The following is a 42,374-nucleotide window of genomic DNA, read 5'->3' on the forward strand; positions in this document are numbered from 1 at the left end:
ACCGGCAGATGAAACACCGGTACGTTGCTCGCTACACATTTTTTGGAATCGCCCAGCAAAGACTGCTTGGTAATCGGCAACTCCTGCAATTCAGGCGAATCCACAGAAGTTGTATCAAGAAGGGAGCGTAGTCTACCGGAATGCTCCTTTCAGCTCAAACCTTGATCTTCGTCTGTTGGCTGCCAGTGCAATGTCCAGCCTTCGTGCATCTGACCACCAAGACCCGACAGGTTCGCCACTGCGAGCAATTCTTCGCCGCGAAACAGCAGCGGCAATCTGCCACGCACGAACGCCGGCACCTCGCGTTCATTGAGCAGACGCTTGATGTCGCGGCGCCCACGCTCGGCCAGATGCATGGTCTCACCGCCCTGACGATAGGCAATGCGCAAAGGTCCGGATGGAGCTTGCCCAGTGAACATGACGCGTCCGTTATCGGCCAAGCGTAGCGCTGACGTCGGGGTCTGCCAGTCGATGCCGGTCACTGGCGTACGCAGCCAATTGCCGCTGAGCCACCAGATGCGACCGGCGCCACGGTGCAGCTCGCCATCGGCCAGGCGCCAGATCGGTGAGGCGTCGGCGCTGGCATCGCGCAGATTGAGCCAACCCGACCAGTGGTCGGCATCCGGCAAACGAGTCAGTCCCGCAAGCCAGTGGCTGAGGGCGTTGCGCTGGCGTGCAGCGGACAGCCCTGCCAACGGCGCCAGCGCCAGCGAGGGTACGCCCAGCCAGTCGAAATCATGAGAGGTTTGCGCCTGTGCCAGATCGATCTGCGCCAATTCGTCGAGCAAGCCTTGGGCTTCCCGCAGATGCGCGGCCGTGCGCGCCATGCTCGCCTGTGCCTGCGGCCAACGCTCGGTCAGCGCAGGCATGATCTGATGGCGCAGGTAATTGCGTGAAAACTGCCGATCCTGATTCGACGGATCTTCGATCCAGCGCAATCGATGGGCCTGTGCATAACTTTCCAGCTCGGCGCGACTGACGTCCAGCAACGGACGAACCAGCATGCCCTGCCCCACTGGCCGGCGCTGCGGCATCCCGCCGAGCCCGCGTACGCCGGCACCGCGCAACAGCCGGAATAACAGCGTTTCCGCCTGGTCGTCGCGGTGTTGGCCGGTCAGCAGTACGTTATTGGCTTGCGTCAGCTGACTGAACACCGCGTAACGTGCATCACGTGCCGCCCGCTCCAGGCTCGCTCCGGCCTTCACCGTTACCCGCTCCACATGCAACGGAACATCCAGCGCCTCGCAAATGGCTTGGCAATGTTGCGGCCACGCGTCAGCGGCAGCTTGAAGGCCGTGGTGGATGTGAATGGCGCTTAGCGGAGGGAGGGATTCGGTTTTCGTCAGAGTGGCGAGAAGGTGCAGAAGGACGGTGGAGTCGAGGCCACCGGAGAAGGCGACGCGCCAGTGAGCGGCGTTGCGCCAGGGCTCAAGTTTGAGCAGAAGTCGCGACAGCAAATCACTCTTAGAGGAATTCATAGAGAGGGTCGCTTCTCAGAGATCCCTGTAGGAGCTGCCGAAGGCTGCGATCTTTTGATTCTCAAAAGCAAGATCAAAAGATCGCAGCCTTCAGCAGCTCCTACAAGGGGTGGCGCTCGACTTAGAGACCGTAGCTCATCAGGCGATCGTAACGGCGCTTGAGCAGCGCTTCGTTGTCGAACTGCTTGAGCATCGCCAGTTGCGAGCTCAGCTCGGCACGGATCGAAGCGGCCGCAGCGGCAGGATCGCGGTGAGCGCCGCCCAGTGGCTCGCTGATCACCTTGTCGACGATGCCCAGGCCTTTGAGACGCTCGGCGGTGATGCCCATCGCTTCAGCGGCATCCGGCGCTTTTTCGGCGGTTTTCCACAGAATCGATGCGCAACCTTCCGGCGAGATCACCGCGTAGGTCGAGTATTGCAGCATGTTCAGTTGATCGCAGACGCCGATGGCCAGTGCGCCGCCGGAACCACCCTCACCAATCACGGTGGCGATGATCGGGGTCTTCAGACGCGCCATCACGCGCAGGTTCCAGGCGATCGCTTCGCTCTGGTTGCGCTCTTCAGCATCGATGCCCGGGTAGGCGCCCGGGGTGTCGATGAAGGTCAGGATCGGCATTTTGAAGCGCTCGGCCATTTCCATCAGACGGCAGGCCTTGCGGTAGCCTTCGGGACGCGGCATGCCGAAGTTGCGACGGACTTTCTCGCGCACTTCACGGCCCTTCTGGTGGCCGATGATCATCACCGGCTGGTCTTCCAGACGGGCGATACCGCCAACAATGGCAGCGTCATCGGAGAAGTGCCGATCACCGTGCAGTTCGTCGAACTCGGTGAAGATGTGCTCGATGTAGTCCAGGGTGTACGGGCGTTTCGGGTGACGCGCCAGGCGTGCGATCTGCCAGCTGGTCAGCTTGCCGAAGATGTCTTCGGTCAGCGTTCGGCTCTTGTCCTGCAGGCGGGAGATCTCATCGCCGATATTCAGCGAATTGTCATTACCGACCAAGCGCAACTCTTCGATCTTGGCTTGCAGGTCGGCGATCGGCTGTTCGAAATCTAGAAAATTCGGGTTCATAGGCGTCCGTCTTGGGTCGTGTCCCAAGTGAGCTTGGGCCGGCCGGTTGTCTATTCGCGCCCTACCTTAAGGGAGAGGCGCGCTGAGGTCGAGATTAAAAATTCAGGTTGCGGGCAAGCGCAATGATGGCACTTGCCGGTCAACGGTATTGGAGGAAGACGTTGTCTCGCCCGAACTGGTCACGCAGGGCTTGAATCAAGGCATCCGCCGGGTCGATCCGCCAGGTCTCGCCAAACTGCAGCAGGGTCTTCGCATCCGGGCTGGTGTACTCCATGGTCACCGGGCAGGCGCCGCGATGACGCTTGAGCAGTTCGCCCAACCAGCGTAGCTGATCGCCTTTCAGATCCTGGGTGTGCAGTTTCAGGCGCAGGCTCTCGGCCAGATTGGTCCGTGCGTCTTCCATGCTCATCACGCGCTTGACCCGCAGGCGCAGGCCCCCGGAGAAGTCGTCATTGCTGACTTCGCCCTCGACCACCACCATCGCGTCGGTCTGCAACAGCGACTGCGCCGAATGGAACGCATCGGCAAACAGCGACGCCTCGATCCGCCCGGAGCGGTCGTCGAGGGTGATGAAGCCCATTTTGTCGCCTTTCTTGTTCTTCATCACCCGCAGGGCAATGATCATTCCCGCCACCGTCTGCGTGTCGCGTGCCGGTTTCAGGTCGATGATGCGCTGACGGGCGAAACGGCGGATCTCGCCTTCGTATTCGTCGATCGGGTGACCGGTCAGGTACAGCCCCAGGGTGTCTTTTTCACCTTTGAGACGCTCCTTGAGGGTCAGTTCCTTGGCCTTGCGATGGGACGCGTAAACGTCGGCATCTGCTTCGACGAACAAACCGCCGAACAGGTCGGCATGGCCAGAATCGTGGGTACGTGCGGTCTGCTCGGCAGCCTTGATCGCCTCTTCCATCGCCGCCAGCAGCACGGCGCGGTTGCGGTCGATGTTGGCTTGATAGGCTTTCTGTTCGTCGTGGAAATACGGGCCGAGGCGATCCAGTGCACCGCTGCGGATAAGGCCGTCGAGGGTGCGTTTGTTGATGCGCTTGAGGTCAACCCGTGCGCAGAAGTCGAACAGATCCTTGAACGGACCGGCCTGACGCGCTTCGGTGATCGCCTCCACCGGGCCTTCACCAACGCCTTTGATCGCGCCCAGGCCATAGACGATGCGGCCGTCGTCGTTCACCGTGAACTTGAACTCCGAGGTGTTCACATCCGGCGCGTCGAGGCGCAGTTTCATCGTGCGCACTTCCTCGATCAAGGTCACGACCTTGTCGGTGTTGTGCATATCCGCTGAAAGTACCGCCGCCATGAACGGCGCCGGGTAATGGGCTTTCAGCCAGGCAGTCTGGTACGACACCAGGCCGTAGGCGGCGGAGTGGGATTTGTTGAAGCCGTAACCGGCAAATTTTTCCACCAGGTCGAAAATGTTACCGGCCAGATCCGGGTCGATGCCGTTGGTGGCGCAACCCTCAATGAAACCGCCGCGCTGCTTGGCCATTTCCTCGGGCTTTTTCTTACCCATTGCCCGGCGCAGCATGTCCGCGCCGCCAAGGGTATACCCGGCCATGACCTGGGCAATCTGCATCACCTGTTCCTGATACAGGATGATGCCGTAAGTCGGCGCCAATACTGGTTTGAGGCCCTCGTATTGGTAGTCCGAGTGCGGATAAGCCAGCTCGGCGCGGCCATGCTTGCGGTTGATGAAGTCGTCCACCATGCCCGATTGCAGCGGGCCCGGACGGAACAGTGCGACCAGTGCGATCAAGTCTTCCAGGCAGTCGGGCTTGAGCTTTTTGATCAGCTCTTTCATGCCGCGCGATTCAAGCTGGAACACCGCCGTGGTTTCGGCTTTTTGCAGCAGCGAGTAAGTCGGTTTGTCGTCCAGCGGGATAAACGCGATATCCAGCGGCGGCTCGTTGACCTTGGCGCGGTCGCGGTTGATGGTCTTCAGCGCCCAGTCAATGATCGTCAGCGTGCGCAGACCGAGGAAGTCGAACTTCACCAGACCGGCCGCTTCAACGTCGTCCTTGTCGAACTGGGTCACCAGGCCATCGCCGGCCTCGTCGCAGTAGATCGGCGAGAAGTCAGTCAGCTTGGTCGGCGCGATTACCACACCACCGGCGTGTTTGCCGACGTTACGCACCACGCCTTCGAGCTTGCGCGCCATCTCCCAGATTTCTGCCGCTTCTTCATCGACCTTGATGAAGTCACGCAGGATTTCCTCCTGCTCGTAGGCTTTTTCCAAAGTCATGCCGACTTCGAACGGAATCATCTTCGACAGGCGATCCGCCAGGCCGTAGGACTTGCCCTGCACCCGCGCCACGTCACGCACCACAGCCTTGGCAGCCATGGAACCGAAGGTGATGATCTGGCTCACCGCGTTACGACCGTATTTCTCGGCCACATAGTCGATCACCCGGTCGCGACCGTCCATGCAGAAGTCGACGTCGAAGTCGGGCATGGAAACCCGTTCCGGGTTGAGGAAACGTTCGAACAGCAGGTCATATTCCAGCGGATCGAGGTCGGTGATCTTTTGTACGTACGCCACCAGCGAACCGGCACCCGACCCCCGGCCAGGACCGACCGGTACGCCGTTGTTCTTGGCCCACTGGATAAAGTCCATCACGATCAGGAAGTAACCGGGGAAACCCATCTGGATGATGATATCCAGCTCGAAATTCAAGCGGTCGACATAGACCTGACGCTTGGCTTCGTAGTCTTCGGTGGTGTCTTTGGGCAGCAGCACCGCCAGGCGTTCCTCGAGACCTTCGAAGGAAACCTTGCGGAAATATTCGTCGATGGTCATGCCATCGGGGATCGGGAAATTGGGCAGGAAGTGCGTGCCCAGTTTCACTTCGATGTTGCAGCGCTTGGCGATCTCGACGGTGTTTTCGATCGCGTCGGGAATATCGCTGAACAGCTCGAGCATTTCCTCGGCGCTTTTCAGGTATTGCTGATCGCTGTAATTCTTCGAACGGCGTGGGTCGTCAAGGGCGCGGCCCTCACCGATGCACACGCGGGTTTCGTGGGCGGCGAAGTCTTCCTGCTTGATGAAGCGCACATCGTTGCTCGCCACCAGGGGTGCGCCGAGCTTGTCGGCCAACGCTACGGCGCCGTGCAGTTGCTCTTCGTCATTGGGGCGGTTGGTGCGCTGGATTTCCAGATAGAAACGATCCGGGAACACCGCCATCCACTCACGCGTCAACGCTTCGGCTTCTGCCGGGTTGCCGCCGATGATGGCCATGCCGATCTCGCCTTCTTTGGCAGCGGACAGCATGATCAGGCCTTCGTTGGCCTCAGCCACCCACTCGCGCTCGACGATGACCATGCCGTTGCGCTGCCCTTCGATGAAGCCGCGCGAGATCAATTCAGTGAGATTGCGATAACCCTGCGCATTCATGACCAGCAGGCTGATGCGGCTCAGTGGTGCATCCGGGTCCTTGTTCGCCAGCCACAGGTCGGCGCCGCAGATCGGCTTGATACCGGCGCCCATGGCGTTTTTATAGAACTTGACCAGGGAACACATATTGTTCTGATCGGTGACCGCTACCGCCGGCATGTTCATGGCGGTCAAGGCCTTGACCAGCGGCTTGATCCGCACCAGCCCGTCGACCAGGGAGTATTCAGTGTGCAGGCGTAGATGAACGAATGAAGCCGGCATAGTGATCCTGTCCAGTTACATAGAGACAACGAGGCCCGGATTGTACCGGGCCTCGAATAAAACATCAGCCTTGCGCCTAAACCTGCGTCAGGCTTTCCAGCGCCTCGTAAGCCAGGCGAACCGGGGCGAACGAGCGGCGGTGAATCGGCGTCGGACCGAGCCGCGCCAACGCTTCCAGATGAACGGGCGTCGGGTAACCTTTATGGCCGCCGATGCCGTATCCCGGATAGATCAATTCGAATGCCGCCATCTCGCGATCACGGCTGACCTTGGCCAGAATCGACGCCGCCGCGATGGCCGGTACCTTGCCGTCACCCTGGATCACTGCCTCGGCGCGCATCGGCAAATGCGGGCAGCGGTTGCCGTCGATCATCGCCAGTTTCGGCTGAATGTGCAGGCCGGCCACTGCACGCTGCATGGCCAGCATGGTCGCGTGAAGAATGTTCAGGTCGTCGATTTCTTCGACTTCGGCGCGGGCGATGCACCAGCTCAGGGCTTTTTCGCAGATCTCGTCGTAGAGTCTTTCGCGCTTGGCTTCGGTGAGCTTCTTCGAATCGTCGAGGCCGAGGATCGGCCGGTTCGGATCGAGGATTACCGCCGCTGTCACCACGGCACCGCACAAGGGGCCGCGACCGACTTCATCGACACCGGCAACCAGCGCTTCGACTTCGGCGACCAAAGTGAAATCCAGGCCCATCTGCATGCTTGTCTTGCTCATTGTGTTTTGCCGATCAGCTCAAGAACGGCGTCCGCCGCCTGATTGGAAGCATCCCGCCGCAACGTGCGGTGAATCTCGTCGAAACCCCGGGTCTGTTCTTCTCCGCCGTCAATCAAGGGCGACAGCGTCTGCGCCAACGCCTCGACTGTCGCATCATCCTGCAACAGTTCCGGTACCAGCAAGCGCTGGGCAAGCAAATTGGGCAGCGACACGTACGGACTCTTGACCATGCGCTTGAGAATCCAGAACGTCAGCGGTGCCAACCGATATGCCACCACCATCGGCCGCTTGTACAGCAGCGCTTCAAGGGTCGCTGTGCCGGAAGCAATCAATACGGCGTTGCACGCAGCGAGGGCCAGATGCGATTTACCATCGAGCAATGTCACCGGCAAATCGCGGCCGACCAGCAGCGCTTCAAGTTGCACGCGGCGTTCTGGATTGGCACAAGGAATGACAAAACGTACACCCGGGCGCATGCCGCGCAGGCGTTCGGCGGTGTCGAGGAACAACGCGCCGAGACGACTGACCTCACCGCCACGACTGCCCGGCATCAGTGCCACCAGCGGACCGTCGGGCAAACCCAACTCGGCACGCGCACTGGCGCGATCGGCTTGCAACGGGATCGTATCGGCGAGGGTGTGGCCGACGAAACGCACCGGCACACCCTTCTCTTCATAGAAGCGCGCTTCGAACGGCAACAATGTGAGCATCAGATCGCAGCCTTCGCGGATCTTCAGCACACGCTTCTGCCGCCACGCCCAGACCGACGGGCTGACGTAATGCACGGTCTTGATTCCGGCCTGACGCAGCTTGAGTTCAATATTCAGGTTGAAGTCCGGCGCGTCGATCCCGATGAACGCGTCTGGCTTGGCAGCGATCAGCGTGGCGATCAGGTCTTTGCGGCGCTTGAGCAACTCACGCAGGCGGCCGAGGACTTCCACCAGCCCCATGACCGACAAGCGCTCCATGGGGAAGTACGAGGTCAGGCCTTCGGCCTGCATCAGCGGCCCGCCGACACCGATGAACTCGATCTCCGGGTGTTGAGCCTTGAGCGCGCGCATGAGGCCGGCGCCAAGAATGTCACCGGAAGCCTCGCCCGCCACCAGTGCAATACGCAGACTGGCCATGATCAGCGGGTAATGCCGCGAGTCGATGCCTGGATCGAATCGCGAAACACGGCGACTTCAGGGAACTGCGCAGAAGGCTCGACCAGCTCGGCCAATGCCTGTTCGACCGTGAGCCCCTGGCGGTAAACGGTTTTGTAGGCTCGGCGCAAGGCGTGGATCGCCTCTTCGCTGAAACCGCGACGGCGCATGCCTTCGAAGTTCATGCTGCGCGCTTCTGCGGGGTTACCGAATACGGTGACGAATGCCGGGACGTCCTTGCCGATCGCCGTGCCCATGCCGGAAAAGCTGTGGGCGCCGATGTGGCAATACTGATGAACCAGGGTGAAACCGGAGAGGATCGCCCAATCGTCAACATGGACATGCCCGGCCAACGCAGTGTTGTTGACCAGAATGCAGTGGTTGCCGATGACGCTGTCGTGGCCGATGTGGGCATAGGCCATGATCAGGTTGTGATCGCCCAGCGTGGTTTCCGAACGATCCTGAACGGTGCCACGGTGAATGGTCACGCCTTCGCGGATGACGTTGTGGTCACCGATTACCAGGCGGGTTTCTTCGCCTTTGTATTTCAGATCCGGGGTGTCCTCGCCTACCGAGGAAAACTGGTAGATGCGATTGTGTTTACCAATGCGGGTCGGCCCCTTGAGGATTACGTGCGGCCCGATCACGGTACCCTCGCCGATTTCCACACCTGCGCCGATGATCGACCACGGGCCGACCTCGACGCCGTCAGCCAGTACGGCCGACGGATCGATGATTGCGCGAGGGTCAATCAAACTCATACTTTTTGTTCCGCGCAGATGATCTCGGCCGAGCACACCGGCTTGCCGTCGACCGAAGCCTGGCACTCGAACTTCCAGATCTTGCGCTTGCAGCTGATGAAGGTCGCTTCAAGGATCAACTGGTCGCCCGGCTTGACTGGCTGGCGGAAGCGCAGCTTGTCGGAACCGACGAAGTAGTACAGGGTGCCGTCGGCCGGTTTGACGTCGAGCATCTTGAAACCGAGGATCCCGGCAGCCTGAGCCATCGCTTCAATGATCAGCACGCCCGGCATGATCGGATGCGCGGGAAAGTGACCATTGAAGAACGGTTCATTGATGCTGACATTCTTGTAGGCGCGAATTCGCTTGCCTTCAGTGTCCAGTTCCACCACCCGGTCCACCAGCAGGAACGGATAACGGTGAGGCAGGTATTCGCGAATCTCGTTGATGTCCATCATTTCAGGGGAAAGCCTATGTAAAGATTGGGAGCGCGACTGACGCGCACTCCTCTAGCAAATCAAGGAGGCAGTCTAGAGGCTGTGCACACTTGATATGGAAATGGTATCAGCCATCAGATGAAGCATTGCCGTCAGGGGTCACTTCCCCTACGCGCTTTTCCAGCTGTTTCAACCGTCGCGCGAGGTCATCGAGCTGACGGATGCGGGCCGCGCTTTTGCGCCATTCGGCCGCCGGTTGCATGGCTGTGCCGGAAGAATAGGCGCCCGGCTCGGTAATCGAGTGGGTCACCATGGTCATCCCGGTCAGGAAAACGTTGTCGCAAATATCAATGTGACCGACCAGACCGACGCCACCGGCGAGCATGCAGTGCTTGCCGATTTTGGTGCTGCCGGAAATGCCGACGCACGCGGCCATAGCGGTGTGATCACCGACCTGGACGTTGTGTGCGATCTGGATCTGGTTGTCGAGCTTCACGCCATTGCCGATCACGGTATCGGCCAGCGCGCCGCGATCAATGGCGGTGTTAACGCCGATCTCGACATCGTCGCCGATGGTCACGCCACCGATCTGGGCGATTTTCTGCCAGACGCCTTTTTCGTTGGCGAAGCCGAAGCCCTCACCGCCGATCACCGCGCCGGACTGAATGACCACACGCTTACCGATGCGCACGTCGTGATACAGCGTGACTCTTGGAGCCAGCCAGCCTCCTTCACCGATTTCGCTACGCGCACCGATCACGCAATGCGCGCCCAGGGTTACTTGTGCAGCGATTCGCGCACCGGCTTCGATCACCACGAACGGGCCGATGCTTGCGCTTGGATCGACCTCCGCGTCCGCTGCGATCACCGCTGTCGGGTGGATACCCGCGGCGGCTTTTGGTTTTGGATCGAACAAATGGGAGATACGCGCGTATGCCAGGTAAGGATCCGGCACCACCAAAGCGTTACCGGCAAACCCTTCAGCGTCGGCTTCCTTGAGCAGCAGTGCAGCTGCCTGCGAACCGGCCAGGTATTTGCGGTATTGGGGATTTGCCAGAAAGCTCAACTGAGCTGGGCCAGCCTCTTGCAAAGTGGCTAGCCCAGTAATTTGCTTCTCGGGGTCGCCACGCAGAGTGGCGCCGAGGTGCTCGGCCAACTGGCCGAGCTTGATAGTCACGGTCATGGGTTACTTCAGCTGATTCATGCGCTCGATAACCTGGCGCGTGATGTCGTACTGAGGTTTGACATCGATGACTGCGCCACGCTCGAACACCAGGTCAAAACCACCTTTCTTGATGACTTCTTCCACAGCGCTGTCCAGTTTCGGCTTAAGCTGCTTGAGCATTTCGCGGTCGGCAACGGCTTTGGCTTCGTTCAGCTCCTTGGACTGGAACTGGAAGTCACGGGCCTTTTGCTTGAATTCCAGCTCCAGACGCTCACGCTCGCCCTGCTGCATCTTGTCGCCACCGGCCATCAGACGGTCCTGAATGCCTTTGGCGCTGCTTTCCAGGGTTTTCAGCTTGGTCAGTTGCGGACCGAACTTCTTCTCGGCATCCACGGCGTATTTCTTGGCCGCGTCGGATTCCAGCAGTGCCATCTGATAGTTCAGCACGGCAATTTTCATGTCGGCGAACGCCGGGCCTGCCACCAGTACGGAGGCCAGGAGAACCAATTGAGTCAACTTACGCACGATGCACTCCTACAAAATCCATTGTCGTTATCTTGGGTCAGACGCTTAGAACGTCTGGCCGAGGGAGAATTGGAACACTTGAGTTTCAGCGTCATCCGGTTTCTTGATCGGCATCGCCAGTGCAAAGCTCAAAGGCCCCAGTGCGGTGACCCAGGTCACACCCACACCGACGGAACTGGCCATATTGCTCAGGCTGATGTCGTTGCATTTGGTATTGGACGAAGTACCGTTCGCGTTCGTAGTGTCCTTGCACTGCGAGTCAAACACGTTACCGACATCCCAGAAGACCGAAGTACGCAGGGAACGCTGATCCTTGACGAATGGCAGCGGGAACAGGACTTCCACACCACCCTGGATCAGGACGTTACCACCGAATGGCAACGGATCCTGGTCTGGATCGCGAGAGGTTCCCGGGTTGTTACCCTGACTCGGCGTACTGCGCGGGCCAAGGGTGCTGTCCTTGAAACCACGTACCGAGTTGAAGCCACCCGCATAGTAGTTCTCATAGAACGGCAAGCCGTCAGTCGAACCATAACCGTCGCCATAACCGAGTTCGGTGTGCAGGCGCATGGTGTAATTCTCGGTAATCGGCTGGAACAGCTGACCACGGTAATCAAGCTTGAAGAACGACAGGTCGCTGCCTGGAATGGTGGTTTCCAGGGTCAGGCTCTGGGAACGACCACGGGTCGGCAAGACACCTTTGTTCAAAGTCGACTCGGACCAGCCGGCCGAGGCCTTGAAGTTCAGGTAGTTATCGCCTTCCTTCTTAACGAAATCGAAGATCTCGTCGACGGTGTAGCGACCGGTGTTGATCTTGTCCTGCTGGGCAGACAGACCGAAAGTCAGACGCGAAGTCTCGCTGATCGGGTAACCGACGTTGACGCCGGCACCGAGGCTGTCGACCGCATAGCTGGAAATATCGGCGTCGAGCTCATCGTAGTCGGTGGTGCGATAGAACGCGTTGTAGCCCAGGCTCACGCCGTCGGCGGTCCAGTAGGGGTCAACGTAGCCGAAGTTGTAGCGGCTCTGGTATTCGCTGCGGGTCAGGCCGATGCTGACGCGGTTACCGGTACCAAGGAAGTTGTTCTGGGTAATCGAGCCACCCAGGATCAGACCGGCGCTCTGGGCGAAACCAACGCTGGCGGTGATCGAACCGGAAGCCTGTTCTTCAACCGCGTAGTTCACGTCAACCTGGTCGTCGACACCTGGCACAGCCGGGGTTTCAACGTTGACTTCCTTGAAGAAGCCCAGACGTTCCAGACGGGTCTTGGACTGGTCGATCAGGTAAGTCGAAGCCCAGCCGCCTTCCATCTGACGCATCTCACGGCGCAGCACTTCGTCTTCGGACTTGGTGTTGCCTCGGAAATTGATACGGTTGACGTAAGCACGCTTGCCCGGATCGACAGCGAAGAGGATGTCCACAGTGTGGTCGTCATCGTGCGGCTGAGGCACACCGTTGACGTTGGCGAAGGTGTAGCCCTCGTTACCCAGGCGACGGGTGATCAGCTCGGAGGTGGTGGTCATCAGCTTGCGCGAGAACACCTGGCCTTTCTGCACCAGCAACAGCGACTTGACCTGGTCTTCAGGGACTTTCAGGTCACCGCTGAGCTTGACGTCGCGAACGGTGTACTTCTCGCCTTCGGTAACGTTGACGGTGATGTAGACGTGTTTCTTGTCCGGAGTGATGGACACCTGGGTCGAAGCAATGTCCATGTTGATATAGCCGCGGTCCAGGTAGTAGGAACGCAGACGCTCCAGGTCACCGGAGAGTTTTTCACGGGCATATTTGTCATCGTTCTTGAAGAACGACAGCCAGTTGGTGGTTTTCAGCTCGAACAGATCGGTCAGGTCTTCCTCGGGGAATACCGTGTTGCCTACCACGTTGATGTGCTGAATGGCCGCAACGGTGCCTTCGTTGATCTTCACTTTCAGACCCACGCGGTTGCGCGGCTGTGAGACCACTTCGGTGTCGACGGTAGCCGAGTAACGGCCTTGGGCAACGTACTGACGTTGCAGTTCGTTACGCACACCCTCGAGGGTTGCACGCTGGAAGATCTCACCCTCTGCCAGACCGGACTGCTTGAGGCCCTTCATCAGGTCTTCAGTGGAAATCGCCTTGTTGCCTTCGATTTCGATACTGGCGACCGACGGACGCTCGACCACGGTGATGACCAGGACGTTGCCTTCGCGGCCCAGCTGGATATCTTGAAAGAAACCGGTTTTGAACAACGCACGAGTGGATTCCACCAGGCGACGATCATCCGCCTGCTCGCCGACGTTCAACGGCAAGGCACCAAAGACGCTACCCGCGGAGACCCGCTGGAGGCCATTGACGCGAATATCAGAGATAGTGAAGGACTCGGCGTGAACTTCGGCGATCATCAATACGGTGAGAACCGCAGTTAGCAGCAGACGTTTCATGAAGTCCTTTCTTATTCCAACTGGCAATAAACAAACTGCCGCAAAATGCGGCAGATTCGCAATTCAGCGAAGCGTTACAGTCGACCCAGATCGTTGACCAGAGCAAGCAACATCACTCCGACCACCAAACTGATACCGATCTGTATCCCCCAACCTTGCACCCGATCCGACAAGGGGCGACCACGCACCCACTCGATCAGATAAAACAACAAATGCCCCCCATCCAGTACCGGAATGGGCAGCAAATTCAGAACCCCCAGGCTAATACTCAGATAAGCAAGGAAATTCAGGAAATCAGCGACGCCCGACTGGGCAGAAGCGCCCGCCACTTTAGCAATGGTTATCGGTCCACTCAAGTTTTTTACCGAGAGCTCGCCGAACAGCATTTTCTTCAGCGAATCGAGGGTCAGAATGCTCATGGTCCAGGTACGCCGGGCACCCTCGCCAATCGCGGCCAGCGGGCCATAGCTGACCTCGCGGATCATTTCCGGTGGCCAGTCGATAGCTTTGACGCCAGCACCCAGATAACCGCTTGGCGACTTGCTTTCACCGCGCGCCGCCAAGGTTACCGGGACGTCGATTTGAGCATTGTCGCGCTCGATGCGCAGTAGGATTTTGGTATCAGGACGCGTACGGACAGTGTCGACCACCTGCTGCCAGTCGCTCAGCGGCTGACCATCCAGAGCCAGCAAGCGATCGCCGGTCTTCAGCCCCGCTGCCTGGGCCGGGCCCTTCGGGTCCAGCTCCGCAAGCACCGGCGGCAGGGCCGGACGCCATGGACGAACCCCCAGCGAACGAATCGGATCCGGCTCGTCGGCGCCCTTGAGCCAGTTATGCAGCGCAAGTGTGCGCGCAGACTCTGCGGTTGAGCCCTGCTCGCGCACCAGCAATTGAATGGCACCGCTTTCACCCAAGCGACGCACCAGTTGCAGATTGACCGCAGCCCAACCGGAGGTCGGTTCACCATCGATCGCGACGATCTCCTGACCTGCAGTCAACCCGGCCCTGGCGGCAATACTGCCCGACTCGACCGCACCGATGACCGGGCGAACCTGCTCGCTGCCGAGCATCGCCAGCACCCAGAAGAACACCAGAGCCAAAAGAAAATTGGCAACAGGGCCAGCGGCGACGATGGCGATTCGCTGACGCACCGATTTGCGGTTGAACGATTGATCGAGTTGCTCGACCGGCACTTCGCCTTCACGCTCGTCGAGCATCTTGACGTAGCCGCCCAGCGGAATCGCGGCGACCACGAATTCGGTGCCTTGTTTGTCGTGCCAGCGCAGCAACGGCATGCCAAAGCCCACGGAAAAACGCAGAACCTTGACGCCACAGCGACGCGCGACCCAGAAATGGCCGAATTCATGGAAGGTGACCAGCACGCCCAAGGCGATCAGGGTGCCGGCAATCATATAGAGCGCGCTCATCTACTTTCTCCGCAATCCCGTTCAGTGTCGCGTGTAGCCATGTGTTGCAAAAAACCGTTACCGGCCGTGCTGGCTCAACCATTGTTCAGCCAGGACTCGCGCCTTCGCGTCTGCGGTGAAGACCGCATCGAGATCGTTCAGCGCAACCACCGGCTCCCGACTCAAGACTTCCTCGATGATACTCGCGATTTCCAGGTAGCGAACCCGTCCGTCGAGAAACGCCGCCACGGCCACTTCATTGGCCGCGTTGAGCATCGCCGGGGCGCTGTCGCCAGCTTCGGCGGCCTGACGCGCCAGACGAAGGCACGGGAAGCGCGCTTCATCAGGCGCCTCGAAATCCAGGCGGGCAATGGTAAACAGATCCAGTGGCGGTACGCCGGAATCAATGCGCTCCGGCCAGGCCAGGGCGTTGGCGATCGGCGTGCGCATATCGGGGTTACCCAGTTGCGCCAGCACCGAACCATCCACGTAGTCGACCAACGAGTGAATCACGCTTTGCGGGTGGATCACCACTTCGACCTGCGCTGGTTTGGCATCGAACAACCAACAGGCTTCGATCAGTTCGAGCCCCTTGTTCATCATGCTCGCCGAATCTACGGAGATCTTGCGCCCCATGGACCAGTTCGGGTGAGCGCAGGCCTGCTCAGGTGAAACATGCGCCAGCTCGGCCATCGGCGTCTGCCGGAAAGGCCCGCCAGAGGCTGTAAGCAAAATCCGCCGTACACCCACCGAGCTCAGGCCGCGAGCGAAATCCGTCGGCATGCACTGAAAAATCGCGTTGTGTTCGCTGTCGATCGGCAGCAGCACCGAGCCGCTTTTGCGCACGGCCTGCATGAACAGAGCGCCGGACATGACCAACGCCTCTTTATTGGCCAAGAGGATTTTCTTGCCCGCCTCGACCGCTGCCAGCGTCGGACGCAGCCCCGCTGCGCCGACGATAGCTGCCATCACCGCATCGACTTCCGGCGCGGAGGCCACCTGACACAGGCCCTCCTCGCCCACCAGAACGCGGGTCGGCATACCCGCGGCACGCAAGTCATCCTGCAAACCGCGCGCTGCGGCAACTTCAGGCACTACGGCAAATTGCGGCACATGACGCAAGCACAGAGCCAATAACTCACTGAGGCGAGTAAAACCACTCAGTGCGAAAACCTGATAACGCTCAGGATGACGCGCAATGACATCCAGGGTGCTCAGACCGATCGAACCGGTAGCACCCAACACGGTAACCTGCTGGGGACGACTCACGGTGCAGCCATCCAGAGCAACACGGCGAATACCGGAATTGCAGCGGTAAGGCTGTCGATGCGATCCAGCACGCCACCATGGCCAGGCAGCAGATTACTGCTGTCCTTGATGCCGGATTGACGCTTGAACATGCTTTCGGTGAGATCACCGACCACAGAAATGAAGACGATCAGCGCAGCGCCAATCAATCCTTTGAGCAGCTCGGCCACAGTCCAGTCGCGGATCATCCCGACGATCGCGGTGATCACCAGACTCAAAGCCAGACCACCGTAAACGCCTTCCCAGCTTTTGCCCGGACTGACTTGCGGGGCGAGCTTGCGCTTGCCGAACTTGCGTCCGGAAAAATAAGCCCCGATGTCCGCGCCCCAGACCAGCACCATCACCGCCATGATCAACCAGTTACCCAGCGGGTACTGCTTGATCTGCACCAGGCCCTGCCACGCAGGCAGCAGGATCAGCAGGCCAATGACCAGTTTGGTCGCCGCGGTTGACCAATGCGCACTGGAGTGTGGATAGGTCAGCACCAGGTAAGTGGCAACCGCCCACCAGATCACCGATGCACCGAGCACCCACGGCGCAAGCCCGGGCAGCACATACATGACAAACAGCATCAAGGCGACCACGGCGGCAAAGCCAACGCGGAACGATTGTGCGGTGAAACCGGCCAGACGCGCCCACTCCCACGCACCGAGACTGACTACCAGGCCAATGAACAGCGCGAAACCGGCGCCTTCCAGCAGAAAAAACCCGCACAAGGCGATCGGCAGCAGGATCAGCGCGGTGATGATTCGTTGTTTGAGCATTAAACCCGGGCTCCAGCTTCGACCTGTTCGCTCGTTTTACCGAACCGACGCTGGCGCGAAGCGAAATCGGCCAGCGCGGTGCGCATGGCTTCGTGTTTGAAGTCCGGCCAGAACAGGTCGGAGAAGTACAACTCAGCATAGGCCAGTTGCCACAGCAGGAAGTTGCTGATGCGATGCTCGCCACCGGTGCGGATGCACAGATCCGGCAACGGCAGATCGCCGGTCGCCAGACAGGTCTGCAGCAGATCCGGGGTGATGTCCTCCGGACGCAAGTGCCCGGCCTGGACTTCACGTGCCAGACGCTGCGCGGCCTGTGCGATATCCCACTGGCCGCCATAGTTGGCGGCGATCTGCAGGACAAAGCGGTTGGCACCGACGGTCATTGCTTCGGCTTCGCGCATCGCTGCCTGAAGCTCAGGATGGAAGCGCGAGCGATCGCCGATGATGCGCAGGCTGATGTTGTTGTCGTTGAGGCGCTTGGCCTCACGACGCAATGCCTTGAAGAACAGGTCCATCAAGGCACTGACTTCATCGGCCGGGCGCTGCCAGTTTTCACTGGAAAAAGCGAACAGGGTCAGGACTTCGACCTTGGCTTCAGCGCACACCTCGATCACCGCCCGCACAGCATCCACGCCCGCTTTATGCCCGGCGACACCGGGCATGAAGCGTTTTTTCGCCCAGCGATTATTGCCATCCATGATGATCGCGACATGGCGCGGCACCGCGGACGGCGCAGTCTGCTTGGTCTTGTCCATTTAAAGCTCGACCCTTATACGGCCATCAGGTCTTTTTCTTTCTCGTCCGTGGCCTTGGTAATCTGGCCCTCGGATTCTTTGGTCAGCTTGTCGATATCAGCGATGGCACGACGCTCTTCGTCCTCGCTGATTTCCTTGTCCTTGACCAGCTTCTTCAGCTCGCCCAAGGCATCACGACGAATGTTGCGTACGGCAACGCGCGCGTCTTCAGCTGCGCTACGTGCCTGCTTGGTGAAACCCTTGCGCGTTTCCTCGGTGAGGGCAGGCATCGGGATCAGCAGCAGCTCGCCCAGGTTGGTCGGGTTGAGGTTCAGACCGGCGCTCTGGATCGCCTTGTCGACAGCAGCGAGCATGTTGCGCTCGAAAGCCACGACTTGCAGGGTACGCGAGTCTTTCACGGTGACGTTGGCCACACTGCTCAGCGGGGTGTCAGTGCCGTAGTAAGGCACCATGACACTGCCGAGGATGCTCGGGTGAGCCTTGCCGGTACGAATCTGGCCGAACGCGTGGTTCAGAGATTCCAGGGATTTCTGCATACGCGCTTGGGCGTCTTTCTTGATTTCGTTGATCATTGTTGGCCTTCCTCGATCAATGTCCCTTCAGCGCCGCCGTGCACGATGTTCAGCAGGGCGCCGGGTTTGTTCATGTTGAATACGCGCAGCGGCATCTTGTGATCGCGGCACAGGCAAATAGCGGTCAGATCCATCACGCCCAGCTTGCGATCCAGCACTTCATCATAAGTCAGATGATCGAACTTCTCGGCATGCGGGTCTTTGAACGGGTCTGCGGTGTAGACACCATCAACCTTGGTGGCCTTGAGCACAACGTCGGCGTCGATTTCGATTGCACGCAGGCAGGCTGCCGAATCCGTGGTGAAGAACGGATTGCCGGTGCCGGCCGCGAAGATCACGACGTCCTTGGAGTTCAAGTGGCGCATGGCTTTGCGGCGATCGTAGTGATCGGTCACGCCAACCATGGAAATGGCCGACATGACGATGGCCGAGATATTGGCACGTTCCAGCGCATCGCGCATGGCCAGAGCGTTCATCACAGTGGCCAGCATGCCCATGTGGTCGCCCGTGACCCGATCCATACCGGCTTTGCTCAGGGCTTCGCCACGGAACAGGTTGCCACCGCCGATCACCAGACCGACCTGGACGCCGATGCCGACCAGTTGGCCGACTTCCAGCGCCATGCGATCGAGCACCTTCGGATCGATCCCGAACTCTTCCGAGCCCATCAGGGCCTCGCCGCTAAGCTTGAGTAGAATGCGTTTATAGCGAGCCTGATAACCACTGCCCTGCTGAGCCATTGCGAATCTCTCCTGCGGCGTATTTAAAATTCTTTGCGAGCTGTTTACAGCTGGCGTTCACTCTAGCTTGGCGCTGCTGCAGCGCCATCGGAACATGGCTTTGTAAGTCAGTTCCGGGTGGAAACCAAATAAAAATTGGTAACCCATCTGAAAAGAGGCTGCGCGCGTAAGCGGGCAGCCTCTTTCGGGCGACAGTTGAAAAACCGTCTTATTGCTTGGCGGCAGCCAGCTGGGCAGCAACTTCTTCAGCGAAGTTGTCGACCGGCTTCTCGATGCCTTCGCCTACTTTGAAGTAAGTGAAGGAAACGATTTCAGCGCCGGCTTTCTTGGCCAGCTCGCCAACCTTGACTTCAGGGTTCTTGACGAACGCCTGCTCAACCAGGCTCGCTTCTGCCAGGAACTTGCTGATACGGCCCTTGACCATGTTCTCAACAATGTTTTCTGGCTTGCCTTTGATTTTCTCTTCGTTCAACTGCAGGAACACAGCCTTCTCACGCTCGATCGCTTCGTCAGAGACTTGCGAAGGCAGCAGGAACTCAGGGTTGCTTGCAGCAACGTGCATCGCGATGTCTTTGGCCAGCTCGACGTCACCGCCTTTCAGGACAACAGCAACACCGATCTTGTTACCGTGCAGGTAGGTGCCGACAACGTCACCCTCTACGCGGACCAGACGACGGATGTTGACGTTCTCGCCGACTTTGGCAACCAGAGCTTCACGAGCCGATTCCTGAGCGGCGATCAGCGGAGCTGCGTCGGTCAGTTTTTCGTCGAAAGCTTTTTCTACGCTGGCAGCAACGAAGTTTTTGAAGTCGTCTTGCAGGGCCAGGAAGTCGGTCTGCGAGTTGACTTCCAGCAGCACGGCTGCCTTGTCGTTCGATTTGATGGCGATCGCGCCTTCAGCGGCGACGTTGCCAGCTTTCTTGGCAGCCTTGATCGCGCCCGAAGCACGCATGTCATCAATGGCTTTCTCGATGTCGCCGTCAGCCTTTTCCAGGGCCTTCTTGCAATCCATCATGCCTTCGCCGGTACGCTCGCGCAGTTCTTTGACCAACGCTGCAGTAATTGCTGCCATTTTCAAATTCCTCTTGGATAGGTTTTCAACCATTCCACCCGATCGAACGGGCGTTCAATTCTTCCCGAACCACCCTTGTTAGCTGCCGCACATTACAAACAAAGACGTGGGCGCCGACAAAGGGTTTTCGAGGTGGCAAAAAGGGGGCCAAGCCCCCTTTTTGCTTACTGAGTCAACGCCAGGGCGTCAATTACTCAGCTGCAGCCTGAGTTTCTTCAGCTGCGAATTCAACAGTACCGCCAGCAACATTGTTGCGACCACGGATAACAGCGTCAGCCATCGAACCCATGTACAGCTGGATGGCGCGAATGGCGTCATCGTTGCCCGGGATGATGTAGTCAACGCCTTCCGGGCTGCTGTTGGTATCGACAACGCCGATGACCGGGATGCCCAGCTTGTTGGCTTCGGTGATCGCGATGCGCTCGTGGTCAACGTCGATCACGAACAGTGCGTCTGGCAGACCGCCCATGTCCTTGATGCCGCCCAGCGAACGATCCAGCTTCTCAAGATCACGGGAGCGCATCAGCGCTTCTTTCTTGGTCAGCTTGGCGAAAGTACCGTCTTCGGCTTGAACTTCAAGGTCACGCAGACGCTTGATGGAAGCACGAATGGTCTTGAAGTTGGTCAGCATGCCGCCCAACCAGCGGTGATCGACGTACGGCGAACCGCAACGTGCTGCTTCTTCAGCAACGATCTTGCCAGCGGAACGCTTGGTGCCGACGAACAGAATCTTGTTTTTGCCCTGGGCCAGACGCTCTACGAAAGTCAGAGCTTCGTTGAACATTGGCAGGGTTTTTTCAAGGTTGATGATGTGAATCTTGTTACGCGCGCCGAAAATGTACTTGCCCATTTTCGGATTCCAGTAACGGGTTTGGTGACCGAAGTGCACACCGGCCTTCAGCATATCGCGCATATTGACTTGGGACATGATAGTTCCTTGATAAGTCGGGTTTGGCCTCCACGTATCCCAATGACCAACCAGAGGCATAACGCCCAAGGCACCCAGGTCATCGTGTCGACACGTGTGTGGATTTAGGCTTTTCGGGGCATCCCCGGAAAGCGGCGCATTTTATACCACAGGGTGCGCAGAAACGGAACCCGGAATCTGTATTCGCCCCGGCGACATGGGCGCAGCGCCCTTGGAATCGGCCCGAGGGGCACCATTGTATAGGGACAAGCCAGACACGCAGGCGCGGATTTGCGCGTGCCGTCTGTTAGAATCGCGTTTTTCAGGGTCGCAAAATGTCTGCCTGCCACCCCATTCGTATCCGTAAGCGCCGTCGAGCGCAGAGAGAGCCTGTATGACCGTCAACCTCAAAACCCCCGAGGACATCGCTGGCATGCGTGTCGCCGGCAAACTGGCCGCCGATGTGCTGGAAATGATTGCCGAACACGTCAAACCGGGCGTAACCACTGATCAGCTCAACCAGATCTGCCACGACTACATCGTCAATGTGCAGCAAGCCATCCCCGCCCCGCTCAACTACAAGGGCTACCCGAAGTCGATCTGCACGTCGATCAACCATGTGGTCTGCCACGGCATTCCGAATGACAAGCCGCTGAAAAACGGCGACACCCTTAACATCGACGTCACCGTGATCAAGGACGGTTACCACGGCGATACCAGCCGCATGTTCCACGTCGGCGAAGTGCCGGTCTGGGCCGAGCGCCTGTCGCAGGTCACCCAGGAATGCATGTACAAGGCGATCGAGATCGTCAAACCCGGCTGCCGCCTCGGTGATATCGGTGAAGTGATCCAGAAGCACGCGGAAAAGAACGGCTTCTCGGTGGTGCGCGAATTCTGCGGCCACGGTATCGGTAAAGTCTTCCACGAGGAGCCGCAGATCCTGCATTACGGTCGCGCCGGCACCGGCATGGAACTCAAAGCCGGCATGACCTTCACCATCGAGCCGATGATCAACCAGGGCAAGGCCGATACCAAGGTACTTGGCGACGGCTGGACCGCGATCACCAAAGACCGCAAGCTCTCGGCTCAGTGGGAACATACTCTGCTGGTTACCGACACAGGCTATGAGATCTTCACCCTGCGCAGCGATGACACCATCGCCCGCGTCTCGGCCTGACACCCAGAACGCTCCCAGCCTATAGAAGGAAAGCCAATCGATGCCGCAGGTGGATCCCGAACTCTTCGACCGCGGCCAGTTCCAGGCTGAACTGGCCCTCAAAGCGAGTCCTGTTGCGGCGTTCAAGAAGGCGATCCGCCAGGCCCGCGAGGTCCTCGATACGCGCTTTCGCAATGGCCGCGACATCCGCCGCCTGATCGAAGACCGCGCCTGGTTTGTCGACAACATCCTGCAAAAGGCCTGGGAGCAGTTCAACTGGAGCGAAGACGCCGATATCGCCCTAGTGGCGGTGGGCGGCTACGGTCGGGGCGAGTTGCACCCCTATTCCGACATCGATCTGCTGATCCTGCTGGACAGCGCCGACCACGAAGTTTTCCGAGATTCCATCGAGCGTTTTCTGACGCTGTTGTGGGACATCGGCCTGGAGGTCGGTCAGAGCGTACGCTCGGTCGACGAGTGTGCCGAAGAGGCCCGCGCCGATCTGACCGTGGTCACCAATCTGATGGAAAGCCGCACCATCTGCGGCCCCGAGCGTCTGCGCCAGCGCATGCTCGATGTCACCAGCACCGCACATATGTGGCCGGCCAAAGAGTTCTTCCTGGCCAAGCGTGCCGAGCAAAAAGCCCGCCACCACAAATACAACGACACCGAATACAACCTCGAACCGAACGTCAAAGGCTCGCCCGGCGGCCTGCGGGATATTCAGACGATTCTCTGGGTCGCCCGGCGTCAGTACGGCACCCTGAATCTGCGCGCCCTCGCTGGCGAAGGCTTTCTGGTCGAAAGCGAAAACGCCCTGCTCGCCTCCTCCCAGGAATTCCTGTGGAAAGTGCGTTATGCCTTGCACATGCTCGCCGGCCGCTCGGAAGACCGCTTGCTGTTCGATCATCAGCGCACCATTGCCGGCCTGCTCGGCTTTGAAGGTGACGACGCCAAACAGGCTGTCGAAAACTTCATGCAGCAGTACTTCCGCACGGTGATGAGCATCGCTCAGTTGAGCGACCTGATCATTCAGCACTTCGAGGAAGTCATCCTCGCCCCGGAAGACGAAGCGCCGCCGCAACCGATCAACTCACGCTTTCAGCTGCACGACGGCTACATCGAAGCGCGCAACGACAACGTGTTCCGCCGTACGCCGTTCGCCATGCTGGAAATATTCGTGCTGATGGCCCAGCAGCCGGAAATCAAAGGCGTGCGCGCCGACACCATTCGTCTGCTGCGCGAGCACCGGCACCTGATTGACGACAACTTCCGCAACGACATTCGCAATACCAGCCTGTTCATCGAGCTGTTCAAGTGCAAGATCGGCATCCACCGCAATCTGCGGCGGATGAACCGCTACGGCATTCTCGGGCGCTATCTTCCGGAGTTCGGCTTTATCGTCGGGCAGATGCAGCACGACCTGTTTCACATTTATACGGTCGATGCACACACGCTGAACCTGATCAAACATTTGCGTAAGTTGCAGTACACCCAGGTCTCGGAAAAATTCCCGCTGGCCGCCAAGCTCATGGCCAAGCTGCCCAAGCCCGAGCTGATCTACATGGCCGGCCTGTACCACGACATTGGCAAGGGCCGACATGGCGATCACTCGGAGATCGGCGCGGTCGATGCCGAAGCATTCTGCCAGCGCCATCAATTGCCGGTGTGGGACAGCCGCCTGATCGTTTGGCTGGTGCAGAATCATTTGGTGATGTCGACCACCGCGCAGCGCAAGGATCTATCCGACCCGCAGGTGATCCACGATTTTGCCCAGGCAGTCGGCGACGAAACGCGCCTCGACTATCTCTATGTGCTGACCGTGGCCGATATCAACGCGACCAACCCGACGCTGTGGAACTCCTGGCGCGCCAGTCTGTTGCGCCAACTCTACACTGAAACCAAGCGCGCCCTGCGCCGCGGCCTGGAAAACCCGGTGGATCGCGAAGAGCAGATTCGTCAGACCCAGAGCGCCGCACTGGATATTCTGGTACGCGGCGGCACCGACCCGGATGATGTCGAGCAGCTGTGGGCGCAACTGGGCGATGACTATTTCCTGCGCCACACCGCAGGCGACGTCGCCTGGCACAGCGATGCAATCCTGCAGCAACCGGTCGATGGCGGGCCGCTGGTGCTGATCAAGGAAACCACCCAGCGCGAATTCGAAGGCGGCACGCAGATCTTCATTTATGCGCCGGACCAGCACGATTTCTTCGCTGTGACCGTGGCGGCGATGGATCAGCTCAACCTGAACATTCACGACGCCCGGGTTATCACCTCCAGCAGCCGGTTCACCCTGGACACCTACATCGTGCTCGACAACGATGGTGAATCGATCGGCGACAACCCGGCGCGGATCAAGCAGATCCGCGAGGGCCTCACCGACGCCCTGCGCAACCCGGATGACTACCCGACGATCATTCAGCGCCGGGTGCCGCGCCAACTCAAACATTTTGCCTTTGCGCCGCAAGTGACCATCCACAACGACGCCCAGCGACCGGTGACGGTGCTGGAGTTGACCGCGCCTGACCGGCCAGGCCTGCTGGCGCGGGTCGGCGGGATTTTCCTCGAATTCGACCTGTCGCTGCAGAACGCCAAGATTGCGACCCTGGGCGAGCGCGTGGAAGACGTGTTCTTCATCACCGACGCGCACAACCAGCCGCTGTCCGATCCGCTGCTGTGCAGCCGCTTGCAGGATGCGATCGTCGAACAGCTGAGCGTCAATCAGGAACCGGATATCAAGCTTTCGCGGATCAGTATTTGAATCAATGAATTTTCCCTGTCGGACCGGCAGGCGCCAATGAAAGCCTGACAATGACAACCTGCTCGCGAAGCGGTCATTCAGCACGCATCAATGTTGAATGGACCACCCTCTTCGCGAGCAGGCTCGCTCCCACAGGGCTCGTTCCAGCCTGGAATGGCGCCAAGCCCTCCGACATCGACCGAGGCCCCCATGAACAACGCTCTGAACCAGCTCCAGCCGTACCCGTTCGAAAAGCTCCGCGCCCTGCTCGGCAGCGTCACACCGAACCCCGACAAACGCCCGATCGCCCTGTCGATCGGTGAGCCGAAACACCGTTCGCCGAGTTTTGTCGCCGAAGCGCTGGCGAACAATCTGGATCAGATGGCGGTGTACCCGACCACGCTCGGCATCCCGGCGCTGCGCGAAGCCATCGCCGGCTGGTGCGAGCGTCGCTTCGGCGTACCGAACGGCTGGATCGAACCGGCGCGCAATGTGCTGCCGGTCAACGGCACCCGCGAGGCGCTGTTTGCCTTCACCCAGACCGTGGTCAACCGGGGGGATGACGCGCTGGTGGTCAGCCCCAACCCGTTCTATCAGATCTACGAAGGCGCGGCGTTTCTCGCCGGGGCCAAGCCGCACTACCTCCCGTGCCTGGATGAAAACGGCTTCAACCCGGACTTCGACGCGGTATCGCCGGACATCTGGCAGCGCTGCCAGATCCTGTTCCTGTGCTCACCGGGCAACCCGACCGGCGCGCTGATTCCGGTCGAGACCCTGAAAAAGCTGATCGCCCTGGCCGACCAGCACGACTTCGTGATCGCCGCCGACGAGTGCTACAGCGAACTGTACTTCGACGAACAGACGCCGCCGCCGGGCCTGCTCAGCGCCTGCGTTGAACTGGGCCGCAATGACTTCAAGCGCTGCGTGGTCTTCCATAGCCTGTCCAAGCGCTCCAACCTGCCGGGCCTGCGCTCAGGCTTCGTTGCCGGCGATGCCGACATCCTCAAAGGCTTTTTGCTCTACCGCACCTACCACGGCTGCGCGATGCCGGTGCAAACCCAACTTGCCAGCGTTGCCGCGTGGAATGACGAAGTGCACGTGCGCGCCAACCGTGCGCTGTATCGCGAGAAATTTGATGCAGTCCTTAACATACTCAGCCCGGTGATGGATGTGCAGCGTCCCGATGGCAGCTTCTACCTCTGGCCGAATGTGCAAGGCGACGACGCGGCGTTCTGTCGTGATCTGTTCGAGCAGGAGCACGTGACCGTGGTGCCGGGCTCGTATCTGTCGCGCGATGTCGATGGCGTCAATCCGGGAGCGGGCCGTGTGCGCATGGCGCTGGTTGCGCCACTGGCGGAGTGCGTGGAAGCGGCCGAACGGATTCGCGAATTCATCACCCGGCAGAAGTGATCAACGGGTACCCGCAGCAGGCCCTCTGCTGCGGGCAGTCGATCTGCTATTTGACCTGCCCCAGGTTGGCCTCGCTCAGATCAAGCTCTCCCAACACCTCCCTGAGCACATCGTCACCGATCTGGTGCTGACGGCTCAGGCGGTACAACTCAAGGCGTTGCGCCCTCAGCGCCTTCAGACGCAGCCGACGTTCCAGCATATCCATCTGAAACGCCAGTGCCTGGGCTTCGGCGGAATCGTTGAACACGTCGAGTTGATGGCGATACTCGGACATGATCCGTGCCTTGAGCTCCGCTGCCAGCGCCGCCTGAGCGGCATCCTGAGGCACGACTTCTTCGCTTTCCAGCGCGTGGATCGCCGCTTCGGCGGTGTTGCGCCAGGCGTCACGCACCTCCTGACGACGCCTGTCGTCGGGACTTTTTTCGATGCCCCGCAGCAGCAAGGGCAGCCCGATACAGGCGCAAATCAGCGACAGCAGAATCACTCCGGCAGCAATGAAGATCAGCAGATCACGCTCGGGAAAAGCCTCGGTGCCGATCAGCATCGGTACCGACATCACGCCCGCCAGCGTTACCGCCCCGCGCACCCCGCCCACCGTCAACAACCAGCAAGAGCGTGCCGTCGGCACCTGCGTCAGCTCGCCCTTGCCGCGCAGACGGCGCAGCAGCACCGACAAACGCCAGATGCTTTGCACCCAGACAAATCGCAGCAGCACCAGTGCGACGAAAATCGCCAGCACGTCGAGGCCGCGATAGAACAGCGTCGGCCACAGCGTCGGTTCATGGCTGACCACCGCCTTGATGATGTCCGGCAGTTGCAGGCCCAGCAGCAAGAAGATCAAACCGTTAAAGGCAAATTCCAGTAAAGACCAGACGCTGCGGTTAAGCAGTCGCGTGCTGGTCTGCCGTGGCAGCAGATCGAGCCAGCTCTGCATCATCCCTGCCGCCACTGCGGACAGAATGCCCGAAGCCCCCAGACGTTCAGCCAATACGTAAGCGGCGAACGGCAACAGCAACATGAACACCACGTGGGTGGCCGGATCATCCCAGCCTCGGGCAATCATCCACGCGCGCAGGCGTCCGACCAGCCAGCTCAGCGCTACACCAACAGCCAGACCACCCAGCGCTACCGCGACAAAGGTCAGACTGGCATTGGTCAGCGAGAACACACCCGTCACCGCTGCTGCCAGGGCGAACTTGAACGTCACCAGACCCGAGGCGTCGTTCATCAGCGCCTCGCCTTGCAGCATGTGCATCAGCGGCGTCGGCAGGCGATTTTGCGAAATGGCCGAAACCGCCACGGCGTCGGTCGGTGACAACACGGCCGCGAGGGCGAAGGCCACCGGCAGCGGAATCGTCGGCAACAGCCAATGAATGAAATAGCCGGCGCCCACCACGGTGAACAGAACCAGGCCCACGGCCAGAGTCAGGATCGGCCCGCGCAATTGCCAGAGCGCGCGTTTGGGCATGCGCCAGCCATCGGAAAACAGCAGCGGCGGCAGAAACAGAAACAGGAACAATTCGGGATCGAGGGCGACGTGCAGGCCCAGGTTCGGCCAGGCGAGCAAGGCACCGGCGGCGATTTGTACCAGCGGCAACGGCAGCGCAATGACCCGTCCGACCAGGCGCGAGACGCTGACCAGCATCAGCAGGATGAGGACGGTGTAAGCGGTTTGCATAAAACGAAAATCTCAGGCGATCGACAGCGTTGAACTGCCATATTAGCGCCTTAGGCTGTGGCTGACCGTTGCACCTATGTCGCACGGCCGCAAGAGAGCCCCCTGTGGGAGCGAGCCTGCTCGCGAAAGCGGTCGTTCAGCGCACAGAGATATGACTGACATGGCCGCTTCGCGAGCAGGCTCGCTCCCACAGGTGTTTTGCATTGCCAAATCGACCTGAGGCGCCGCGAAACCGTCCGCTCATGGCATAATCCGTCACCATTTTTTTCCAGCACCTGTAAAGGGGGCGATTCCTTGGCCGTTTCAAGTAAAACGTTGCACCTTTTCGGCATCAAAGCCTGCGACACCATGAAAAAGGCGCGCACCTGGCTCGATGAACACGCTGTCAGCTATGACTTTCACGATTACAAGAGCGCCGGTATTGACCGTGAGCACCTGACCCGATGGTGTGACGAGCACGGCTGGCAAACCCTGTTGAATCGCGCCGGCACGACCTTTCGCAAACTCGACGACGAACGTAAAGCCGATCTCGACCAGTCGAAAGCCATCGAACTGATGCTCGCGCAACCCTCGATGATCAAGCGCCCGGTGCTTGATCTCGGCGACCGAACCCTGATTGGCTTCAAGCCAGACATCTACGCGGCTGCCCTGAAGTAAGCAGCCCGTCACTCTTTGTAGAGGTATTCACATGTCCAATTCCCTGTTCAGCATCGCTTTTGGTGTCGGCACCCAGAATCGTCAAGGCGCGTGGCTGGAAGTGTTCTATGCGCAGCCATTGCTCAATCCGTCGGTCGAACTGGTGGCCGCCGTAGCGCCGATCCTCGGTTACACCGAAGGCAACCAGGCCATCACCTTCAGCACCGCGCAGGCTGCGCAACTGGCTGAAGCCGTGAAAGGCATCGACGCCGTGCAAGGCAAGTTGCTGACCCGTCTGGCCGAAAGCCACAAGCCGCTGGTCGCCACCCTGCTGGCCGAAGACACGCAATTGACTTCCACGCCTGAGGCTTATCTCAAGCTGCACCTGCTCTCGCACCGTCTGGTCAAGCCACACGGCGTCAGCCTCGCCGGGATCTTCCCGCTGCTGCCCAACGTAGCGTGGACCAGCCAGGGCGCGATTGACCTGAGCGAGCTGGCGGAAATGCAACTCGAAGCGCGCCTGCGCGGCGAGCTGCTGGAAGTGTTCTCGGTGGACAAGTTCCCGAAAATGACCGACTACGTGGTACCGGCCGGCGTGCGTATCGCCGATGCCGCACGTCTGCGTCTGGGCGCCTACGTCGGCGAAGGCACCACTGTCATGCACGAAGGTTTCATCAACTTCAATGCTGGTACCGAAGGCCCGGGCATGATCGAAGGCCGCGTCTCGGCGGGCGTATTCGTCGGCAAGGGCTCGGACCTGGGCGGCGGTTGCTCGACCATGGGCACCCTGTCGGGCGGCGGCAATATCGTGATCAAGGTCGGCGAAGGCTGCCTGATCGGCGCCAACGCCGGTATCGGCATTCCGTTGGGCGACCGCACCACCGTCGAGTCGGGCCTGTACGTGACCGCCGGCACCAAGGTGGCATTGCTGGACGAAAGCAACAATCTGGTGAAGGTGGTGAAGGCGCGTGAATTGGCCGGTCAGACTGATCTGCTCTTCCGTCGCAATTCGCAAACCGGTGCCGTGGAGTGCAAAACCCACAAATCGGCGATCGAACTGAACGAGGCGCTGCACGCTCACAACTAAGCAGCACACCGACCTCCTGTGGGAGCGAGCCTGCTCGCGAAGGCGTTCTTGAATACGCCAAAAGCTTCGCGAGCAGGCTCGCTCCCACAGTGTCTTGTGTATACCCCGCCCAATTTCACAGGGCTGAACAGATGATGATCCCCTCCCCGTGGCGCGCCGATTTTCCGGCCATTGCCGCCCTGCAACGCCAGGACCAGACTTATCTGGATAACGCCGCCACCACGCAAAAACCCCAGGCCTTGCTCGATGCGCTGACGCATTACTACGCCAATGGCGCGGCCAATGTGCACCGTGCACAGCACCTGCCCGGCGCCCACGCGACACAAGCGTTCGAAGACAGTCGACTCAAGGTTGCCCAGTGGCTGAATGCCGGCGACAGCGGGCAGATCGTCTTCACGCACGGCGCCACCAGTGCCCTGAATCTGCTGGCTTACGGTCTGGAACAGCAGTTCCAGCCGGGGGACGAGATTGTCGTCAGCGCCCTGGAGCATCACGCCAACCTGCTGCCATGGCAGCAACTGGCCCAGCGTCGTCAGTTGAAACTGGTGATCCTGCCGCTGGATGCCGACGGTCTGGTCGACCTCGCCGCCGCCGTGCATCTGATCGGCCCCCGTACACGGTTGTTGGCGATCAGCCAGTTGTCCAATGTGCTTGGCGTCTGGCAGCCACTGACGGCGTTGCTCGGCATGGCCAAGGTGCAAAACGCACTGACCGTGGTCGACGGCGCGCAGGGTGTGGTGCATGGCCGCCATGATGTGCAGGCGCTGGGTTGCGACTTCTATGTGTTTTCCAGCCACAAACTGTACGGCCCCGATGGCCTTGGCGTACTGTATGGGCGCAACGCCGCGCTGGAACGGTTGCAGCCATGGCAGTTTGGCGGCGAGATGGTGCTGGAAGCCAACTATCACGACTCGCGCTTTCGCCCGGCGCCGCTGGGTTTCGAGGCGGGCACGCCGCCGATCGCCAGTGTCATCGGACTTGGCGCGACCCTTGATTATCTGGCCCGTCTGGATCAGGACGCGGTGTCGGCCCATGAAGCGGCGCTGCATGACTATCTGCTGCGCGGCCTCGCCGCACGCAATGGCATTCGCCTGCTTGGCAAGCCGCAATTGGCGCTGGCCAGTTTTGTCGTCGACGGCGTGCACAACGCCGATCTGGCGCACTTGCTGACCGAACAGGGCATCGCCGTGCGCGCCGGGCATCACTGCGCCATGCCTTTGATGAAAAGCCTCGAACTGGCCGGAGCGATTCGCGTGTCGCTAGCGCTGTACAACGATTCGCAAGATCTCGAGCGCTTTTTCGAAGCACTGGATCAGGCGCTGGAGTTGTTGCGATGAACTTGCCGGTTGAAGCGGCTGAGGCGTTGCAGACCTTTCAGAACGCGGCGGGCTGGGAACAGCGGGCGCGGTTGTTGATGCAGTTTGGTGATCGTCTGCCGGCGCTGGATGACGCGGATAAGTGCGAGGCCAATCGGGTGCATGGCTGTGAGAGCCAAGTTTGGCTGGTCGGGGATCTGCGCGACGGGCACTGGCAATTCAGGGCGAGCAGCGATGCCCGCATGATTCGTGGGTTGGTGGCGTTGTTGCTGCTGCGGGTCAACGGATTGTCGACAGCTGAGTTGCAGCAGGTGGATTTGCCGGACTGGTTTAATCAACTCGGCCTTTCCCGCCAGTTATCACCCTCGCGCAGCAATGGCCTGAATGCCGTGCTCCAGCGGATGAATGAGCTGGCCACCACCCTGTAGGAGCTGCCGAAGGCTGCGATCTTTTGATCTTGATCTTAAAAAAAATCAAAAGATCGCAGCCTTCGGCAGCTCCTACAGGGGAATGCATTGCAAATGTGGGAGCGAGCCTGCTCGCGAAGAGGCCAGCAGCCCCAACATCAAGCCTGAGGTTTAACCCTGTCCGCCGGGCGCCGCACCCCCGCCACAATCTTGTCCACAGCCTTGGTCGCCGCGACCATGCCGAACGTCGCCGTGACCATCATCACCGCGCCAAACCCGCCGGCGCAGTCGAGCTTCACGCCGTCGCCGACAAAACTCTTCTGCAGACAAATGCTGCCGTCCGGTTTCGGATAGCGCAGCTGTTCCGTGGAAAATACACACGGCACGCTGTAATGGCGGGTCACGGTGCGGGAAAAGCCATAGTCACGGCGCAAGGTCGAGCGCACTTTAGAGGCCAGCGGATCGTTGAAGGTGCGGTTGAGATCGCACACCTGAATCAGCGTCGGGTCGATCTGCCCGCCCGCACCGCCGGTGGTGATGATCTGGATCTTGCGACGCTTGCACCAGGCGATCAGCGCCGCTTTGGCATTGACCGCATCGATGCAGTCGATCACGCAGTCGATATTCGGCGTGATGTATTCGGCCATGGTGTCGCGGGTGACGAAATCGGCCACAGCGTGCACGGTGCAAGCGGGATTGATCCCGCGCAGGCGCTCGGCCATCACTTCGACCTTGGGTTTGCCGACGGTGCTGTCCAGGGCGTGCAACTGACGGTTGGCATTGCTGACGCAAACGTCGTCAAGGTCGAACAGCGAAATCTCGCCGACCCCACAACGGGCCATGGCTTCCGCCGCCCATGAGCCGACGCCACCGACGCCGACGATCGCCACGTGGGCGGCGCGCAAGCGTTCCAGGCCCTCGATGCCATACAAACGGGCGATGCCTGCAAACCGCGGATCTTCTGTACTCATGACCATTACCCCAAAAACCGGCGCGCATTATAGGGCTACGCAGCGACAAGTTTTAAGCTGCAAGCGACAAGTGTAAGAACTTAAGTCATAGAGTCTTGCCCAATGTGAGCCATTTCCCTGTCTGATGTACGACCGGCGAACTGTCGGTGTAGGATGCGCGCCCCTTTGGCGTATAGCCTACCGATCCTCCGTTCCACAGCCTTTGGAACCTGAAACAGCTATGTCATCGCGTAAATTTGGACTCAACCTGGTGGTGGTGCTGGCCATCGCTGCCCTGTTCACCGGTTTCTGGGCGCTGGTCAATCGCCCGGTCACGGCGCCGAACTGGCCGCAGCAGATCTCCGGCTTCTCCTATTCGCCATTCCAGCAGGGGCAATTCCCACAGAAGGATCAGTATCCGACTGACGACGAAATGCGCCGTGACCTGGAGATCATGAGCAAGCTCACCGATAACATCCGCATCTATTCGGTCGACGGCACGCTGGGAGACATCCCCAAACTGGCTGAAGAGTTCGGTTTACGCGTCACCCTCGGCATCTGGATCAGCCCGGATCAGGAACGCAACGAGCGCGAAATCACCAAAGCCATCGAGCTGGCCAATACCTCACGCAGCGTGGTTCGCGTTGTCGTCGGTAACGAGGCGCTGTTCCGTGAAGAGATCACCCCAGAGGCGTTGATCGTGTTGCTTGATCGCGTGCGTGCCGCGGTCAAAGTGCCGGTGACCACCTCCGAGCAGTGGCACATCTGGGAGAAGTACCCGCAACTGGCCAAACACGTCGACCTGATCGCCGCCCACGTTCTGCCGTACTGGGAATTCATCCCTGTCGACAAGGCCGGCCAGTTCGTCTTCGACCGCGCTCGCGATCTGAAAAAGCTGTTCCCGAAAAAACCGCTGCTGCTGTCTGAAGTCGGCTGGCCGAGCAACGGCCGCATGCGCGGTGGCGCCGACGCGTCGCCGGCGGATCAGGCGATTTATCTGCGCACGCTGGTCAACAAGCTCAATCGCCAGGGCTTCAACTACTTCGTGATCGAAGCGTTCGACCAGCCGTGGAAGGCCAGCGATGAAGGCTCGGTCGGCGCCTACTGGGGCGTGTTCAACGCCGCGCGCCAGCAGAAATTCAATTTCGAAGGCCCGGTGGTGGCGATTCCGCAATGGCGCGTGCTGGCCATCGGTTCGGTGGTGCTGGCGCTGCTGTCGCTGACCCTGCTGATGATCGACGGCTCGGCCCTGCGCCAGCGCGGTCGCACATTCCTGACCTTTATCGCGTTTCTGTGCGGTTCGGTGCTGGTGTACATCGGTTACGACTACAGCCAGCAATACAGCACCTGGTTCAGCCTTACGGTGGGATTGCTCCTGGCCCTCGGTGCGCTCGGCGTGTTCATCGTCTTGCTGACCGAGGCACACGAACTGGCGGAAGCGGTTTGGATACACAAACGCCGGCGCGAATTTCTGCCGGTGCTTGGCGATTCCGGTTATCGGCCGAAAGTGTCGATCCACGTGCCCTGCTACAACGAGCCGCCGGAGATGGTCAAACAGACCCTCGACGCCCTGGCCAACCTCGATTACCCGGACTTCGAAGTCCTGATCATCGACAACAACACCAAGGACCCGGCGGTGTGGGAGCCGGTACGCGACTACTGCGAAACACTCGGCCCGCGCTTCAAGTTCTTCCATGTATCGCCGCTGGCCGGTTTCAAGGGCGGCGCGCTGAATTACCTGATTCCGCACACCGCCAGGGATGCTGAAGTCATCGCGGTGATCGACTCCGATTACTGCGTGCACCCGAACTGGCTCAAGCACATGGTGCCGCACTTCGCCGACCCGAAAATCGCCGTGGTGCAGTCGCCGCAGGATTATCGCGACCAGAACGAAAGCACCTTCAAGAAACTCTGCTACGCCGAGTACAAAGGCTTCTTCCACATCGGCATGGTCACCCGCAACGACCGTGACGCGATCATCCAGCACGGCACCATGACCATGACCCGGCGTTCGGTGCTGGAAGAGTTGGGCTGGGCCGACTGGTGCATCTGCGAAGACGCCGAACTTGGTTTGCGCGTGTTCGAAAAAGGTCTGTCGGCGGCGTATTACCACGACAGCTATGGCAAGGGCCTGATGCCGGACACCTTCATCGACTTCAAGAAGCAGCGGTTCCGCTGGGCCTACGGCGCGATCCAGATCATCAAGCGCCACACCCGCAGCCTGTTGCGCGGCAAGGACACCGAGCTGACCCGTGGCCAGCGTTACCACTTCCTCGCCGGCTGGCTGCCGTGGGTCGCGGACGGCATGAATATCTTCTTCACCGTTGGCGCGCTGTTGTGGTCGGCGGCGATGATCATCGTGCCGCAACGGGTCGATCCGCCGCTGCTGATCTTCGCAATCCCGCCGCTGGCGCTGTTCGTGTTCAAGGTTGGCAAGATCATCTTCCTGTACCGCCGCGCTGTCGGCGTGAATCTGAAAGATGCGTTCTGCGCCGCGCTGGCCGGCCTGGCCTTGTCGCACACCATCGCCAAAGCGGTTTTGTACGGCTTCTTCACCAGCAGCATCCCGTTCTTCCGCACCCCGAAAAACGCCGACAACCACGGTTTCTGGGTGGCGATTTCCGAAGCGCGGGAAGAGCTGTTCATCATGCTGTTGCTGTGGGGCGCGGCGCTGGGGATCTTCCTGGTGCAGGGCATGCCGAGCAATGACATGCGTTTCTGGGTGACCATGTTGCTGGTGCAGTCGCTGCCCTATCTGGCGGCGCTGATCATGGCGTTCCTGTCGTCGCTGCCCAAACCTGTGGCCAAGGCCGAGCCGGCCGCCGCTTGATCGGTGATTGCTTAACGTCAAACGGCGGCCTTCGGGTCGCCGTTTTGCATTAGAATGGTCGCCTTTTTCAATGCCAATACATCCTGTAGGAGCTGCCGAAGGCTGCGATCTTTTGATCCTGTCTTTGGAATCAACAGCACAATCAAAAGATCGCAGCCTTCGGCAGCTCCTACAGGTTTACCGCGCGCACCCCGGAGCTATTACATGACGGCCCACGCCGACCTATCGCCGACCCTTCAACTGGCCATCGACCTGATCCGCCGTCCTTCCGTGACTCCGGTCGACGCTGACTGCCAGAAGCAGATGATGCAGCGCCTGGGCGATGCCGGTTTCACCCTCGAGCCGATGCGCATCGAAGATGTGGATAACTTCTGGGCGACCCATGGCAACGACGACGGTCCGGTGCTGTGCTTCGCCGGCCACACTGACGTGGTGCCGACCGGCCCGGTCACGGCGTGGCAGATCGATCCGTTCGAAGCGGTGATCGATGAACACGGCATGCTTTGCGGCCGCGGCGCGGCAGACATGAAAGGCAGTCTGGCCTCGATGACCGTGGCCGCCGAGCGCTTCGTTGCCGACTACCCGAATCACAAAGGCAAGGTCGCCTTCCTGATCACCAGCGACGAAGAAGGCCCGGCGCATCACGGCACCAAGGCCGTGGTCGAGCGCTTGGTGGCGCGCAACGAGCGACTGGACTGGTGCATCGTCGGCGAGCCGTCGAGCACCACGCTGGTCGGCGATGTGGTGAAGAACGGTCGTCGCGGTTCCCTCGGCGCCAAGCTCACGGTCAAAGGCGTGCAGGGTCACGTGGCCTATCCCCATCTGGCGAAGAACCCGATCCACCTCGCCGCACCGGCGCTGGCCGAGCTGGCCGCCGAACACTGGGATCACGGCAACGATTTTTTCCCGCCGACCAGTTTCCAGATTTCCAACCTCAATTCCGGCACTGGCGCGACCAACGTGATTCCGGGCGATCTGGTAGCGGTGTTCAATTTCCGTTTCTCCACCGAATCCACCGTCGAAGGGCTGCAGAAACGCGTTGCCGACATTCTCGACAAGCATGCCCTGGACTGGCACATCGACTGGGCGCTGTCCGGCCTGCCGTTCCTGACCGAGCCGGGCGCGTTGCTTGATGCGGTGTCGTCGAGCATCAAGGACATCACCGGTCGCGAAACCAAAGCGTCGACCAGCGGCGGCACCTCCGATGGCCGCTTCATCGCGACCATGGGCACGCAAGTGGTTGAGCTGGGCCCGGTCAACGCGACCATTCACCAGGTCAACGAGCGCGTGCTGGCAGCGGATCTCGATGTACTGACCGAGATTTACTACCAGACCCTGATCAAGTTGCTCGCCTGATGCTCGCGTGCCCGATCTGCAGTGAACCGCTCAACGCGGTGGACAACGGCGTGGTCTGCCCCGCCGGCCATCGCTTCGACCGTGCGCGTCAGGGTTATCTGAACCTGCTGCCGGTGCAGCACAAGAACAGCCGCGACCCGGGCGACAATCAGGCGATGGTCGAAGCGCGACGTGATTTCCTCAACGCCGGACATTACGCGCCAGTGGCCAAACGTCTGGCTGAATTGGCGGCCAGTTTTGCCCCGGAGCGCTGGGTCGACATCGGTTGTGGCGAGGGTTACTACACCGCGCAAATCGCCGAAGCGTTGCCCAACGCGGATGGCTATGCACTGGACATTTCCCGCGAGGCGGTGAAACGCGCCTGCAAGCGCCACCCGGCGATGACCTGGTTGATTGCCAGCATGGCCCGCGTGCCATTGGCTTGCGGCAGTTGCCAGTTTCTCGCCAGCGTATTCAGTCCGCTGGACTGGGAGGAAGCCAAACGTCTGCTCAGCGTCGGCGGTGGCCTGATGAAAGTCGGCCCGACCCGCGGCCATCTGATGGAACTGCGCGAACGCCTGTACGACGAAGTGCGCGAATACACCGACGACAAGCATCTGGCCCTGGTGCCGGCAGGCATGGCGTTGGCGCACAGCGAAACCCTGGAATTCACGCTGACCCTGGACAAGCCTGAGGATCGCGCCAACCTGCTGGCGATGACGCCTCATGGCTGGCGCGCCAGTGCCGAGCGTCGTGCGGCGGTGATCGAACAGGTCGAGCCGTTCGTGACGACCGTGTCGATGCGCTACGATTATTTCGTTCTTCAATAACTTTTGGTCTCGGGCGAGTGCCCGGGGCCGGCTAAATCCGCGAATGGATTTTTCAGACCCGCAGTGAGGACATCCATGCGCCAACCGGACATCGAGATTTACCTGAAAGACGCCGACGTCGACCACAAGGCTATCGCCGCCTGGCTCGGCGCAGCCCTGGGCCCGTGCAGCGACTGGGTACAGAAAGGCCAGACATACAAGTGCAAGGCCGGCAACGTGCCGGTGACGTGGTTGCCGAAAGCCGTGGGCAAGTGGAACAGCCTGTACCTGGAAAGCGACCAGACCCCTTGGGACGACGACATCGCCTGTGCCCGCGCCGCCTTTGCCGCGCTGAACGTCGAAGTGCGCTGTGCGCCGGGCACGTGGGTCGAAGAAGAAGGCGAAGAAACCGCCGATCGCTGGATTCGCATCAGCGCCGACGGCGAAGAAGAGATCACCTGGAAAACGGCTTAAAAGCAAAAGATCGCAGTCTTCGGCAGCTCCTACAGGGTCATGTGTACACCTGTAGGAGCTGCCGAAGGCTGCGATCTTTTGATCTTCAAGGTTACAGGCCTACAACATCCTCAGCCTGCAATCCCTTTTCGCCGGTAATCACCGCGTACTCGACCTGTTGACCTTCGGTCAGCGAGCGATGCCCTTCGCCGCGGATCGCGCGGTAGTGCACGAACACGTCCACCCCGTCTTCGCGCTGAATGAAGCCGTAGCCCTTGGCGTCGTTGAACCACTTCACGTTGCCGGTTTCACGTGTTGCCATCTGTTCGTACTCCTTTTTTATTATTGAACAGGCTTTTCGCAGGAAAGCCTTTGCGGAACGTCAGCCTGTGTCCGACGTCCTGAAACGGGCCCCGGCAACAGACCGCCGAGTATATGACAGGTGAAGAAACTCTCAACAGGAGATTGGTTCGGCGCTTTTTTGCCGATTTTCGATGAATCCGGCACACTAGCGACCGCTCGATTCTATCCACTCACGCAGAAGCCGTATGACCCGTTCCCCGTTCCGCCGTCTAGTGTTTGGCACCCTGCGCCGCCTGCTGTATCTGTGGGTTCGCTCCGAGACCATCAACCAGTCGTCGTTCACCCTCAACCTCGACCGCAGTCGTCCGGTGTTCTACGTCCTGCAAAACCCTTCGCTGACCGATCTGGCGGTGGTCGATACCGAGTGCACCAAGGCCGGCCTGCCGCGCCCGGTGCTGGCTGTGTCGGTGGGTACGCTGATCGAGCCGGCGGCGTTTTTCTATCTGACGCCGGACCCGGACTGGCTCGGCCGCCAGGACAAACGTGGCGCGCCGCCGACCCTGACTCGTCTGGTCAGCGCGCTGACGCAGAACGCTGCCGAAGACGCGCAGATCATTCCGGTCAGCGTGTTCTGGGGCCAATCGCCGGACAGCGAAAACAGCCCGTGGAAGCTGTTGTTCGCCGACAGTTGGGCGGTCACTGGGCGCCTGCGCCGCCTGCTGAGCATCATCGTCCTCGGACGCAAGACCCGCGTGCAGTTTTCCGCGCCGATCCACCTGCGCGAACTGATCGATCACAACAAGGGCCACGAGCGCACCGTGCGCATGGCCCAGCGCATCCTGCGGGTGCACTTGCGCAACCTCAAAGCCGCAGTGATCGGCCCGGACATTTCCCACCGTCGTAACCTGGTCAAAGGACTGCTCAGCCAGCCACTGGTCAAGCAAGCGATCCTCGACGAAGCCGAGCGCGAAAAGATTTCCCCGGAAAAAGCCAAAGCCCAGGCCTTGCGCTACGGCAACGAGATCGCCTCGGACTACACCTACACTGCGATCCGTTTCCTTGAGGTGGTGCTGAGCTGGTTCTGGAACAAGATCTACGACGGCATCAAGGTCAACCACATCGAAGGCGTGCAGAACGTCGCGCAGGGTCACGAAGTGATCTACGTGCCGTGCCACCGCAGCCACATCGACTACCTGCTGCTCTCGTATCTGCTGTTCCGCAACGGCCTGACCCCGCCGCACATCGCCGCCGGGATCAATCTCAACATGCCGGTGATCGGCAGCCTGCTGCGCCGTGGCGGCGCGTTCTTCATGCGTCGTACCTTCAAGGGCAACCCGCTCTACACCTCGGTGTTCAACGAATACCTGCACACCCTGTTCACCAAAGGCTTCCCGGTCGAATACTTCGTCGAGGGCGGCCGGTCGCGCACCGGGCGCATGCTGCAACCAAAAACCGGCATGCTCGCGATCACGCTGCGCAGCTTTCTGCGCTCCTCGCGCATGCCGATCGTGTTTGTGCCGGTGTACATCGGTTACGAGCGCGTGCTCGAAGGCCGCACCTACCTGGGCGAGCTGCGCGGGGCGAGCAAAAAGAAAGAATCGATCTTCGACATTTTCAAGGTGATCGGTGCGCTCAAGCAGCGCTTCGGCCAGGTCGCGGTGAATTTCGGCGAGCCGATCAAACTGGCGGAATTCCTCGACGCCGAACAACCGGACTGGCGCCAGCAGGAGCTCGGCCCGCAGTTCAAACCGGCGTGGCTCAACGAAACCACCAACCGCCTCGGCGAGAAAGTCGCCCGGCATCTCAACGAAGCAGCGGCGATCAACCCGGTCAATCTGGTGGCGCTAGCACTGCTGTCGACCACGCGACTGGCGCTGGACGATCGCGCCATGGCGCGGGTGCTGGATCTGTACCTGGCACTGCTGCGCAAAGTCCCGTATTCGCCGCACACCACCTTGCCGGAAGGCGATGGCCGTGCACTGATCGAGCATGTGAAGGACATGGATCTGCTCGCCGAGCAGAACGACGCGCTGGGAAAGATTCTCTATCTCGACGAGCAGAACGCTGTCCTGATGACCTATTACCGCAACAACGTCCTGCACATTTTCGCCCTGCCATCGTTGCTGGCGAGTTTCTTCCAGAGCACTTCGCGCATGAGCCGCGAACAGATCCTGCGCTACACCCGCGCGCTGTATCCGTACCTGCAATCGGAGTTGTACATCCGCTGGAGCCTGGACGAACTCGACGCGGTGATCGATCAGTGGCTGGAAGCGTTCGTCGAGCAGGGCCTGCTGCGTTTCGAGAAGGACGTGTACATGCGTCCGGCACCGAGTTCGCGGCACTTTGTCCTGCTAACCCTGTTGTCGAAAAGCATTGCCCAGACTCTGCAGCGTTTCTACATGACCGTATCCTTGTTGCTCAACAGCGGCCAGAACAGCATCAGCGCCGAAGAGCTGGAAGACCTGTGCACGGTCATGGCTCAGCGCCTGTCGATCCTGCATGGCCTGAACGCGCCGGAATTCTTCGACAAGAGCCTGTTCCGCCACTTCATCCAGACCCTGCTCGACCTCGACGTGCTGCGCCGCGACGCAGCCGGCAAGCTGAGTTATCACGAACTGCTCGGGGAACTGGCCGAAGGCGCGGCCAAACGCGTATTGCCGGCGGAGATTCGCCTGTCGATACGCCAGGTGGCGCTGCATCGCAGCGAAGATGCGGCGGATCAGATCACGCCACAGCCTGCGGCATGACGCACTACCCCTGTGGGAGCGAGCCTGCTCGCGAAGGCGGAATGTCAGTCGACACTTATTTTGACTGAACCACCGCTTTCGCGAGCAGGCTCGCTCCCACATTGAAAGGAGATGTACCTTGAAAAAACTACTGACGCTTGCCGCCGCTACCCTGCTAAGCGCCTGCCAATCAACCACCCCTGCTGGTAAAGCAAGTCTCGACGGCGAAGTCTTCTACCTGCAACGCATCGCCCTGCCACCGAGCGCAACCCTGAGCGTGAGCCTGCAGGACGTGTCCCTGGCCGACGCGCCAGCCGTCGTCCTCGACCAGCAAAAAGGTCCGGTCAAAGGCCAGGTGCCGCTGCCGTTCCATTTGAGCTACGATCCGGCGCAGATCAAACCCGGCCACCGCTACGCGGTCAGCGCGCGCATTGAAGTCAACGGCGAGCTGATGTTCATCACCACCGAAAACCATGCCGTGCAACTCGACGGCAACGACCCGCAGCCGCTGAAAATCCGCGTCGACGCCGTTCGTTAATCCACTCCGCCACAAGGAAGCCGCCATGCGCCGCCCTACCCTTCGCTTCGCCGCCGTCTGCGCCGGCCTGCTCATTTCTGCCAACGCCCTGGCCCTGTCGCTCAGTGACCTGTCGCAACAAGATGCCACCGGCGGCCTCAAGGACGCCCTGACCCAGGGCGCGCAGATCGCCGTGAAACAGCTCGGCGCCCCGGGAGGCTTCAGCAACAACCCCGAGGTGAAGATCGAACTGCCGGGCAAACTCGGCAAAGCCGCGAGCAAGATGAAAGCCTTCGGCATGGGCGCCCAGGTCGAAGAACTGGAAACCGCGATGAACAAAGCCGCCGAATCCGCCGTGACCCAGGCGCAACCGATCCTTGTCGACGCCGTGAAGAAAATGAGCGTGGCCGACGCCAAAGCCATCCTCAGCGGCGGTAGCGATTCGGCCACCCAATACCTGAACAAATCCAGCCGCGAGCAGATCCGCGCCAAATTCCTGCCCATCGTCAAACAGGCTACCGACAAGGTTGGCGTCGCCCAGAAGTACAACTCGTTCGCCGGCCAGGCCGCAGCCTTTGGCGTAGTCGACGCGAAGAGCGCCAACGTTGAAAGCTACGTCACCGAGCAGGCGCTCAATGGTCTGTTCGAGATGATCGGCAAACAGGAACAAACCATCCGCCAGAACCCGGCCGCTGCGGCGACGAGCCTGGCGAAGAAGGTGTTTGGTACGCTCTAAGCTGTCTTTACAAGGGGCGAGACGATTCGCCCTCGAGCCATTCAGCCTGTTTCGCTAAACATCGGCAACGCTTTCGCGAGCGGGCTCGCTCCCACAGGAAGCAAGAGCAAAATCAAAAGATCGCAGCCTTCGGCAGCTCCTACACGATGAGCGTTAGCTCGAGTATCGCTTTTGATCTTGATCCACGGGCGACGTCGGAAGGCTGAGCGGAGGGATTGATCCGGGCGTGGGAGCGCAGCGACCGTACGACGCAGTCGTACACAGCGAGTGTAGGTGCAGCGAAGCAAACCGGAGCCGCTGCGCCCGGATCGATCCCGCAGCGAAGGAACCCGAGCCTGCGAGGGCCGAACGCAGGAGCAAGCCTTTTGGGTTACCTTTTTGGCGTTTGAAAAAGGTGAC

General features: G+C 60.2%; 35 protein-coding genes. 14 read left to right on the forward strand and 21 right to left on the reverse strand.

Going from position 1 to position 42,374, the window contains the following annotated elements:
* Positions 1-149: 149 nt before the first annotated feature.
* From tilS to rpsB, 18 genes are all read right to left on the reverse strand, one after another.
* Positions 150-1,478, reverse strand: coding sequence for a tRNA lysidine(34) synthetase TilS (gene tilS, locus VNV36_RS21445; protein WP_325720295.1), 1,329 nt, complete (start codon positions 1,476-1,478; stop codon positions 150-152).
* 121 nt (positions 1,479-1,599) lie between these two features.
* Positions 1,600-2,547, reverse strand: a complete 948-nt coding sequence (locus tag VNV36_RS21450; protein WP_133334993.1) for an acetyl-CoA carboxylase carboxyltransferase subunit alpha — start codon at positions 2,545-2,547, stop codon at positions 1,600-1,602.
* 139 nt (positions 2,548-2,686) lie between these two features.
* Positions 2,687-6,208 carry a DNA polymerase III subunit alpha gene (dnaE, locus tag VNV36_RS21455; RefSeq protein ID WP_325720299.1) on the reverse strand — a complete coding sequence of 1,174 codons (3,522 nt, stop codon included), beginning with the start codon at positions 6,206-6,208 and terminating at the stop codon, positions 2,687-2,689.
* A gap of 76 nt (positions 6,209-6,284) precedes the next feature.
* On the reverse strand, positions 6,285-6,911 hold the full coding sequence (gene rnhB, locus VNV36_RS21460) for a ribonuclease HII (protein WP_325720347.1): 627 nt from the start codon (positions 6,909-6,911) through the stop codon (positions 6,285-6,287).
* Positions 6,912-6,922: 11 nt separating this feature from the next.
* Positions 6,923-8,053: a lipid-A-disaccharide synthase gene (gene lpxB, locus VNV36_RS21465; RefSeq protein WP_414705531.1), complete on the reverse strand. Its 1,131-nt coding sequence runs from the start codon at positions 8,051-8,053 to the stop codon at positions 6,923-6,925.
* A gap of 2 nt (positions 8,054-8,055) precedes the next feature.
* Positions 8,056-8,832: an acyl-ACP--UDP-N-acetylglucosamine O-acyltransferase gene (gene lpxA, locus VNV36_RS21470; protein WP_325720301.1), complete on the reverse strand. Its 777-nt coding sequence runs from the start codon at positions 8,830-8,832 to the stop codon at positions 8,056-8,058.
* On the reverse strand, positions 8,829-9,269 hold the full coding sequence (gene fabZ / locus VNV36_RS21475; RefSeq protein WP_016771469.1) for a 3-hydroxyacyl-ACP dehydratase FabZ: 441 nt from the start codon (positions 9,267-9,269) through the stop codon (positions 8,829-8,831). Before fabZ ends, lpxA begins: the two co-directional genes overlap by 4 nt.
* A 106-nt stretch (positions 9,270-9,375) precedes the next feature.
* Positions 9,376-10,431 (reverse strand): UDP-3-O-(3-hydroxymyristoyl)glucosamine N-acyltransferase, encoded by a 1,056-nt coding sequence (gene lpxD / locus VNV36_RS21480; protein WP_325720303.1) that lies wholly within the window; start codon positions 10,429-10,431, stop codon positions 9,376-9,378.
* A 3-nt stretch (positions 10,432-10,434) separates the two neighbouring features.
* Complete coding sequence (locus tag VNV36_RS21485; protein WP_003222140.1) at positions 10,435-10,938, reverse strand: OmpH/Skp family outer membrane protein; 504 nt, start codon at positions 10,936-10,938, stop codon at positions 10,435-10,437.
* Between the two features lie 45 nt (positions 10,939-10,983).
* Complete coding sequence (gene bamA / locus VNV36_RS21490) at positions 10,984-13,359, reverse strand: outer membrane protein assembly factor BamA (protein WP_325720307.1); 2,376 nt, start codon at positions 13,357-13,359, stop codon at positions 10,984-10,986.
* A gap of 74 nt (positions 13,360-13,433) precedes the next feature.
* Positions 13,434-14,786 carry a sigma E protease regulator RseP gene (gene rseP, locus VNV36_RS21495; protein WP_325720309.1) on the reverse strand — a complete coding sequence of 451 codons (1,353 nt, stop codon included), beginning with the start codon at positions 14,784-14,786 and terminating at the stop codon, positions 13,434-13,436.
* Positions 14,787-14,843: 57 nt separating this feature from the next.
* Complete coding sequence (gene ispC / locus VNV36_RS21500; protein WP_325720311.1) at positions 14,844-16,034, reverse strand: 1-deoxy-D-xylulose-5-phosphate reductoisomerase; 1,191 nt, start codon at positions 16,032-16,034, stop codon at positions 14,844-14,846.
* Positions 16,031-16,837, reverse strand: coding sequence for a phosphatidate cytidylyltransferase (locus VNV36_RS21505; protein ID WP_325720313.1), 807 nt, complete (start codon positions 16,835-16,837; stop codon positions 16,031-16,033). The genes ispC and VNV36_RS21505 overlap by 4 nt, the downstream gene beginning before the upstream one ends.
* A complete protein-coding gene (gene uppS / locus VNV36_RS21510) occupies positions 16,837-17,592 on the reverse strand; it encodes a polyprenyl diphosphate synthase (protein ID WP_039762463.1) in 756 nt (251 codons plus the stop codon). The genes VNV36_RS21505 and uppS overlap by 1 nt, the downstream gene beginning before the upstream one ends.
* 14 nt (positions 17,593-17,606) lie before the next feature.
* Positions 17,607-18,164 (reverse strand): ribosome recycling factor, encoded by a 558-nt coding sequence (frr, locus tag VNV36_RS21515; RefSeq protein ID WP_325720316.1) that lies wholly within the window; start codon positions 18,162-18,164, stop codon positions 17,607-17,609.
* The gene (gene pyrH / locus VNV36_RS21520; protein ID WP_003222124.1) at positions 18,161-18,904 is read right to left on the reverse strand and encodes a UMP kinase; all 744 of its coding nucleotides are present in this window, start codon (positions 18,902-18,904) and stop codon (positions 18,161-18,163) included. The genes frr and pyrH overlap by 4 nt, the downstream gene beginning before the upstream one ends.
* A gap of 208 nt (positions 18,905-19,112) precedes the next feature.
* The gene (gene tsf, locus VNV36_RS21525) at positions 19,113-19,976 is read right to left on the reverse strand and encodes a translation elongation factor Ts (RefSeq protein ID WP_016771476.1); all 864 of its coding nucleotides are present in this window, start codon (positions 19,974-19,976) and stop codon (positions 19,113-19,115) included.
* A 190-nt stretch (positions 19,977-20,166) separates the two neighbouring features.
* Positions 20,167-20,904, reverse strand: coding sequence for a 30S ribosomal protein S2 (gene rpsB / locus VNV36_RS21530; protein ID WP_003222119.1), 738 nt, complete (start codon positions 20,902-20,904; stop codon positions 20,167-20,169).
* A gap of 373 nt (positions 20,905-21,277) precedes the next feature.
* Here rpsB and map point away from each other — a divergent pair, with 373 nt between their 5' ends.
* The 3 genes from map (at position 21,278) to dapC (ending at position 26,192) form a co-directional block, all read left to right on the forward strand.
* A complete protein-coding gene (gene map / locus VNV36_RS21535) occupies positions 21,278-22,060 on the forward strand; it encodes a type I methionyl aminopeptidase (protein WP_186620945.1) in 783 nt (260 codons plus the stop codon).
* A gap of 40 nt (positions 22,061-22,100) precedes the next feature.
* A complete protein-coding gene (locus tag VNV36_RS21540) occupies positions 22,101-24,803 on the forward strand; it encodes a [protein-PII] uridylyltransferase (protein ID WP_325720321.1) in 2,703 nt (900 codons plus the stop codon).
* A 189-nt stretch (positions 24,804-24,992) separates the two neighbouring features.
* On the forward strand, positions 24,993-26,192 hold the full coding sequence (gene dapC, locus VNV36_RS21545) for a succinyldiaminopimelate transaminase (RefSeq protein WP_325720322.1): 1,200 nt from the start codon (positions 24,993-24,995) through the stop codon (positions 26,190-26,192).
* A 46-nt stretch (positions 26,193-26,238) separates the two neighbouring features.
* Here dapC and VNV36_RS21550 read toward each other — a convergent pair whose 3' ends face one another.
* Positions 26,239-27,870 carry a Na+/H+ antiporter gene (locus VNV36_RS21550; protein ID WP_325720324.1) on the reverse strand — a complete coding sequence of 544 codons (1,632 nt, stop codon included), beginning with the start codon at positions 27,868-27,870 and terminating at the stop codon, positions 26,239-26,241.
* 294 nt (positions 27,871-28,164) lie between these two features.
* On the opposite strand from VNV36_RS21550, the gene VNV36_RS21555 reads away from it, so the two are divergent.
* The 4 genes from VNV36_RS21555 to VNV36_RS21570 all read left to right on the forward strand — a co-directional run bounded on the left by VNV36_RS21555 (position 28,165) and on the right by VNV36_RS21570 (position 31,337).
* The gene (locus tag VNV36_RS21555; protein ID WP_325720326.1) at positions 28,165-28,527 is read left to right on the forward strand and encodes an ArsC family reductase; all 363 of its coding nucleotides are present in this window, start codon (positions 28,165-28,167) and stop codon (positions 28,525-28,527) included.
* Positions 28,528-28,558: 31 nt separating this feature from the next.
* The gene (dapD, locus tag VNV36_RS21560) at positions 28,559-29,593 is read left to right on the forward strand and encodes a 2,3,4,5-tetrahydropyridine-2,6-dicarboxylate N-succinyltransferase (RefSeq protein ID WP_325720328.1); all 1,035 of its coding nucleotides are present in this window, start codon (positions 28,559-28,561) and stop codon (positions 29,591-29,593) included.
* Positions 29,594-29,724: 131 nt separating this feature from the next.
* A complete protein-coding gene (locus VNV36_RS21565) occupies positions 29,725-30,930 on the forward strand; it encodes an aminotransferase class V-fold PLP-dependent enzyme (protein WP_325720329.1) in 1,206 nt (401 codons plus the stop codon).
* Positions 30,927-31,337: a SufE family protein gene (locus tag VNV36_RS21570; protein ID WP_325720330.1), complete on the forward strand. Its 411-nt coding sequence runs from the start codon at positions 30,927-30,929 to the stop codon at positions 31,335-31,337. The genes VNV36_RS21565 and VNV36_RS21570 overlap by 4 nt, the downstream gene beginning before the upstream one ends.
* Before the next feature lie 137 nt (positions 31,338-31,474).
* On the opposite strand, the gene tcdA is transcribed toward VNV36_RS21570, so the two are convergent.
* Positions 31,475-32,293 carry a tRNA cyclic N6-threonylcarbamoyladenosine(37) synthase TcdA gene (tcdA, locus tag VNV36_RS21575; protein ID WP_325720332.1) on the reverse strand — a complete coding sequence of 273 codons (819 nt, stop codon included), beginning with the start codon at positions 32,291-32,293 and terminating at the stop codon, positions 31,475-31,477.
* 214 nt (positions 32,294-32,507) lie between these two features.
* Here tcdA and VNV36_RS21580 point away from each other — a divergent pair, with 214 nt between their 5' ends.
* From VNV36_RS21580 to VNV36_RS21595, 4 genes are all read left to right on the forward strand, one after another.
* Positions 32,508-35,096 carry a glycosyltransferase gene (locus VNV36_RS21580; protein ID WP_325720334.1) on the forward strand — a complete coding sequence of 863 codons (2,589 nt, stop codon included), beginning with the start codon at positions 32,508-32,510 and terminating at the stop codon, positions 35,094-35,096.
* A gap of 204 nt (positions 35,097-35,300) precedes the next feature.
* On the forward strand, positions 35,301-36,452 hold the full coding sequence (dapE, locus tag VNV36_RS21585; protein ID WP_325720336.1) for a succinyl-diaminopimelate desuccinylase: 1,152 nt from the start codon (positions 35,301-35,303) through the stop codon (positions 36,450-36,452).
* Positions 36,452-37,261 carry a putative RNA methyltransferase gene (locus VNV36_RS21590; RefSeq protein WP_325720338.1) on the forward strand — a complete coding sequence of 270 codons (810 nt, stop codon included), beginning with the start codon at positions 36,452-36,454 and terminating at the stop codon, positions 37,259-37,261. Before dapE ends, VNV36_RS21590 begins: the two co-directional genes overlap by 1 nt.
* Positions 37,262-37,336: 75 nt before the next feature.
* Entirely contained in the window at positions 37,337-37,714 is a 378-nt protein-coding gene (locus tag VNV36_RS21595; protein WP_007978418.1) for a hypothetical protein, read from the forward strand.
* A gap of 91 nt (positions 37,715-37,805) precedes the next feature.
* Here VNV36_RS21595 and VNV36_RS21600 read toward each other — a convergent pair whose 3' ends face one another.
* Positions 37,806-38,015: a cold-shock protein gene (locus tag VNV36_RS21600; protein WP_007908870.1), complete on the reverse strand. Its 210-nt coding sequence runs from the start codon at positions 38,013-38,015 to the stop codon at positions 37,806-37,808.
* A gap of 226 nt (positions 38,016-38,241) precedes the next feature.
* On the opposite strand from VNV36_RS21600, the gene plsB reads away from it, so the two are divergent.
* From plsB to VNV36_RS21615, 3 genes are all read left to right on the forward strand, one after another.
* Positions 38,242-40,743, forward strand: coding sequence for a glycerol-3-phosphate 1-O-acyltransferase PlsB (plsB, locus tag VNV36_RS21605; RefSeq protein WP_325720341.1), 2,502 nt, complete (start codon positions 38,242-38,244; stop codon positions 40,741-40,743).
* A 118-nt stretch (positions 40,744-40,861) separates the two neighbouring features.
* Positions 40,862-41,260: a YbaY family lipoprotein gene (locus VNV36_RS21610; RefSeq protein WP_325720343.1), complete on the forward strand. Its 399-nt coding sequence runs from the start codon at positions 40,862-40,864 to the stop codon at positions 41,258-41,260.
* 25 nt (positions 41,261-41,285) lie between these two features.
* Positions 41,286-41,975, forward strand: coding sequence for a DUF4197 domain-containing protein (locus tag VNV36_RS21615; protein WP_325720345.1), 690 nt, complete (start codon positions 41,286-41,288; stop codon positions 41,973-41,975).
* The last annotated feature ends 399 nt before the right edge of the window (positions 41,976-42,374 follow it).

This window comes from Pseudomonas sp., from assembly GCF_035554175.1.
GTDB lineage: Bacteria > Pseudomonadota > Gammaproteobacteria > Pseudomonadales > Pseudomonadaceae > Aquipseudomonas.

Excerpts from the sequence above, each read along its gene's own strand:
- bamA (WP_325720307.1), bottom strand. The coding sequence starts at position 13,359 with ATGAAACGTCTGCTGCTAACTGCGGTTCTCACCGTATTGATGATCGCC.
- map (WP_186620945.1), top strand. The coding sequence starts at position 21,278 with ATGACCGTCAACCTCAAAACCCCCGAGGACATCGCTGGCATGCGTGTC.
- tsf (WP_016771476.1), bottom strand. The coding sequence starts at position 19,976 with ATGGCAGCAATTACTGCAGCGTTGGTCAAAGAACTGCGCGAGCGTACC.
- plsB (WP_325720341.1), top strand. The coding sequence starts at position 38,242 with ATGACCCGTTCCCCGTTCCGCCGTCTAGTGTTTGGCACCCTGCGCCGC.
- VNV36_RS21550 (WP_325720324.1), bottom strand. The coding sequence starts at position 27,870 with ATGCAAACCGCTTACACCGTCCTCATCCTGCTGATGCTGGTCAGCGTC.
- dapE (WP_325720336.1), top strand. The coding sequence starts at position 35,301 with ATGACGGCCCACGCCGACCTATCGCCGACCCTTCAACTGGCCATCGAC.
- rnhB (WP_325720347.1), bottom strand. The coding sequence starts at position 6,911 with ATGCAGATGGGCCTGGATTTCACTTTGGTCGCCGAAGTCGAAGCGCTG.
- VNV36_RS21615 (WP_325720345.1), top strand. The coding sequence starts at position 41,286 with ATGCGCCGCCCTACCCTTCGCTTCGCCGCCGTCTGCGCCGGCCTGCTC.
- VNV36_RS21565 (WP_325720329.1), top strand. The coding sequence starts at position 29,725 with ATGATGATCCCCTCCCCGTGGCGCGCCGATTTTCCGGCCATTGCCGCC.
- frr (WP_325720316.1), bottom strand. The coding sequence starts at position 18,164 with ATGATCAACGAAATCAAGAAAGACGCCCAAGCGCGTATGCAGAAATCC.
- VNV36_RS21570 (WP_325720330.1), top strand. The coding sequence starts at position 30,927 with ATGAACTTGCCGGTTGAAGCGGCTGAGGCGTTGCAGACCTTTCAGAAC.
- VNV36_RS21590 (WP_325720338.1), top strand. The coding sequence starts at position 36,452 with ATGCTCGCGTGCCCGATCTGCAGTGAACCGCTCAACGCGGTGGACAAC.
- dapC (WP_325720322.1), top strand. The coding sequence starts at position 24,993 with ATGAACAACGCTCTGAACCAGCTCCAGCCGTACCCGTTCGAAAAGCTC.
- dapD (WP_325720328.1), top strand. The coding sequence starts at position 28,559 with ATGTCCAATTCCCTGTTCAGCATCGCTTTTGGTGTCGGCACCCAGAAT.
- pyrH (WP_003222124.1), bottom strand. The coding sequence starts at position 18,904 with ATGGCTCAGCAGGGCAGTGGTTATCAGGCTCGCTATAAACGCATTCTA.
- VNV36_RS21450 (WP_133334993.1), bottom strand. The coding sequence starts at position 2,547 with ATGAACCCGAATTTTCTAGATTTCGAACAGCCGATCGCCGACCTGCAA.
- dnaE (WP_325720299.1), bottom strand. The coding sequence starts at position 6,208 with ATGCCGGCTTCATTCGTTCATCTACGCCTGCACACTGAATACTCCCTG.
- fabZ (WP_016771469.1), bottom strand. The coding sequence starts at position 9,269 with ATGATGGACATCAACGAGATTCGCGAATACCTGCCTCACCGTTATCCG.
- rseP (WP_325720309.1), bottom strand. The coding sequence starts at position 14,786 with ATGAGCGCGCTCTATATGATTGCCGGCACCCTGATCGCCTTGGGCGTG.
- tcdA (WP_325720332.1), bottom strand. The coding sequence starts at position 32,293 with ATGGTCATGAGTACAGAAGATCCGCGGTTTGCAGGCATCGCCCGTTTG.
- tilS (WP_325720295.1), bottom strand. The coding sequence starts at position 1,478 with ATGAATTCCTCTAAGAGTGATTTGCTGTCGCGACTTCTGCTCAAACTT.
- lpxB (WP_414705531.1), bottom strand. The coding sequence starts at position 8,053 with ATGGCCAGTCTGCGTATTGCACTGGTGGCGGGCGAGGCTTCCGGTGAC.
- VNV36_RS21580 (WP_325720334.1), top strand. The coding sequence starts at position 32,508 with ATGTCATCGCGTAAATTTGGACTCAACCTGGTGGTGGTGCTGGCCATC.
- VNV36_RS21595 (WP_007978418.1), top strand. The coding sequence starts at position 37,337 with ATGCGCCAACCGGACATCGAGATTTACCTGAAAGACGCCGACGTCGAC.
- rpsB (WP_003222119.1), bottom strand. The coding sequence starts at position 20,904 with ATGTCCCAAGTCAATATGCGCGATATGCTGAAGGCCGGTGTGCACTTC.
- VNV36_RS21600 (WP_007908870.1), bottom strand. The coding sequence starts at position 38,015 with ATGGCAACACGTGAAACCGGCAACGTGAAGTGGTTCAACGACGCCAAG.
- lpxA (WP_325720301.1), bottom strand. The coding sequence starts at position 8,832 with ATGAGTTTGATTGACCCTCGCGCAATCATCGATCCGTCGGCCGTACTG.
- VNV36_RS21505 (WP_325720313.1), bottom strand. The coding sequence starts at position 16,837 with ATGCTCAAACAACGAATCATCACCGCGCTGATCCTGCTGCCGATCGCC.
- lpxD (WP_325720303.1), bottom strand. The coding sequence starts at position 10,431 with ATGACCGTGACTATCAAGCTCGGCCAGTTGGCCGAGCACCTCGGCGCC.
- VNV36_RS21540 (WP_325720321.1), top strand. The coding sequence starts at position 22,101 with ATGCCGCAGGTGGATCCCGAACTCTTCGACCGCGGCCAGTTCCAGGCT.
- uppS (WP_039762463.1), bottom strand. The coding sequence starts at position 17,592 with ATGGACAAGACCAAGCAGACTGCGCCGTCCGCGGTGCCGCGCCATGTC.